Raw genomic sequence first — 57,671 nt, 5'->3', positions numbered from 1 at the left:
TGTGCTGGCCGCGCAAGGCGGATGACCGCGCCTTGCGTCGCTTGCAGGTGGCTGCGGAAACCGGGCAGACCCTGGCGTTTGCCTGGCGCGCCTTGAGTGAAGCGATCAACCCTTCGCCCGCCGCCCTGCGCCTGGCCGTCGAGGCCAAACCTGCCCAGGTGCGGGTGCTCAAGTGCCGGGGTGGCTTGGCTCATCCGGCGCCGATTGCACTGGCGGGGCACTGAGGTTGCCATGCGCTGGGTGTGTATTGTCTTCCCGCAATTGGCGCTGGACGGGGTGCAGCGCCTGCACCCCGAGCCCGACCAACCCCTGGCGCTGCTGGCCGGCACACCGCAGCGGCGCGTGCTGCAAACCGTCAATGACGCCGCCCGCGCACTGGGCCTGCGCCCGGGGCAATCGCTGACGGCCGCCCATGCCCTGGCCAAGACCTTTGCCAGTGCCGAATACGACCCCGTGGAGATCGAGCGCTGGCAGCAGTTTCTCGCCGCCTGGGCCTACCGCTTCAGCTCCCAGGTCAGTGTGTATTACCCGCGTGCCTTGCTGTTCGAGATCGAATCGAGCCTGGGCCTGTTCGGGCCCTGGCCTCGGTTCGAGGCACGCCTGCGCCAGGAGTTGACCGAGCTGGGCTTTCGTCACCGTATCGTCGCCGCGCCCAACCCGGCGGCGGCGCGGGTGCTGGCCAATCTCTACGATGGCCTGGCCGTGGCCGATGAGGAGGGGTTGCTCCAGGCCCTGGCGCCATTGCCCATCGACCGCGCCGGCCTCGACCCGCAGGCGGCCACCGCGTTGTCGCGCATGGGCCTGCGTACCCTGGCCCAGGTGCAGGCGTTGCCCCGGCACACCCTGGCGCGGCGCTTTGATGCCGGCCTGCTCAAGCACCTCGATGCCTTGACTGGGCAACGGCCGTTGGCCCTGGCGTTCTATCAGCCGCCGGACCAGTTCGATGTGCGCATCGAGTTGAATTTCGATGTGCAATCCCACCAGGCCTTGTTATTCCCCCTGCGCCGTTTGACCGGCGACCTCTCGGCGTTCCTCTGCGGCCGTGACAGTGGCGTGCAGCGTTTCGACCTGCACCTGGAACATGCCGATGCACCGGACAGTGTGATCAAGGTCGGCCTGCTGAGCGCCGAGCGTGAGCCGGCGATGCTGTTCGAACTGGCCCGTGGGCGCCTGGAGCACGTGCAAGTCACCTCGCCGGTGCGTGGTTTTCGCCTGGTGGCCCAGGACCTGCCGGTGTTCGTGCCGCAACGCCAGGACCTGTTCGACGATCGCCCGCAACAGACCCTGCCGTGGGAACAACTGCGCGAACGCCTGCGTGCGCGCCTGGGGGATGAGGCGGTGCAAGGCCTGCGCTTCCATGCCGACCATCGCCCCGAATGCGCCTGGCAAATGGCGGCGGATAAAAGCCCGTGCGCCACCTTGAACAAGGTGCGGCGTCCCGGCTGGTTGCTTGACGAACCGACCTTGCTGGCCGAGCAGGGCGTGCAGATCCTCATGGGCCCGGAGCGCATCGAATCCGGCTGGTGGGACGGTGCCGATATTCGCCGCGACTACTACCTGATCCAGACCCGAGCCGGCCAGCAAGGCTGGGCCTATCGCTGCGTGGGGCAAAGCGATGGGCTGTGGCTGCAGGGCTGGTTCGCATGAGCCCCCATAGGCTGCAACCGGCCCTCTGTAGGAGCGAGCTTGCTCGCGAAAAACCTAAGGGCACCGCGATGACCCAGGGCTCCCGCGTCATCGTTAACGCGCTTCGCGAGCAAGCTCGCTCCTACAGGCGGCGGTGGCCATGAGTTATGCCGAGCTGCACTGCCTGTCCAACTTCAGCTTCCAACGCGGCGCCTCCAGCGCCCTGGAGTTGTTCGAGCGGGCCAAGCGCCAGGGCTACAGCGCCCTGGCGATCACCGATGAATGTACCTTGTCGGGCATCGTGCGGGCCTGGCAGGCGGCGAAGGCGGTGGGCTTGCCGCTGATTATCGGCAGCGAAGTGCGCATCGAAAACGGCCCGAAACTGGTGCTGCTGGTGCAGGACCTCAGCGGCTACCAGCACCTGTGCCGCTTGATCACCGTGGCCCGACGCCGGGCTGAAAAAGGTCGCTACCGCCTGCTGCTGGAAGACTTCGAGCAGCCGTTGCCCGGCCTGCTGGCGCTGTGGGTCGCCGAAGACAGCGACACCCAGGTCTCCATCCACTGGCTGCGCCGTACCTTCGCCGAACGCCTGTGGCTGGCGGTGCACCTGCACTGCGGCCAGGACGATGCGCGGCATCTGGAGCAACGCCTGCACCTGGCCGCCAGCCTGCAGATTCCGGCGGTGGCCTGCGGCGATGTGCATATGCATGCCCGTGGCCGCCGCGCCCTGCAAGACACCATGACCGCGATCCGCCATCACGTGCCGGTGGCCGACGCCGGCACGCGCCTGCACCCCAACGGCGAGCGGCATCTGCGCAGCCTCGACGCCCTGGCCACGCTGTACCCGCAGGCGCTGCTCGACGAAACCCTGGCCATCGCCCAGCGCTGCCGCTTCGATCTTGGCCAGTTGCGCTATCACTACCCGCGCGAGCTGGTGCCCGAGGGCCACGATGCCGAATCCTGGTTGCGCGCCGTCACCGACGAAGGCGTCGCCCGGCGCTGGCCGCACGGGGTCGACGCCAAGACCTTGCAGCAGATCCATCACGAGCTGACATTGATCAGCAAACTGGGTTACGAAAGCTACTTCCTCACGGTGCACGACATCGTGCGCTTCGCCCGCAGCCGGTCGATCCTGTGCCAGGGCCGGGGCTCGGCAGCCAACTCGGCGGTGTGTTTTGCCCTGGGCATCACCGAGATCGACCCGAGCCTGACGAGTACGTTGTTCGAGCGCTTCCTGTCAGAGGAGCGCAACGAGCCGCCGGACATCGACGTCGACTTCGAGCACGAACGTCGCGAAGAAGTGCTGCAGTACGTGTTCCAGCGCTATGGCCGTACCCGCGCGGCGCTGACGGCGGTGGTCAGCAGTTACCACGCCTCCGGTGCGGTGCGCGATGTGGCCAAGGCCCTGGGCTTGCCGCCGGACCAGATCAACGCGCTGGCCGAATGCTGCGGGCGCTGGAGTGACGATGCGCCGCCCCTGGAACGCCTGCGCGAAAGCGGCTTCGACCCGGACAGCCCGATCCTGCGCCGTGTGCTGACGCTCACCCAGCAACTGATCGGTTTTCCCCGGCACCTGTCCCAGCACCCCGGGGGCTTCGTGATTTCCGAATACCCACTGGATACCCTGGTGCCGGTGGAAAACGCCGCCATGGCCGAGCGCACCATCATCCAGTGGGACAAGGATGACCTCGATGCGGTCGGCCTGCTCAAGGTGGATATTCTCGCCCTGGGCATGCTCAGCGCGATCCGCCGCTGTTTCGATCTGCTGCGCCGCCATCGTGGCCGTGACCTGTCGCTAGCGACGATCCCCCAGGAAGACCAGGCCACCTACGCGATGATCAGCAAGGCCGACACCATCGGCGTGTTCCAGATCGAGTCGCGGGCGCAGATGTCGATGTTGCCCAGATTGCGGCCGCAAACATTCTACGACCTGGTCATCGAGGTCGCTATCGTGCGCCCCGGGCCGATCCAGGGCGGCATGGTGCATCCCTACCTGCGCCGACGTAACGAAGAGGAGCCCACCACCTATCCGTCGCCGGAGCTTGAGGCGGTGCTCAAGCGCACCCTGGGCATCCCGCTGTTCCAGGAACAGGTGATGCAGATCGCCATGGTCGCCGCCGACTACAGCCCCGGCGAGGCCGACCAGTTGCGCCGTTCCATGGCCGCCTGGAAACGCCACGGTGGCCTGGAACCGCATCAAGCACGCCTGCGCACCGGCATGTTGAAAAATGGCTACACCGAGGCTTTTGCCGCGCAGATCTTCGAACAGATCAAGGGCTTCGGCAGCTATGGTTTCCCCGAGTCCCACGCCGCCAGTTTCGCCTTGCTGACCTACGCCAGTTGCTGGCTCAAATGCCATGAGCCGGCGGCCTTCGCCTGTGCGTTGATCAACAGCTGGCCCATGGGGTTCTACAGCCCGGACCAGATCCTGCAGGATGCGCGGCGCCATCGCTTGCAGATCCGCCCGGTGGATGTGCAGGCCAGCGACTGGGATTGCAGCCTGGAACCCATCGATGGCCAGCAACCGGCGATTCGCATGGGGTTGCGCATGATCTCGGGGTTTCGCGAAGAGGATGGGCGGCGCATCGAAGCCGCACGTCAGCGCCGGGCGTTCAGGGATATTGCCGATCTGGACGCCCGCGCCGGGCTGGATGCGCGCACCCAGGCGTTGCTGGCGGATGCCGGGGCCTTGCGTGCCCTGGCCGGCAACCGGCATACGGCGCGCTGGGCCGTGGCAGGGGTGCATAAGCAGCTTGGCTTGTTCGCCGGCCTGTCCAGCCCCGATGAGGCGCGGGTGGAACTGCCGAAACCGACGGTGGGCGAGGATCTGCACGCCGACTACGCCATGCTTGGCACCACCCTTGGCCCGCACCCATTGGCGCTGCTGCGCGCCGAGCTGCGTAAACGGCGTTGCCGCAGCTCGAATGAACTGCAGGCGGTGGAGCACGGGCGCACTGTCAGCGTCGCCGGGCTGGTCACCGGTCGCCAGCGCCCCGGCACGGCCAGTGGCGTGACCTTTGTCACCCTCGAAGATGAATTCGGCAACCTCAACGTGGTGGTCTGGCGCGACCTGGCCGAACGTCAGCGCCAGGCCCTGGTGGGGTCGCGATTGCTCAAGGTGGACGGGCGTTGGGAGGCGGTGGGCGAGGTGCGACACCTGATCGCCGGGCGCCTGACCGACCTGACGCCACTGCTGGACGGCATCACGGTGCGCAGCCGGGATTTTCACTGAGGCGGGTAGCGCCGGCGGTGATTACCCCCTAATTTATACAAAATGAAACCATCGCCCCTTGATACGTTCCAAATTTTGCGACCGTCCTTTCTCTGCGCAGAGCCGAACGATGCAATTCTTATCCGACCCCCACGGCTGTGAAGGTTGGGCCGGCGAAATGGCCCAGCGCATTCGCGCATTTGACTGGTCAACCACCGACCTGGGACCCCTTGACCGCTGGTCCACCAGCCTCGCCTGTACCGTGCAGATGATGCTGGCATCCCCCGTGCCCATGGTGATGCTCTGGGGGCCGGCGGGGTACATGATCTACAACGACAGCTATTCGGTGTTTGCCGGTGGCCGCCATCCTTATTTGCTCGGCACGCCGGTGGAGCTGGGCTGGCCGGAAGTCGCCGACTTCAATCGCCATGTGGTGGACACCTGCCTGGCCGGCGGCACCTTGTCGTTCAACAACAAAGACCTGGTGCTGCTGCGCAACGGCCAGCCGGAAACGGTGTGGCTGGATCTTTATTACAGCCCCGTCGCCGGGGATAACCAGCAACCGGCCGGCGTGCTGGCGATTGTGGTGGAGACCACCGCCCACGTGCATTCCGAACGCGTGCGCCAGGAACTGACCCATAACCTGGAGCAACGGGTGGCCGCCGAAGTCCAGGCGCGTTCCGCCGCCGAAGACCAACTGCGCCAGTCGCAAAAGCTCGAAGCCATTGGTGGCCTGACCGGTGGCGTGGCCCACGACTTCAATAACCTGTTGCAAGTGATCGCCGGCAACCTGCACCTGCTGGCCCGCCATGAACCGGAGAATGCCCAGGTGCAGCGGCGGGTCACGGCGGCCATTGCAGCGGTGGAGCGGGGCGCCAAACTGTCCTCGCAACTGCTGGCCTTTGCCCGGCGCCAACCGTTGTCACCGGCCGTGTACAACCCGCAGCGCATCTACGCCGGGCTGGGCGAACTGCTGCAACGTGCGTTGGGTGAAACCATTCATATCGATGTGCAGTTGCCCCAGGATTCCTGGTGCATCAACGTCGATCGCAACCAGTTGGAAAATGCGCTGCTCAACCTGGCGATCAACGCCCGCGACGCCATGAAAGGCGAAGGCGTGATTCGCATCACCGGCGAAAACATCATCCTCAACCCCAAGGATTGCCGCGGCAAAAGCATCAAGCCAGGCGAGTATGTGCGCCTGGCCGTCACCGACATTGGCGTGGGCATGCCGGCAGCGATCCTGTCGCGGGTGTTCGAGCCGTTTTTCACCACCAAACGCGATGGCTACGGCACCGGCCTTGGCTTGAGCATGGTGTTTGGTTTTGTCCGCCAGAGCGGTGGGCATGTGGACGTGTGGAGCGAGGAGGGCAAGGGCACCGTGGTGCAAATGTACTTTCCGCGCAGCCTGGGCGAAGAAGTCCAGGAGACTCACCCAGAACCCGTGCCCCACGACATGGGCCAGGAGACCATCCTGGTGGTGGAGGACAACGAGGATGTGCGGGTGACCGTGGTGGACCTGCTCGAACAGGCAGGCTACACGGTGTTGACCGCTGAAGACGGCGACCGCGCGATGCAAGCCTTGCAGGACGGCGTGCGGCCCGACCTGATCTTCACCGATGTGGTGATGCCCGGCCGTATCAAAAGCACTGACCTGGCCGAGTGGGCCCGCGTCCAATCGCCGCCGGTGGCGGTGCTGTTCACCTCGGGGCACACCCGCGACATCCTCTCCAGCAATCACCTGCTCAGCGCTGACATTCATTTGCTGAGCAAACCCTACAGCCCCGAGGCCCTGACGCAACGGCTGCGCAGCGTGCTCACCGCCAGACAAGGTTGTTCATGACGTCACAGCGCAACATGCCTCCGATCACTGCCCAGCACCTTGGATTCGTAAAGGTGCGCGGCGCCCGCGAACACAACCTGAAGAACGTCGACGTGGACATTCCCCGGGATGCCCTGGTGGTGTTTACCGGCGTCTCCGGCTCGGGCAAATCGTCCCTGGCATTTTCCACAGTGTATGCCGAGGCCCAGCGCCGCTATTTCGAATCGGTGGCGCCCTATGCACGGCGCCTGATCGATCAGGTCGGCGTGCCGGATGTCGACAGCATCGAAGGTCTGCCGCCCGCCGTGGCGTTGCAGCAGCAGCGCGGCACGCCGAGTGCGCGTTCCTCAGTGGGCAGTGTGACCACCCTCTCGAGCCTGATCCGCATGCTGTATTCGCGTGCCGGCAGCTACCCGCCGGGACAGGCGATGCTGTATGCCGAGGACTTTTCGCCGAACCTGCCCCAGGGCGCGTGCCCGCAATGCCATGGCCTGGGCCGTGTGTATGAAGTGACCGAGGCGCTGATGGTGCCCGATCCGTCCCTGACCATCCGCCAGCGCGCGGTGGCGTCCTGGCCCCTGGCGTGGCAGGGCCAGAACCTGCGCGACATTCTCGTGACCCTGGGCTATGACGTGGATGTTCCCTGGCGCGACCTGCCGAAAAAACAGCGCGACTGGATCCTGTTCACCGAAGAAACCCCCACCGTACCGGTGTATGCCGGTTTCACCCCGGCGCAAACCCGCGATGCACTGAAACGCAAGCTGGAGCCAAGCTACCAGGGCACGTTCAGCGGCGCGCGGCGCTACATCCTGCACACCTTCACCCACACCCAAAGCGCGCTGATGAAGAAGCGCGTGTCGCAGTTCATGCAGGGCAGCGCCTGCCCGTTGTGCGAGGGCAAGCGGCTGACCCGGGCGGCGCTGTCGGTGAAGTTTGCCGGGGTGGACATTGGCGAGTTGTCGCAACTGTCATTGACGCAATTGGCCGCGTTGTTGCGGCCGGTGGCGGCGGGGCAGGACAAGATGAAGCTGTCGGTGGAAAAACGCCTGGCGGCCCAGCGCATCGCCGAGGATCTGCTGGAGCGGGTCAGTACCTTGATCGAATTGGGGTTGGGCTATCTGTCCCTGGAGCGCAGCACGCCGACCCTGTCGTCAGGGGAGTTGCAGCGCCTGCGCTTGGCCACGCAATTGGGCTCGCAGTTGTTCGGCGTGATCTATGTGCTGGATGAGCCCTCGGCAGGCTTGCATCCGGCAGATGGCGAAGCGTTGTTCACCGCGCTCGAACGCTTGAAAGCGGCGGGCAATTCGTTGTTTGTGGTGGAGCATGACCTGGAAACCATGCGCCGCGCCGACTGGCTGATCGATGTGGGCCCGGCCGCCGGCGAGCATGGCGGGCACGTGCTGTACAGCGGGCCACCGGCCGGTCTGGCGGACGTTGAGGCGTCGCAGACCCGGGCCTATCTGTTCGCCGACAAGCGCCCTGGGAACCCGGCGCGCCGTGAACCCAGCAACTGGCTGAGCCTGGAAGGCGTGACGCGCAATAACCTCAAGGACCTGAGCGTGGATGTCCCGTTGGGTTGCTTTACGGCGGTCACCGGTATTTCCGGCTCGGGCAAGTCCAGCCTGGTCAGCCAGGCGCTGCTGGAACTGGTGGGCAGCGGCCTCGGCAGCCGGGTGGAAAACGACGAAGAGCCGAGCCTGGAAGACGACGCCCCGCAAATCAGCGGCGGGCGCATCAGTGCCGGTCTGGAGCACATTCGCCGCCTGGTGCAGGTGGACCAGAAACCCATCGGCCGCACCCCGCGCTCCAACCTGGCGACCTACACCGGTTTGTTCGACAACGTGCGCAAGTTGTTTGCCGCCACGCCAGCGGCGAAGAAGCGCGATTACGACGCCGGGCAGTTCTCCTTCAACGTCGCCAAGGGCCGTTGCCCGAACTGCGAAGGCGAGGGCTTTGTCAGCGTCGAATTGCTGTTCATGCCCAGCGTCTACGCCCCGTGCCCGACCTGCCACGGCGCGCGCTACAACCCTGAAACCCTGGCCGTCAAATGGCAAGGCCTGAGCATCGCCCAGGTGCTGGGGCTGACAGTGGAACAAGCGGTGGAGGTGTTCGCCGAGCAACCTGGGGTACTGCGTTCACTGCACGTGCTGCGGGATATCGGCCTGGGTTACCTGCGCCTTGGGCAGCCGGCGACGGAACTGTCCGGCGGCGAAGCGCAACGCATCAAACTGGCCACCGAGCTGCAACGCAATGCCCGTGGCGCGACGTTGTATGTGTTGGACGAACCCACCACCGGGCTGCATCCGCGGGATGTCGACCGCCTGCTCAGTCAGCTCAATCAACTGGTGGATGGGGGGCATACGGTGGTCGTGGTGGAACATGAAATGCGTGTGGTGGCCCAGAGTGACTGGGTGATCGACATCGGACCGGGGGCCGGGGACCTGGGCGGCAAGGTGGTTGCCAGTGGGACACCGCAGAAGGTGGCCAAAAACAAAACCAGCCGCACCGCGCCATTCCTGGCCCGAGAGCTGCTCTGACAAGCGATGTAGTCCAAATGTGGGAGGGGGCTTGCTCCCGATGAGGGAGTGTCAGTCGCTAATAATTTGACTGAGCCACCGCCATCGGGGCATAGGTATCTACACAATTTTCAGAGACCGGCGAGTTCCCCTGTGGCGAGCGGGCTTGTCCCGCGTTGGGCCGCGTAGCGGCCCCAAAACAGCCGCTATGGAGTTTCTGATACACCGCATTCTGCTTTACTGGGGCTGCTGCGCAGCCCAACGCGGGACAAGCCCGCTCACCACAGAGTTATGTGTCAGCCTTTAAGAGTTGTGTAGATACCTATGGCCATCGGGGGCAAGCCCCCTCCCACATTTTGCTCAGCGTTAGGTCAGTTGGATCTGTGCCCTGGCCTGCTTCACCACATTCTCAACCGTAAACCCGAACTGCTCCTGCAACTTCGCCAGCGGCGCCGATGCGCCGAAGCTGTTCATCACTACCTTGGCGCCGGTCTGGCCGACATAGCGGTCCCAGCCTAGTGGCCCGGCCTGTTCCACCACTACCCGGGCCTTCACTGCCGGCGGCAACACGCTGTCGCGGTAGGCCTGGTCCTGGTCTTCGAACAGTTCCCAGCTGGGCATTGATACCACCTGCGCGGCAATCCCTGCGCTTTTCAATTGCTCATACGCGGCCACCGCCAGGCTGACTTCACTGCCGCTCGCCAGCAGAATCACCTGAGGATCATCCGCCTTCGCCAGCACATAGGCGCCCTTGGCCGCCCCCGATGCCGCCGCGTACTGGGTACGATCCAGCGTCGGCAGGGGCTGGCGGGACAGTATCACGCAACTTGGCCGGTGGGTCTGCGCCAGCGCGACCTTCCACACTTCCAGGGTTTCATTCGCGTCGCCCGGGCGCAGGGTCAGCAACCCCGGCGTGGCGCGCAGTTGGGTCAGGTGTTCGATGGGCTGGTGGGTCGGCCCATCTTCGCCCACGCCAATCGAGTCATGGGTAAACACGAACACCACCGGCAACTCCATGATCGCGGCCAGGCGTATCGGCGGCTTCATGTAGTCGCTGAACACCAGGAACGTCGAGGTGTACGGCCGCAGGTAGGACAGCGCCATGCCGTTGGCAATCGCGCCCATGGCGTGTTCGCGGATGCCGAAGTGCAGGTTGCGCCCGCTGTAGTCGTCGGCACTGAAACGCCCGGCACCGTCGAAGGTGAGGTTGGTCTTGGTCGAGGGCGACAGGTCCGCCGAGCCGCCGAGCAGCCACGGGATCTGCCGGGCAAAGGCATTCAGTACTTCGCCACCGGCGGCACGGCTGGCCACGCCCTTGCCGTCGGGGTCGAAACCGGGCAGGTCATCCTGCCAACGCTCCGGCATTTCGCCGGCACGCATGCGGCGCAACTCCTCGGCCAGTTCCGGCTCGTGCTGCTGCAGCTGCGACAGGCTGTGCTGCCAGGCGTCATATAACGGCTGGCTGCGCTCCAGCAGGGCGTCACGCAACACCGTGCGGGCCTCATCGGGGACCAGGAAGCTGGAATCCTGCGGCCAGCCATACGCGGCCTTGGTCAGGCGGATTTCCTCATCGCCCAACGGCTCGCCATGGGCGGCGGCGGTGTTGTGTTTGTGTGGCGAACCGTAGCCGATCACGCTGTCGACCACGATCAGGGTCGGCGCGCCGGTGTTGCCCTTGAAGGTGTTCAGCGCCTCGCTCAAGGCCTGCAAGTCATTCGCGTCGGTCACGTGCACGGTGTGCCAGCCATAGGCCTGGAAGCGCTTGATCACGTCCTCGCTGAAGGCCAGCTCGGTGTGGCCTTCGATGCTGATGGTGTTGTTGTCGTAGATCCAGCACAGGTTATCCAGCTTCAGGTGCCCGGCCATGGACGCGGCTTCGCTGCTGATGCCCTCCATCATGTCGCCGTCGCCGCACAGGGTGTAGACGTTGTAGTCGAACAGCACCTGGCCGTCGCGGTTGAAACGCTTGCCCAGCCAACGCTCGGCCATGGCCATGCCGACACTGTTGGCGCAGCCCTGGCCCAGCGGCCCGGTGGTGGTTTCCACGCCGGTGGTCATGCGGTACTCGGGGTGGCCGGGGGTCTTGGAACTCATCTGGCGGAACTGCTTGATATCGTCCAGGCTGATCGCCGGTTGCCCCGAACGTTTGCCGTGGGCATCGATCTCGACCACACCGGCCAGGTGCAGCAGCGAATACAGCAGCATCGACGCATGCCCCACCGACAACACAAAGCGGTCACGGTTGGGCCAGTCGGGATGCTCGGGGTGGTAGCGCAGGCAGCGGCTCCACAGCGTATACCCCACCGGCGCCAGGCCCATGGGCGTGCCGGGGTGGCCGGAGTTGGCCTTCTGCACGGCGTCCATGGCCAGGGTGCGCAGGGTGTTAATGCATTGGGTGTCGACAGCGGTGGCAGCATGAGTCATGAAACCGTTCTCCCTCGGGTGGCGATCTACAGTGGAGGGCTGGGTGTGGCAAAGGTTTGATCCCATTGCCCGCGCCACGACGAACGGGGATGGATTGACCCTGAACATGACAAGACCGGCTGGAATGGGCTAGCTTCAAGGGGGTAAGCCATTGATCAACATGCGGAGGTACGCCATGCCAGTGAAACACGACCTGTATCAGGATTTGGGGTTGAGCAAGGAAGCCGTTCACGAACGCAGGGCGAACGACAAACGCCTGGACTCGCTGTTCACTCAATACGATGCGGCCGATGGGGAGGTGCTGAAGGCGGAATCGGCCAAGGCCAGCGATGAGGAGGTGGAGAAGCTGAAGAAGAAACGCCTGTTGGTCAAGGACGAGATTGTGGGGCGATTGGGTTAAATGAAAATCTTGACCCACCGGTAGGAGCGAGCTTGCTCGCGAAGAACGTCAACGATTACGCAGCTCTTCTGATTTAACGCGGCGTTCTCAAGTTTTTCGCGAGCAAGCTCGCTCCTACAAAAAGCACAGCGTATTTATTCAGGATTGTCTTAGGGACATCATTCACGCCACTGTCTATGATCCCGCTCGCCCACCCGGCTCAGGGGACTGTTGCGGCGCAAGGATTGCGCCGGTGAGCCGGGTGGGCCCTCTCCGTTTTTACACCAGCAGTGTCCGGGTGCATTCATCTATGGAGCGCTGCTGCGTCTCGCCATACACCTTCAATTCATCGACAGTCGTGCGCCCCAGGGCCTTCTCGAATTCGGCCTGGTTCGAATTGGCCGCGTAGTGACTCTGCGCCCCATCCCCCAGGTTCGACTGGAAAATCCCCGCCGCACTCACTGGCAGGAAATCCTCATACACCAAGGGTTCGACAGCCACATGGCCGGCGGCGACCAGTGCCTCCAGTGTGCGCGGTTGATCGGCCTGGCCGCGTGCCGCCAGGCCTTTCTCCGTGGCGAAGTAGCGGAAGTAGGCCAGATCCTGCTCACGCATCTGCCCGTGGTTATCCGGGAAGGCCTGGAAGTGCTGCTCCATCAACTGCATGTAGCGCGCGGCATTGCCCTCGTTGGGGAAGGCGCCCAGTTCGTCGCGCGCGGCATTCAGCAGTTGGTCGTACAGCGCGCGGCCCTTGGGCGTCAGCGCCACGCCACGCTGTTCGATTTCGCCGAAACGCGCGCTATGGCTGCCCTGGGCATCGGTGAAGGCGATGGGTTCGTCGAGGGCCTTGAAGCTGGTCTGGCGCAACAGGATCGGGCACTGGCGGCGGGGCGGCCCTTCGATCACGGCCTTGGGGGTGATGCCCTTGCCGGGCATGGCGGCCTGGACCTGGTCGATGTCCAGGGTGCGCGGGGTCAGGTGGTTGATGTGCGGGCCCTTGAAGGCCACCACGTCGGCGATCAGGCGGTGCTGGTCGCTGAGTTGCTGGTACTGCGCGGCGGTCACGGTCGCGGTGTGGTGCCAGCGGAAGGTTTCCAGGGCCTGGCGCACAAACTCATCGGCATCCGCAGCGTTGAGGCCACCATCCTTCTCCGCTTGTTCGATCAGCGCCAGGGCGCGGGGAGTGAATATCGAGCGCTTGGCCAGGGCGGCTTCGGCAAACCCGCGCAGCTCGGGGTTTTCGATCAGCTCCAGGCGCAGCAATGAGGTAAACACGCGAAACGGGCTGGTCTGCAGCGCGCTTTCGTGCACGGCGCGGAACGCCGTGGAATGCACCGGGACGCCGGCAGGGGTCAGGTCGTAGTAACCCACCGGCTGCATGCCCATCACCGCGAACAGGCGGCCGATGGTCGCCAGTTCCGCCGCGGTGCCGAGGCGGATGGCGCCATGGCGCTCCATGTCCAGGCGCTGGATCTCACCGGTGCGTTGCAGCTGTTGCGCCAGGCCCGGTTCGCTGGCGAATACGCGGGCGTTGGTGGCGGCGACCAGCTCCATCAGTGCGCCATACAGCGGAACTTCATCTCGGTACATGTCGGACATGGCCTTGGAAAAGCCCTTGCGGATCTCGTCGGGGCTGACATGTGCGGTGCTGTGCATAGAAAAATTCCTGATGACGATGCTGATGGGCGCGGCCGATACCTGGATTTTGTTGGGCTGTGGGCGGGCGTGCAAACGAAGAATCCTCTGGACTTCATTCTGCAAATGAATGAAATGACGTGAATATGACAAAAAACGGCGGCAGGGAAATTTCATTTTCCAGGCCCTTTTCTAAAGAAAGCTTCACGAGGTCCGCCCTGGCCGGCATGAAAGAATCGTCACGTTTGCAGAGCCGACAGTGGGTTTGCACGCCAAACACGATAAAAAAACATTCAGGGGCCGCAGTTAATGAAAATTTCTACACTGGCGCTGTCGATCACCGCCGCCGTTCTTGCACAACAGGCTTACGCTGATGACTTCGGGCTCGGCTCGCTGGGCACAGGCAATGGCCACAGCGGCTTTCTCGAAGACAGCCATGCGTCCGTCAGTTCGCGGACCATGTACTACAGCGCAGATAACCGCTCGGGCACCAACAACGACTTGCGTGAAGCGGCCACCGCGCTGCGTTTCGACTACAAATCCGGCTTCACCCAAGGCACCGTTGGCCTGGGTTTCGACGTGATGGCCTTCGGCGCCCTGCGTCTGGACGGCGGCGATGGTCACACCGCAGGCCCGGGCCTGGCGGGTAATGGCAACAGCTTCTTCCCGACCAAAAACAACGGCACCGAGCCGGCCGATGCCTTCGGTCGCGCGGCCGGCAACGTGAAGTTCCGCATTTCCCAGACCGAGTTGCATGTCGGTGGTGGCCTGGCGCCGGTGTTGCCGATCCTGGTCTCCAACGACAGCCGCGTGGCGCCGCAAACCTTTGACGGCGGCATCCTCACCTCCAACGATATTCCCAACGTCACCTTCACCGGCGGCGAGCTGAACCGCGCCGAAGGCCGTGCCTCCAGCAACTCCACGGGCTTGAGCGTGGCCGGCGGTACGCGCGACAGCGACAGCTTCAAGTTCGGGGGGGTGGACTACAAGCCGTTTGGTTCGTCCGACAACGCCATCGCAAAAAACCTGACGTTGCAGTACTACTACGCCCAGTTGCAGGACTTCTACAAACAGAACTACGTCGGCCTGGTCCACGTGCTGCCCCTGGGCAACGACCAGTCGTTCAAGACCGACCTGCGTTACTTCGACAGCAGCAGCGACGGCAAGAATGGCGAGAGTGGCTACCAGTTCAACAACAACGGCGGCTACGCCAAGCACGCCAACGAAGTGGACAACAAAACCTACAGTGCCGCGTTCACCTACCAACTGGGCGGCAGCAGCCTGATGCTTGGCCACATTGGCGTGGGTGACGATGGTGGTTTTGTCTGGGTCAACCAGGGCAGCCTTGCCGATCCCCACGCCCAAGGCGCCGGCGGCAGCGACTTCTACCTGTTCACCGATGCGGTGGTGGGCCAGTTCTCCCGGGCGGGCGAGCAGGTCAACTTCGGGCAGTACGCGTATGACTTCAAGGCCTACGTGCCGGGCCTGAAAGCGTCCGTGGCCTACCTGGACGGTACGGATATCAAGTCGAAGGTCGCCGGTGGCCCTGACCAGAAAGAAAACGAAACCGACTTCCGCCTGGACTACGTGGTGCAGGCCGGTCCTCTGAAAGGCTTTGGTACCACCTTGCGTACCGGCACCTATCACGGCAAAAACACCGGCACCGCCGACCAGGACCAGACCCGCCTGATCTTCAACTACACCTACGCCATCTTCTAAGTCTTCATGTGCACCCGGGCGTCATTGGGCTCTACACTGCTCCTCACCTGGTAGGCGATGGAGGACCCGATGACGGCCACACCCGACACCCGAATACTGGACACGATCGAAGGCCAACGCCTGGCGACGCCGGAGGCCGAGCGTTGGCGCGAGTGGGGCCCCTATCTGAGCGAACGCCAATGGGGCACGGTGCGCGAAGACTACAGCGCCGACGGCGATGCCTGGGCTTACTTCCCCCATGAACATGCACGCAGCCGCGCCTACCGCTGGGGCGAGGATGGCCTGGCCGGCTTCAGCGACAAGGCGCAACGCTGGTGCCTGGGCCTGGCCCTGTGGAACGAGCGCGACGCGATCCTCAAGGAACGCCTGTTCGGCCTGAATAATGCCGAGGGTAATCACGGTGAAGATGTCAAGGAACTGTACTTTTTCGTCGACGGTGTGCCCAGTCATGCCTATATGCGCATGCTCTACAAATACCCCCATGCCGCCTTTCCCTACGCCGACCTGATCGCCGAAAACGCCCGCCGTGGGCTGGGCGATGCCGAGTACGAGATCCTCGATACCGGTGTGTTCGAAGACAACCGCTACTGCGACGTCAGCGTCGAATACGCCAAGCATCAGCCCGACGATATCTTCATGCGCGTCACCGTGCACAACCGCTCGCAACAGCCGACGCGCCTGCAGGTGCTGCCGCAGGTGTGGGCGCGCAATGACTGGAGCTGGACCTTTGATGCACCCAAGCCGCAGTTGAGGCTGGACGGCGAATACGTGCTGGCCCGTCATCATGAACTGCCCGATCGACATCTCAGCGCCTGGGGCCAGGAGGGCCTGGAATGGCTGTTCTGTGAGAACGAAAGCAACTTCCCGCTGCTCGACGGGCAACCGGCGCCGGGGCCTTTCAAGGACGGGATCAACGACTACGTGGTCGAAGGGCTGGACGCTGCGATTCGCCGCGACACCGGTACCAAGGTGGCCGCGCGCTTTATCCTTGAACTGGCGGGCCTGCAAAGCCAAAGCCTTTACCTGCGCTTTGCGCCCGTGGACGCGCCCGAGGTCAACGCGCGCAAACTGTTTGAACAGCGGCGCCAGGAGGCCGATGACTTCTACGCCGCCTTGCAGCAAGGCATCGCCGATGACGATGCGCGCAATGTGCAGCGCCAGGCCCTGGCCGGCTTGCTGTGGTCCAAGCAGCTCTACTATTTCGATGTGAACCAGTGGCTCGACGGCGACCCGGCCCAGCCCGCGCCACCGCCCGAGCGCCTGCATATCCGCAATACCCATTGGCGGCATCTGTCCAACTTCGACATCCTCTCCATGCCCGACACCTGGGAATACCCGTGGTACGCCTCTTGGGACCAGGGTTTCCAGGCGGTGGCGTTTGCCCTGATCGATCCGGGGTATGCCAAGCAACAGCTGTTGTTGCTGGTGAAGGACCGCTTCATGCACCCCAACGGCCAACTGCCGGCCTATGAATGGCGTTTCGACGACGCCAACCCACCGGTGCATGCCTGGGCCAGCTGGCGCGTGTACCAGCAGGACAAGGCGCTGACCGGTGTGGGCGACCTGGATTTCCTCGAGCGGATTTTCCACAAGCTGCTGCTGAATTTTTCCTGGTGGGTCAACCGCAAGGACGCTGAGGGTCGCAACCTGTTCCAGGGCGGCTTCCTGGGGCTGGACAATATCGCCTTGTTCGACCGCTCGGCCGCGTTGCCGCCGGGTTATCAGCTCGATCAGGCCGACGGCACAGCCTGGGTGGCGGCGTATGCGCTGGACTTGATGCGTATCGGCCTGGAGTTGGCCAAGCGCAATGCGGTGTATGTCGATATCGCGGTGAAGTTTTTCGAGCATTTCCTGTATATCGCCGGCGCCATCAACCGCGTCGACGACAGCGCCGAAGGCCTGTGGGACGAGCAGGACCTGTTCTTCTACGACGTACTGCACCGTCCCGATGGCCAGAACGAGCCGGTGCGGCTGCGCTCCATCGTCGGCCTGATGCCGTTGTTTGCCGTGCTGGTGCTGGAGCAACGCGAACACGAGGGGCTGGAAGGGTTGCGTGAACGGCTGTTGGGTTTCATGCATCACCGGCCGGACCTGGCCAAACTGGTGTCGCGCTGGAACGAACCGGGGCAGGGCAATCGCCTGTTGCTGGCGCTGTTGCGTGGCGAGCGCACCAAGGATTTGCTGCGGCGCATGCTCGATGACGACGAATTCCTCTCGGCCTTTGGCGTGCGCTCCCTGTCCAAGGCGTTCGCCGAGCAGCCACTGGCGCTGAAGATGAATGGCGACACCCTGTGCGCCCGTTACCAGCCGGGTGAATCCGACTCGCGCCTGTACGGCGGCAATTCCAACTGGCGCGGGCCCTTGTGGATGCCGGTGAACTACATGCTGATCGAATCGCTGCGCGAATTTCACCGCTACTACGCGGACAACTTCTCGGTGGAATACCCCACGGGCAGCGGGTATCTGGCATCCCTGGAGGACGTGGCCGACAGCCTCAGCCAGCGGATGACCCGCCTGTTTCTGCGGGATGAAAACGGTTCACGACCGTCGATGGCGGGGTATGCGCAGTTGGAGGCGGACCCGGCCAGTCGTGACCTGGTGTTGTTCCATGAGTATTTCCATGGCGAGACGGGGCGGGGGTTGGGGGCTTCGCACCAGACCGGATGGAGTGCGTTGGTGGCGTTGCTGCTACAGCCCAGGATCTGAATACCACCGTAGACCAACTGTGGGAGGGGCTTGCACCCTCCCACAGAGATTCAGGGTTGCCCGTGAATCAGGAAGGGAACAGTTCGCTCAGCTTCATGGCCAGCATCATGTCGCCTTCGGTGCGCAGCTTGCCGCCCATGAAGGCCTGCATGCCGTCGGTGGAACCGTCGACGATGCCCTCCAGGGTCTCGCTGTCCATGACCAGGGTCACTTGGGCGTCCGGGTTTTCGCCTTCCAGCAGTTCGCAGGTCTTGTCTTTGACGACCAGGGAAAAGTTCTTGGTGTCGTCGATACGGAAACCGAACACCAGGTCCAAACCTTCGGCAGCGCTTGGGTTGAATTTGGCTTTCATTGCTTCTACGGCTTTAGCTACGTCAGTCATGGTTTCGATCCTTTTATGGTGAGTCCAGTGACCTTGGGGTCACGGTTGGCCGCACTTCATCGGAAGGTGATGAGTTGCGGCGCCTTCAACAGTTGCAAGTGGGTGTGACTGTTGAAGGAAGCCAGTGCCACCTCGCGACCGCGGAATTTCAGCTGGTTGAGCGAGGTGTTAACAATTTGCCAGTTCAGTTCGAAGGCCTGGGCGGCAGGCATCCGGGTAATCAGGTGGAGCAGGGCGGTGATGGTGCCGCCGGAGGTGAACACGGCGATCTTCTGCGTGTTGTTCGCCGCTTCCAGAATGCGTTGCAGGCCACCCTGGACGCGCTCGACGAACCCCAGCCAGCTTTCCAGCCCCGGGGGGTCATAGGTGCCGGCCAGCCAGCGCTCGATGATCAGGGCGAAGATGCGTTGGAACTCGCTGCGGTTTTGCGCGGCGTTGCGCAGGATGTCCAGGGCGTCGGGTTCGCTGCCGAGCAGGTCGGGGAGCAGGGCGCGGATGATTGCGTCGGCGTCGAATTCGTTGAAGGCGCTGTCGGTTTCCAATGCAGGCACCGGCAGGCCGAGGGTGCAGTATTGATCGAAGGCGGCAGTAGCGGTGTGCTGCTGGCGGCGCAGGTCGCCGGCGATGCAGCGGTCGAACACCAGGCCCATATCCGCCAGGTGGCGGCCGAGCACTTGCGCTTGTTCCACGCCGACGGGCGATAGCACGTCATAGTCGTCTGCACCGAAGGAGGCCTGGCCATGTCGAATCAAATAGATGCTGCCCACGTCCGTTTTCCCGGTACGTTGAAAGTCTGGCGAGGTTATGAGGATGCCAGGGTGCTGTCAATGAAAAAACATACGCTTGTTTTAAAAGCTCGTTGGAGCGCGTTCCTGCTGGCGGTTTGAGCACTGGCCGCCCGGCGATCCCGTCGGTATGCTTGGGCAATCCGCGCCTGGCGCCGTGCATTGTTAAGGAGACACATGGATTTTTTGGCTGAATACGCGAGCTTTCTGGCGAAGACTGTCACCCTGGTGGTCGCTATTCTGGTGGTCTTGATCAGCTTCGCGGCACTGCGCAGTAAAGGGCGTCGCAAAGCCGCCGGCCAACTGCAAGTCAGCAAGCTCAATGACTTCTATAAGGGCCTGCGTGAGCGCCTGGAGTCGAGCCTGCTCGACAAGGAGCAGCTCAAGGCCCTGCGCAAGTCCGAAAGCAAAGCCGAAAAGAAGAACGGCAAGAAGAAACCCGAGGTCAAGCCACGGGTGTTCGTGCTGGATTTCGACGGTGACATCAAGGCCTCGGCCACCGAGAGCCTGCGCCATGAAATCACCGCGCTGCTGAGCCTGGCCACGCCCAAGGACGAAGTGGTGCTGCGCCTGGAAAGCGGCGGCGGCATGGTCCACAGCTACGGCCTGGCGTCGTCGCAACTGGCGCGTATCCGCCAGGCGGGCGTGCCGTTGACCGTGTGCATCGACAAGGTCGCGGCCAGCGGCGGCTACATGATGGCGTGCATCGGCGAGAAGATCATCAGCGCACCGTTTGCCATCCTCGGCTCCATTGGCGTGGTGGCGCAGTTACCCAACGTCAACCGCCTGCTGAAAAAGCACGACATCGACTTTGAAGTACTGACCGCCGGCGAGTACAAGCGCACCCTCACGGTGTTTGGCGAAAACACCGAGAAAGGCCGCGAGAAGTTCCAGGAAGACCTGGACATCACCCATCAGCTGTTCAAGAACTTCGTCTCGCGTTATCGCCCACAGCTGGCGATTGATGACGTAGCGACCGGAGAGGTGTGGCTGGGTGTTGCCGCGCTGGATAAGCAACTGGTCGACGAACTGCAAACCAGCGACGAATACCTGGCCACCAAGGCCAAGACCGCCGAAGTGTTCCACCTGCACTATGCCGAGCGTAAAAGCCTGCAGGAACGGGTGGGCCTGGCGGCCAGCGGCTCGGTAGACCGGGTGCTGCTGACCTGGTGGAGTCGCCTGACCCAGCAACGCTTCTGGTAAGGCCCTTTGAGGTATAGGTAATACCTGTGGGAGGGACGGTGCGACGATTCGACTTGCCCCCGATGGCGGCCTGACAGCCGACCAGGCCGACCAGGATGTTGGATCAGACCGAGTACATATCCGTTGCTTCGGTAACGGCGGCTATTGGTTCCGCCCTTACGGCGGCTCACTTTTGAAAAGCGCAAAAGTAAGCAAAACGCTTCGCCCCACCACTCGGCACCTCGCCTAGGCTCGGTGTGCCCGTAATCCGACAGTGATTTGGGGGGCCGCCGCCACGCGCCATCCATGGCGCGGGGCGGCTAAACCGGCATCCCTGCCGGTTTACCCCCCAAATCACTATCGAATTCCGGCCAGCGTGGTTTAACGGGGCGCCTGAGATCAAGATCAAGAGCGGCTCGCTTCGCATCGTGGTTAGCGTTGGCTGCTACAAAGTTTTGTAGATACCTATGCTCATCGGGGGCAAGTCGAATCGTCGCACCGTCCCTCCCACATTCAGTTCGGTGTGGGTATCGGCTTGCGCATCAGCCTCCCCACCACCAGCGCTCCGAGCAATCCCAGCACACCCGCCACCCACAATACGTAACTGAATCCACCCACAAACGCCTGCTGCGCCAGCGGTTGCACCATCGCCCGTGCCGGCTCGGGCAACAAGCCCATTGCCGCCGGCATATCCCCGGCCACCACCCGTGAAGCAATCCCCGCCACCTGCGCCTGCCATTGCGTGTCGATACGTGCGCGCAACACGTGCTCGCTGTGGCTGCTCAGCAGTGCGCCATACACGCCAATCGCCAACATGATCGCGCTGAACCGCATGGTGGTGCTCATGCCCGACGCCATCCCCGCACGGTCCCGTGACACGCAGGCCATGATGTTTTTTTGCGTATCACCATTGAGCAAACCGGCACCGGCACCGGTGACGGCAATCGCCAGGGCGAAGGGCAGGTAGCCGCCGATATTCACCGCCCAGGCACTTAGCAGGTTGCCGCAGCCCACCAGGGTCAACCCGGTTGCCATCATCGTTGCCGGTGCGAAGCGCCCCGCCAGCCGCGCGCCGATCCGGGGACAGACCAGCATGGTCAGGGCGAACGGCAGCATGCCCAGGCCCGAGGCAATCGCGGAGAAGCCCAGGCCGTTCTGCAGATAGAACGGCAGCAGCGTCATCATCACTTGGGCACAGCCGGCGTAGGCAAACATCCCGAGCAAGGCGCCGATAAAACGCGGGTGGCGAAACAGTTGCAGGTCCACCATGGGCCGCCGCTGCACACGTTCGACCCCTACAAATACACCCAGCAACACCGCACCGCCGATCAGGCGTGCAGAGGTCAGCGGGTTATCCCAGCCGATACGGTTGGCCTCGATCAGGCCCCAAATCAGGCACAACAGGCTCGCGCTGAAGGCCAGGCTGCCCCACGGGTCGAGGCGGACGGATTGGCTATCGCGGGATTCCGCAATGGCGTGCAGCACCAGGCTCATCAGCGCCAGGCCCATGGGCAGGTTGAGGTAGAAAATCCAGCGCCAGCCCAGGTACTCGGTGATCAAGCCGCCCAGGGTCGGCGCGGCCGTCATCGCCACGCCCATGCAGGCGCCCCAGAACGCCCAGGCCTTGGCCCGCTCGACTTCATCGTGGAAGGTGTGGCCAATGGAGGCCAGGGCTGACGTGAGCAATAACGCTGCACCGACGCCCTTGACCGCGCGGGCGATATCCAGCCACAACGCACTCGGCGCCGCCCCGCAGCCAACGGAGGCGAGGATAAAAATACTCAGGCCCCAGACCAGGGATTTCTTGCGCCCGAACCGATCGGCAATGCTCCCGGCCGGTAGCAGCAAGGCGGCAAACGCCAGCATGTAGGCGCTGACCACCCACTCGATATCGGCAAAGTTCGCCCCCAGGTCGCGAGCGATGCTCGGCAGGGTCACGGCGACGATATTGGTGTCGAGCACGATCAGCGAGCAGACGCCGGACGCGGTCAGCAACGTCAGGCGCGGGTTGACCCGGCTCATGATTGGATTACCTTACAGGCAATAGGGGAAATGCAGGTGATGGGCATCGCAAGGGCGCTCCAGTGGTGAGGTGCTTCGAGCTTATCCCTGGCCACTGCTGGTATTGTTAGCCGCTGTGGAGCACTTCATTACCTTTGAGCTAATCCTGTTATGGATATCCGCCATTTTCGCTACTTCCTCGCCGTGGCCCGGCAGCGCAACTTCACCCGTGCCGCCGAGCAATTGGGCATTGCGCCACCGACCCTGAGCCGGCAGATCCAGGACATGGAAACCAGCCTGGGCACGCGCTTGTTTATCCGCCGGCAACGCGAAGTCAGCCTCACCGAAGCCGGCGCCGCCTTGCTGGTCGAGGCCGAAGCCACCGTGCGCCAGTTTGAATTCGCCCAACGCCATGCCCAGCGTGCCGGGCGTGGCGAGATCGGCCATATCGAATTGGGTTACGTGGCTTCGGCGCTGTACGCCGGGCTGTTGCAGCGGCAGATGCGTGCGTTCGGCCAGGCATTTCCCGACGTCAGCGTGACGGTGCGCGAATGCGCCATGGCCACGCTGCCGAGTGCGGTGGCGGACGGGCGCTATGACATCGGCTACATCCGCTCGCCGATGACCTTGCCCGAGGGGGTGGAGGCGGTGCGCCTGGACGGCGAAGGTTTTGTCCTGGCGCTGCCCCAGGATTCCTGGCTGTTGGGGCTCGCGGCCATAGGCTGCGAACACCTGCAAAACGAGACATTTATCCTGCCGGAGCAAATCAGCGGCACCCTGCATATCGCCGCGCAAGGCGGTTATGCTCCGCGCCTGGGGCCACAGCCGGGCGGGCTGGTCGCGGTAGTGGCGCTGGTGTCGATGGGGCAGGGCGTGGCGGTGGTGCCCGCGTCAATGGTCGGGCATGTGCAGTTGCCGGGCGTGGTGTACCGCAGCATTCAGGGCTGCGACGCATCCTCGTGGCTGTCGCTGATTCACCGGCGCTTCGAGAAAGCGCCGGCGGTGGCGCGGTATATCCAGCAGGTCAAGCACTCAGGCGCGGCTGCACCGAATCCGCCAGGCGCGTAAGGATCAGGCAGCACGACACCGCCCCCGCATCCAGCACGCCGAGTGAGCGCTCGCCCAGGCGACTGGCGCGGCCGATCTTCGCCACCAGGTCCTTGGTGGAGTCGCGCCCCTGGGAGGCGGCGGTTTTCATCGCCTCCAGTGCATCACTGAAGGACGCCCCCGAGGCGTGCGCGCGCTCGAAGGCTTCCACCGCCGGGATCAATGTGTCCATCAGGCACTTGTCGCCCACGCCCGCTTCGGTGATGTCCTGCAACGAGGTCAGGCCGCCGCGCAACAGGTGGGCGAAGGTGGCCGCGTCGATGTCGTCACGGCCACGCACTTCGTCGGCCATGCCGATAAACAGGCTGCCATACAACGGCCCCATGGAGCCGCCGATGCCTTCCATCAGGCTCAGGGTCAGTTCATCCAGGGCTTCGGCGAGGGTCAGTTGGCGACCTTCGATCGTGCGCCCGCAATGGGCGAAGCCCTTGGCCATGTTGATGCCATGGTCGCCGTCGCCAATCGCGCCGTCGACTTCGCTGAGGTATTCACGGTTGGCCACGATCACGCTGACCAGGTCGGTGACGATGGCGCTGCCGTGGTGGCTGGAAAAATGCTGGCTCATGGTTCAGTCCGCCTGGGTCATGCCGATGGAGCGGCAGGGTTGGTCGATCAGGGTTTTCAGCTCGGCGTCGAGGCCGAGCAGGGTCAGGGTCACGCCCATCATTTCCAGGGAGGTGAAGTAGTTGCCGACGTAGCAGCGGTGAATCTTCAAGCCCTTGGCCTTGAGTTGGCGTTCGACCTCGGCATAGAAAATATACAGCTCCATCACCGGCGTGGCGCCAAGACCGGAGACCAGCACCACCACGCTGTCATCCTGTCTGAAGTCGCGGTCGGCGAGGATTGGCGCGAGCATGCGCTCGGCCATGGCGGCGGCGGATTCGATCGGGATGACCTCAATGCCCGGTTCGCCGTGATGACCGATGCCCAGTTCCATCTGGCCGTCGGCGATCTGGAAGTTCGGCTTGCCCACGGCGGCAATGGTGCAGGGCGTGAGGCCGATGCCAATCGAGCGGCACTGGTCGACGGTTTTCTGCGCGACGCGAATCACGCCGTCGAGGTCGTAGTGCTGGGCGGCTGCGGCACCGCCGATCTTCCACATGAAGATTTCCCCGGCCACGCCTCGACGTTTGGCGATCTCGGCCTTGGGCGCGGAGGCCACGTCGTCGTTGGCGACCACGGTGCGGATGCGCATGTCTTTGCTGGCGGCCATTTTCATCGCCAGCTTCACGTTCATATTGTCGCCGGCATAGTTGCCGTACAGGCAGGCCACGCCGGCGCCATGGTCGGCAGCGCGGAAGGCGTCGAAAAAGCTCTTGGCGGTGGGCGAGGAGAAAATCTCGCCGACGGCCACCGCGTCGACCAGGCCGGGGCCGACATAGCCGAGAAAGGCCGGCTCATGGCCGGAGCCGCCCCCCGTGACAATGCCGACACGCCCTGGCCCGGAAGGCCTGGCCTTGACGATCACCCGTGGGTTGCTTTCGTACTGGCGCAGTTCGGGGTGCGCGACCAGGATGCCGCGCAGCATGTCCTCGACCACTTGGTCCGGATCGTTGATGACTCGATTCATAACGCGGGTTCCTGTGTTCTTTTTGTAGGAGCGAGCTTGCTCGCGAAAAGCGTGAAGACACCGCGTTTATCCAGAAGCCCCGCGTTATCGTTGTCGACCTTCGCGAGCAAGCTCGGCTCCTGCAGTAAAGCGGTTGTGTGTTCCTAGGGTTCGAGTACAACCTTGAGCGACTTGTCGCCACGTTCCATCACCGCAAACGCTTCCTTGAAGTCCGCCAGGGCGAACTTGTGGGTGACTACATCGCGCATATCGATCTTGCGGTTGCCGATAAAGTCGATGGCCCGCGGGTACATGTACGGCCCCAGGTGCGAGCCGAGGATGTCCAGCTCCTTGCGGTCGCCGATGATCGACCAGTCCACCGTGGCCTCGTCGTTGAATACGCTGAACTCCACGAAGCGCCCCAGCTTGCGCAGCATCGCCAGGCCCTGGTTCACCGCCTTGTGGTGCCCGGTGGCCTCGATATAGATGTCGCAGCCATAGCCGTCGGTGATCGCGCGGATGTTGGCCAGTACGTCCACTTCGGCCGGGTTCCACACTTCGTCGGCGCCCATGCGCAGGGCGAGGGCGGCGCGTTCGGGTTTCATGTCGAGCACGATGAGTTTTTTCGGGTTGCGCAAACGCACGGCGCCGATGATGCCCAGGCCCAGGGTGCCGGCGCCGGCGACCACCACAATGTCGTCATGGTCGACGTTGGCGCGTTCCGCCGCATGCAGTGAGCAGGCCAGGGGTTCGATCAGGATCGCTTCGTCGGGGGCGATGGATTCCGGCACTTTGTGAATGATGCCTTCCTTGGTGAAGATCATGTACTGGGCCATGGCACCCTGCACATTGTTCTGGAAACCATAGAGGTCGTGTTTCTGGCACATCCAGTACTGGCCGTGGTTGCAGAAGCGACAGCCCCAGCACGGCACGATCTGCTCCGAGATCACCCGGTCACCGACCTTCACGCCGCGCTTTTCCGCGCCCGGGCCCAGGGCCACCACGCGACACACGAACTCATGGCCGGGGATCATCGGCGGCTTGACGTAGCGCGGTTGCTCGGCATCGCCCCAGAACGACGGCGCGCCGCGATAGGTCTTGATGTCGCCCATGCAAATGCCGCACAACTCGACCTTGGTGAGGATCTCATCGGGGCCGGGCGTGGGTACGTCGACGGTTTCCAGGCGATAGTCTTCCGGGCCGTGGCAAACCACGGCCTGCATGGTTTTCGGGATGGCCGGCGAGAGTTGTTCGGGTGTGCGTTCGGTGGCAGTGGACATGACAAAACCTCACGACAGATAAATGAATTACTGAATGCTGTAGCCGCCGTCGATCACCAGGTTGGCGCCGGTGATCATCTGCGCGGCATCGCTGAGCAGGTACAGCGCCAGCCCGGCGATTTCCTCCGGCTGCGCAAAGCGGCCCGCCGGGATCTGCAATTTGGCCCGTTCGCCGACTTCACCGGCCCAGGCCTTCTTGCCCAGCGCGGTCTCGACGATGGTGGGGGAAATGGCGTTGACATTGATGTGCGGCGCCCATTCCATGGCCAATACCTTGGTCATGCCGACGATGGCCGCCTTGCTGGCGCAGTAGGCGACGTGGCGGTCGAGGCCGATCACCGCGGCCTGGGACGCGAGGTTGACGATGCGCCCGCTGCCCTGGGCGAGCATGTGCCGGGCGCAGGCCTGGGCCACGAAAAAGCTGGCCTTGAGGTTGATGTCCAAGGTGGTGTCCCAGGCGCTTTCGCTGACATCGACGGCCTTGTCCAGCAGGGCCACGCCGGCGCTGTTGATCAGGTAATCCAGGCGTTGGAAGTGTGCGAAGACCTGGTCGATGGTGTGTTGCACCTGGTTGATCTGGCTGAGGTCGACGGCAATGCCCAGATGCCCGGCACCCAGGCCCGCTGCCACTTCAACCACCGCCGGGTCGCGGTCGAGCAAAGCCACGCGGGCGCCGCGCTCCACCAGCAGGCTGGCACAGGCCAGGCCGATACCGGCGGCGCCGCCGGTGATCACCGCGCAACGGCCGTTGAGGTCGAAGGCTTGGTTCCAGAATCCAGACATGCATGACTCCTCTTTCAATAACGATCGAGATCCAATGTGGGAGGGGGCAAGCTCTCTCCCACACTTGACTGTATTTCAAGCCAATGACTACTTACCGCCACTGACCTGTTTGTACAGCGCATCGGCGTTGGCGTTAGTCACGGGCACCCACGGCAGGATGTAGGTCTTGGCCGTGCCATCGCCCCATTTCACGTCCTTGGCATAGCGCTCCCAGATCACCGACTGCGGCTTGTAGTCCTTGCCGGCCAGTGCGCGCAACGCCACGTCCAGTGCGCCCTGGGACTGGGCCTGCGCGTCCTGGAGGAAGGTGGTGACTTCGTCTTTCTTCGCCGCCTGGATCGCGTCCGGCATGCCGTCGATGGACGTGACGGGCACATCCTTGGAGGTCAGGCCGTGGGATTTGAGGGCCTGCACGGCGCCGAGGGCCATGTCGTCGTTCTGCGCGATCACGCCGTTGATGCCTTTGGGGTGGGCGTTCAACCAGTCTTCGGTCAGCGCCAGGGCCTGGGCGCGGTCCCAATTGGCGGTCTTTTTCTCGATGATCTTGATGCCAGGGTGCTTGCCCAGCACTTCCAGCTCGCCTTTTTCGCGGTCGATCTGCGCCGACTGGCCAATCGGGCCCTGGATGATCACTACGTTGCCCTTGCCGTTGAGCTTGTCGACCATGGCCTGGGCCTGCAGGCGGCCGCCTTCCACATCATCGTTACCGACGTAGGGCACCGAGGCGTCGGCGACCTTGGTGTTGGAGGCGATAACCACCACGTCGTTGCTCATGGCTTGCTTGACGGTGCCGACGCCGGCCTTGGTGTCGATCGGCACGAACAGGATCGCGTCGTAGCGCTGGGTCACCATGTTTTCGATCTGATTGTTCTGGGTCAGGGCGTCGTAGTTGCCGTCGAACACCGTCAACTGCACGGTGCCGTCCTTGACCGCCGGGTGCTCCTTGAGCTCGCGGACCCAGTTCTGCATGAACTGGCCCTTGAGGCCATAGACGGCCGCGCCGACCTTGTAGGTCTTGCCATCGGCGGCCATTGCGATACTGCCGGCGAGCAGGGAGAGAGCCGCCGCGGCGGCCAGGGTGGTACCAAGTTTCATGGGGGGAACTCCGGTTATTGTTGTAGTGGTCGTTCTCTAGCGTTTTTTCTTGCGCCACACGTCGATCAGTACTGCAAACACGATGATCAGGCCCTTGGCGACCTGCTGGTAATAGGAGGACACGCCGAGCAGGTTCAGGCCGTTGTTGATCACGCCGATCAACAACGCGCCGAACAGCGTGCCGACAATGCTGCCGGTGCCGCCCGACAGGCTGGTGCCGCCGATGACCACGGCGGCAATCGCGTCCAGCTCATAGGACACCCCGGCCTGGGGCAGGGCGGAGGTGGTGCGTGCCGACAACACCACGCCCGCCAACCCGGCGAGCAGGCCGGACACCACGTACACCGAAAACATCACCTTGCGCACGCCGATCCCGGAGGTGCGCGCGCTTTTTTCATTGCCGCCCACCGCGTACACATAGCGGCCGTAGGTGGTGTAGCGCAGCACCATCCAGAAGATCAGCGCGACCACGGCGAAGATGATGATCGGCACGCCAATCGGGCCGATCTTGCCGATGCCCAGGGCCAGGTAGGCGTCGGGCAGGTCGGTGATCGGGCTGCCGTCGTTGAGGATGAAGGTCATGCCGCGGGCAATGCTGAGCATGCCGAGGGTGGCCACGAACGGCGGGATCGACAGGTTGGCGACCATAAAGCCGTTGACCACGCCGAGCATCGCCCCGGCAAACATCCCCGCACTCACCGCCGCCAGCAGCCCGTAGCCCTGGGTCGCGACCATGGCGCTGCACAATCCGGCAAAGGCCAGGATCGAGCCGACGGAAAGGTCGATGCCCTTGGTCAGGATCACGTAGGTCATGCCCACCGCGAGGATGCCGTTGATGGAGGTCTGGCGCAGGATGTCCATCCAGTTGCGCCAGGTCATGAAGTACTCGCTGGAAAACGCCATCACCACGCACAGCAGGATAAACACCAGCGGCAGGCCGAAACGGTCGAGGGACAGGCGCAGGCGGTTGCGTGGCGCTGTGGTGATGGGGGCGGCAATGGTTTTGGCATTCATGAGGCAAGACTCAACAGGGCTTCCTGGGAAAGGGCGGTGTCGGTGCTGATGGTCACCAGGCGGCCGCCCTTGAAGACGGCGATGCGGTCACTCAGGTGCAACAGTTCCGGGGCTTCCGACGACACCACGATGGCGGCGCCACCGGCGCGCACGAATTGATCCAGCAGGTGGTAGATCTCCTGCTTGGCGCCCTCATCGATACCCCGTGTCGGCTCATCGCACAGCAGGCACACCGGTTCGGTCGACAGGCATTTGGCGAGCACCACTTTCTGTTGGTTGCCGCCGCTCATGGACGCCACCGGCAGTTCCAGTGAGGTGGTTTTGATCTGCAGGCGCTTGACCATGTCCTGGGCCAGTTGGGTTTCCTTGCGCGCATTGATCAGCGACCAGCTCGACAGGCGCTTGTAGGCCGACAGCGCAATGTTGGAAACAATGCTGCCGGTAAGCACCAGGCCGCTGTCCTTGCGGTCTTCGGTGACCAGCGACATGCCGGCATTGATGGTCGCCTTGGGCAGGCCCACGGGCATGGGCTTGCCTTGCAGGGTGACGCTGCCGGAGTCCGCCACGGTCAGGCCATAGATGCAGTTGAGGAATTCACTGCGCCCCGAGCCCATCAGGCCGTAGATGCCGAGGATTTCACCCTGGCGCAGTTGCAGGCTGATGTCGTGGAACTCACCGGCGCGGCTGAGGTTGTCGACTTGCAGGCAGGTGTCGGCGGCGCATTCGCGGCCGACCTTGTGGTCGATGCGGGTCAGTTCCTGGCCAACGATGCCGCGCACCAGGTGGTCGCGGTCGATATCGGCCATGCGTCCGCTTTCCACAAAGGCGCCGTCGCGGAAGATGCTGTAGTCATCGGCGATCTGCGCCAGTTCGCTCAAGCGGTGCGATACATAGACGATGCCGGCGCCCCGCGCGGTGAGGCGGCGAATCGCCTTGAACAGGGTTTCGGCTTCGCGCTCGCCAATGGCCGAGGTGGGCTCGTCCATGATCATCACCTGGCAGTCATGGCTGAACGCCTTGGCGATTTCCACCAGTTGGATCTGCGCCACGCTCAGGCGGTGCATGGGGCTGCTCGCGTCGACATCGAATTCCAGGCTTTCCAGCAGTTCGCGGGTGCGGCGGTTCAAGGCCTTGTTGTCGACGATGCAGCCGGCGCGGCGCGGTTCGCGGCCCAGCCAGATGTTTTCGGCGACGGTCATGTAGGGGATCGGTTCCAGTTCCTGGGTGATCATCGCGATCCCCGCCGCGAGGGCTTCGCTGGGGCGATTGAACTGTACGGCGGTGCCGTTGAGCAGAATGCTGCCGGCATCACGCGGGGTGATGCCCATCAGGATGCTCAGGAAAGTCGACTTGCCTGCGCCATTGCCGCCGCACAGGGCGTGGACGCTGCCGGCCCGCAGAGAGAGGCGCCCGTCACGCAGGGCAGGGATCCCGGCGTAAGCCTTGGCGACGTGTTCAGCCTGGAGCAGTAATGGCGTGGCCATCGGCGTGTCCTCGTGCTGTGAATTCTTATTAGGTCGCACAGTCATGTTTCGCTGTGATCATATGTGTATCAAATGAAATTCTGATCAGTCAATCTCTTTCATGTAAATGCTGCGATTCTGATCTTTTTCGCCAATTACCCTTTTTTAGAGCGCTTTGACTGGCAAGTCAGTTAAATCCTGCTTGACAGGAGAGGGTTACGCCTGCGAAATGAATGAGAGAAATTTCATTGAGTGATCAGTTGATCAGTCATAAGCACTCACGGCAGCGGAGCCAGACACCATGAACACACCTTTCCCGGTGGCTATCGGATGCGATGAAGCGGGTTTTGAGCTCAAGGAGCTGTTAAAGCGCCATATCGAGGCGCTGGGCTATCCGGTGACCGACTTCGGCACCCATTCCACCGCGCCGGTGTTGTACCCGGACATCGCCCTGGCCGTGGCCACCGCCATCAACGCCGGGCAGCAGCGCCTGGGCGTGCTGGTGTGCGGCACGGGGATCGGCATGGCGATCTCGGCCAACAAGGTGCTCGGGATTCGTGCGGCCCAGGCCCATGACACGTACTCGGCAGAGCGGGCGCGCAAGAGCAACGATGCGCAGATCCTCTCTATCGGCGCGCGGGTGATCGGCGCCGAACTGGCGAAAAGCATCGTCAAGTCGTTCCTGGAGTCGGAGTTCGAGGCGGCACGTTCCGGGGCCAAGGTCGAGCGCATCAATGCGATCGAGCGCGATGGGCATCAATAGTGGACGTAGCAGGGCAAGAGTCGGGAGAATGCGCCTTTGACGCCGAAACGGAAGCCCGTCCCCATGAGTGACAGTACCCAGCGCATGGCCAGCGATATTGATCAGATGACTGAAGTGGCGATGCTCTATTACCTCGAGAACGTCACTCAGGAAGCCATCGCCAAGCGCTTCGACCTGTCCCGGGCCAAAGTCAGCCGATTGCTCAAGCGCGCGCGGGATGAAGGCATTGTCGAGGTGCGCGTCTTGCAGCATCCGGCGATGAACAACGAGCTGGAACAGGCCTTGGTGGCGCGCTTCAAGCTGGATCGCGCGTTGATCGCGGTGGACCACAGCGACCCCGATACCCAGCGCTCGGCGGTCGCCAGCCTGGTGGCCAACTACCTGAACAAGACCTTGAGTGACGGCATGATCGTCGCCGTGGGCATGGGCCGCAACGTCGGCGCCGTGGCCGATAACGTGTTCCTGCCGGTGACGCGCAACTGCACATTTGTCTGCGCCATTGGCGGTTCGCTCAAGGCCGGCGAATACATGAACCCCGATCACATCTGCCGGCGCCTGGCCCTGCGCTTTGGCGGCGAGAGTGAAAGCCTGTACGCCCCGGCCCTGGTGGCCAACCCGGAGTTGCGCGGGGTGTTGATCAACAACGACACGGTGCGCTCGACCCTCGACCGTGCGCGGCGGGCTGACATGGCGCTGATCGGCATCGGCGACATGAGCGAAAACAGCAATATGGTGCGCATGGGCTGGTTCTCGCCCCAGGAGATCGCCCAGGCACGCTTGTCCGGCACCGTGGGCGACATGATGGGCTATGACTTCATCGACATCCACGGCCAGCCGGCAGTCAACGCGATCCAGGGGCGAGTGATCGGGTTGACGGTGCAGGAGTTGTTTCGCATCCCGGACGTGGTGGCGATTGCCAGCGAGAACACCAAGGCGGCGGCGACGTTGGGGGCGTTGCGGTCGGGGGTGATCAATACGTTGGCGACGACGGTGACGAATGCCCACACCATCCTGGCGCTGGACGATGCAACCCGTAAAACCTGACACGCCCTCGTCGGGGCATGGGTATCTACACAACGTTGGCTCAACGCCGGACGCCCGGCAGACAGGGCTGTTGTGGTGAGCGGGCTTGTCGAATCGTCGCACCGCCCGCGCCGGGCTGCGAAGCAGCCCCAGTAAAGAAGTACGCGGTGTATCAGGCACTCTGTAGAGGCTGGTTTTGGGGCTGCTTCGCAGCCCAGCGCGGGGCAAGCCCGCTCACCACAGAGATTTGGCAGGATCTGAAAATACTCATGCTCATCGGGGGCAAGCCGTCTCCCACATGATTTTGTGTGGGGGTCGAAGACAGGTTTTGTAATAGTTTTGCGTTGCAGGAAATTTGTATTTCGCCTGTAGGATTCAAGTCCTTTTGTTATTTCAGGACCTGCATGAACATCCTCTCGGAGCCTCCCAGTCGTCTTTCCCCAAGACATCCGCCGCCGCTGTTCCCGCTGAAACACCCCGTATCCCGACTGCCAGCCGTGTCCCGGTCCACTGACCGCGCCTTGCCGTGCCCGGCATTCTGAAACCTGTAGAGAGACTTGTATAAATGGAATGGTTAGCGGATCCAACGGCCTGGCTCGGCCTGTTGACCTTGATTGTGCTGGAACTGGTGCTGGGCATCGACAACCTGGTGTTTATTGCGATCCTGGCGGATAAGCTGCCGCCGGAGCAGCGCGACCGAGCGCGCTTGATCGGTTTGTCCCTGGCGTTGCTGATGCGCCTGGGCTTGCTGGCGAGTATTTCCTGGTTGGTAACCCTGACCCAGCCGCTGTTCGAGGTGTTCGACAAGAGCTTCTCCGGCCGTGACCTGATCATGCTGTTCGGCGGTGTGTTCCTGTTGTTCAAGGCCACCATGGAACTGCATGAACGCCTGGAAGGCCATGTGGCCCAGCGCACCGGCAACGTGGCATACGCGATGTTCTGGCCGATTGTGGCGCAGATCGTGGTGCTCGACGCGGTGTTCTCCCTGGATGCGGTGATCACGGCCGTGGGCATGGTGGATGAGCTGGCGGTGATGATGATCGCCGTCATCATTTCCATCGGCCTGATGATCGTCGCGAGCAAGCCGCTTACACGCTTCGTCAACGCCCACCCGACGGTGATCATGCTGTGCCTGGGCTTCCTGATGATGATCGGTTTTGCCCTGACCGCTGAAGGCCTGGGTTTCCATATTCCCAAGGGCTACCTGTACGCGGCGATTGGTTTCTCGATCCTGATCGAGGTGTTCAACCAGATTGCCCGCGCGCGTCGCAAGAAGTCGGCCCAGGGTGTGTTGCCGGTGCGTGAGCGCACGGCCCATGCGGTGATGCGCTTGCTCGGCGGTCGCAGCCTGGCGGTTGAGGAGGTGGGGGAAGAGGTGGCTGACCTGTTGGGCGAGACGGATGCCGCCCAGGGGCCGCTGTTCGACCGACGCGAGCGGGTGATGATCAGCGGTGTGCTGCAACTGGCCGAGAGGCCGATTCGCAGCTTGATGACGCCGCGGGCCAACGTCGACTTTATCGACCTGGCGGACGACCCCGACACGATTCGCCTGAAGCTGATGCATTCGTCCTATTCGCGCCTGCCGTTGATCCGCAATGGCGCGGTGGATGAACCGTTGGGCTTTGTGCATAAGAAGGAATTGCTCAAGGAGTACCTGGCCGGCAACGAGCCGAACCTGGAGCACCTCGCACGCCGGGCGATCAACCTGCTGGAGAGCTTTTCGATCCTCAACGCCCTGGAACAGATGCGCCAGGAATCCACCCATATCGCCTTCGTGATCAACGAATTCGGTGACTTCATGGGCGTATTGAGCATGACCGACATTCTTGAATCCATTGCCGGTGAGTTGCCGGACGCCAGTGAGATCGAAGGGCCGGATATTGTCGAGGAGGGCGCGGGCTTCCGTGCCAATGGCGCCCTCAACCTCACCCAGATTCGTCAGCGTACCGGCTTCAAGGCCGTCGCGACCGAGGACTACCAGACCCTGGCCGGCCTGGTGATGAGCCTGCTCGACCGCCTGCCTGTGGTGGGCGATAGCCTGGAGCATGAGGGCTGGCGCCTGACGGTGGCGGCGGTAGAGGAGCGGCGGGTGACGCAGGTGTTATTGCAGCCTTGCGGCGTGCATAACGCCTGAAGGTGTCCTCCACAAACTGCGCTTGCTGCTCCTCGGGTCCGAAACCCTTGAATGTTTCCATCAAGGTGCCGTTCTGGAAGACCAGCAGCGTCGGGGTGCCTGTAACCTGCGGGTGCCTCGGCGTTTTCGCGCAATCGAGCACCAGGCTCACTACTGATCGGTACTGGGCGGCAATCTGCTCAAACAGCGGCCCGGCTACCTCGCAGGCCGGGCAGTGAGCTGAGATGAACAGCATGAACACCGGGCGCGAACTGCTCAGCACGCGCCGGTAGTCGTCGGTAGTGGCAATGGTTGCAGTGGCAATCCCCATGATGATCTCCCTTTGGACCGTGCAGGTTTTTTACCAACGCTAGGCCCGGGGACCGTCACCGTCTACTGTCAACCTTCACAGGTCTGCCTCACGCTCCACCCGTTCCCGGGCCTTGCGCGCCTGGTTTGCGCACTTGCGGTATTCCTCATTGTCCCGGGAGGCCTTGGCCCGGCGGTAGTCGTGGTGGTTCTGGCTGGTGTAGTTGGTGTCGAAGGCTTCCTTGAGCCTGCGCAGTTCTTCCTTGCAGTCGCGGCGGTCGTTGCTGGCCGACGCGTTGCCGGCTGCCAGCAAGGTGAGCATCACCAGGGTAAGGCATGACTTCATCAGGGCAGGGTCCTTGTCGGCAGGGATGTGCCAAGGCTAGTCCAGCGTGGGGATTTTTCCACGCTGCGCGCGCACTGCAACGGTGCGCAGTAACGCTGTCGCAGTGCGTCCAAAGGGACCTGTCACCGCCATATGGGGCCCTGGGTAGCAAAGTGATTGCAGATGCTGGCGTAGCGCCTTGTCTCCCCGAAATATTTATCTATCTGATTTAAAAAGCCTTTATTGCAGGCATGTTTTTCTTTGAGGGCGTGTGGCACACTTTCTGCTGTCTATTCCGTTGTTACATACTATGTTCCGGTATAGCGGAATACACAACTCCTGGAGTGCTTGTCATGCATCACCGACCTTCCGTGTTCAAAGCGTGTGTTTTTCTCTTCGCCGCATCGGCTTCCCTCGCAGGCATCGTGCAGGCGGCGGACAGCAAGCTCGATGATGTGCTCAAGCGTGGGCACCTGATCGTGGGTACAGGCAGTACCAATGCGCCGTGGCACTTCCAGGGAGCGGATGGCAAGTTGCAGGGGTTTGATATCGACATCGGCCGTATTGTGGCCAAGGGCTTGTTCAACGACCCGAGCAAGGTCGAGTTTGTGGTGCAGTCGTCCGACGCACGCATTCCCAACCTGCTGACCGACAAGGTCGACATGAGCTGCCAGTTCATCACCGTCACCGCCAGCCGTGCCCAGCAAGTGGCGTTCACGCTGCCGTACTACCGCGAAGGCGTGGGCCTGCTGCTGCCGAACAACAGCAAGTACAAGGAAATCGAAGACCTGCAGGCGGCGGGCGATGGCGTCACCGTGGCGGTGCTGCAGAACGTGTATGCCGAAGAACTGGTGCACCAGGCGCTGCCCAAGGCCAAGGTCGACCAATACGACAGCGTCGACCTGATGTACCAGGCGGTGAACTCCGGTCGCGCCGATGCCGCCGCCACCGACCAGTCCTCGGTCAAGTACCTGATGGTGCAGAACCCTGGCCGCTACCGCAGCCCGGCCTATGCCTGGAGCCCGCAGACCTACGCGTGTGCGGTCAAGCGTGGCGACCAGGACTGGCTGAACTTCGTCAACACCGCGTTGCATGAAGCCATGACCGGTGTGGAATTCCCCACCTACAAGGCGTCGTTCAAGCAGTGGTTCGGTGTGGACCTGCCGGAACCTGCCATCGGCTTCCCCGTCGAGTTCAAGTGATTCGTGAAAACCGGGGCGCCGCCAACGGCGCCCCCATCAGGTACTGCTGACCATGAACTATCAGTTGAACTTTGCCGCCGTGTGGCGCGATTTCGACACTTTGCTGGCGGGGCTCGGCCTGGGCCTGCAACTGGCATTGCTGTCGATCGCCATCGGCTGCGTGATCGGCCTGTTGATGGCGTTTGCCATGCTGTCCAGACATCGTGCGTTGCGAATCCTGGCCTCGGTGTATGTGACGGTGATCCGCAATACGCCGATCCTGGTGCTGATCCTGTTGATCTACTTCGCCTTGCCCAGCCTGGGTATCCGCCTGGACAAGATCCCCTCGTTCATCATCACCCTGTCGCTGTACGCCGGTGCCTACCTGACCGAAGTGTTCCGCGCCGGGCTGTTGAATATTCCCAAGGGCTTGCGTGAAGCCGGACTGGCCATCGGCCTCGGCGAATGGCGGATCCGCGCCTATATCACCGTGCCAGTGATGCTGCGCAACGTACTGCCCGCGCTGTCGAACAACTTCATTTCGCTGTTCAAGGACACTTCCCTGGCCGCCGCCATCGCAGTGCCCGAACTGACCTATTACGCCCGCAAGATCAACGTCGAAAGCTACCGGGTGATTGAAACCTGGCTGGTCACGACCGCGCTCTACGTGGCGGCCTGTTACCTCATTGCCATGCTGCTCCGTTACCTGGAACAGCGTCTGGCGATCCGTCGTTAAGGAGGGTGTCCATGTACGAGTCCCCCAGCTGGCTGCATGAGTTGTGGATCGCCCGGGATACGCTCTGGGCGGGGTTTCAGGCCAGTGTCGCGGTGTCGGCACTGGCGATTGTCTTTGGCACGCTGATCGGTATCGTCGCCGGGTTGATCCTGACCTACGGCAAATTCTGGATGCGCGCACCGTTTCGCCTGTATGTCGACCTGATCCGTGGCACGCCGGTGTTTGTGCTGGTGTTGGCGTGTTTCTACATGCTGCCGGCGCTCGGCTGGAAAATCACCGCGTTCCAGGCCGGCGCCGTCGGGCTCACGCTGTTTTGCGGCTCCCACGTGTCGGAAATCGTGCGCGGTGCACTGCAAGCCATTCCCCGTGGGCAGTTGGAAGCAGGCAAGGCGATTGGCCTGACATTCCGGCAGTCCCTGGCCTACGTGCTGCTGCCCCAGGCGCTGCGACAGATCCTGCCGACCTGGGTCAACTCCTCGACGGAAATCGTCAAGGCCTCGACCTTGCTCTCGGTGATCGGCGTGGCTGAATTGCTGCTGAGTACCCAGCAGGTGATCGCACGTACCTTCATGACCCTGGAGTTCTACCTGTTCGCCGGGTTTCTGTTCTTTGTCATCAACTACGCCATCGAGTTATTCGGGCGCTACATTGAAAAACGGGTGGCCTTGCCATGAACCAACCTCAAATAACCGAGCCGCTGCTGGACATCCGCGGCCTGCGTAAACAATACGGCGAGGTCGAAGTGCTCAAGGGCGTCGACCTGTCCATGGCGCGCGGCAACGTGGTGACGTTGATCGGCTCCAGCGGCTCGGGCAAGACCACCTTGCTGCGTTGCGTCAACCTGCTCGAAGAGTTCCAGGGTGGGCAGATCACCCTGGATGGCGAGTCCATTGGCTACAGCGACATCGGCGGCAAGCGCGTGCGTCACCCCGAACGCGTGATCGCCCAGCACCGGGCGATGACCGGCATGGCGTTCCAGCAGTTCAACCTGTTTCCCCATCTGAGCGCGTTGCAGAACGTCACCCTCGGCCTGTTGAAAGTTAAGAAAATGCCTAAGGACGAGGCGGTGGCACTCGCGGAAAAATGGTTGGACCGTGTAGGACTTCTGCAGCGCCGCGATCACTTCCCCGGCCAGCTGTCCGGCGGCCAGCAACAGCGTGTGGCGATAGCCCGTGCCATTGCCATGAACCCGAGCCTGATGCTCTTCGACGAAGTCACTTCGGCCCTCGACCCGGAATTGGTGGGCGAGGTGCTCAGTGTGATCAAGGGCCTGGCGGAAGAGGGCATGACCATGTTGCTGGTCACCCACGAGATGCGCTTTGCCTATGAAGTCTCGGACAAGATCGTCTTCATGAACCAGGGCCGGATTGAAGAGCAGGGCTCGTCGAAGGACATCTTCGAGCGGCCGCAATCGCCGCGCCTGGCGGAATTTCTCAAGAACATTCGTTTTTAATCAGGAGCATCGTTTTATGAGCATCACTCGTTACGGAGCCGGCAGTACGGCCGGCGGTGGCCAGCCGCGTCCCTTCGCCCGCGCGGTGGAAGCGGACGGTTGGTTGTACGTCTCGGGCCAAGTGCCTGCGGTGGACGGCGAAATCATCACCGGCGGGATCATCGAGCAAACCCGGCAGACCCTGCGCAATGTGGTGGCAATCCTCGAAGAAGCCGGCTACGAGTTGAAAGACGTGGTGCGGGTTGGCGTGTGGCTGGAAGACCCGCGGGACTTCTGGAGTTTCAACAAGGTCTTCGGCGAATACTTCACCCCGGAACACGCCCCGGCGCGGGCCTGTGTGCAGGCCAACATGATGGTGGACTGCAAGGTCGAGATTGATTGCGTGGCCTACAAGAAAAAGGGCTAAATTGCCCTCACTCTTAAGCCCACCAGAGATCAAATGTGGGAGGGGGCTTGAACCCGATAGCGGTGTATCAGTAACAGATGTGTTGATTGACACGCCGCCATCGGGGGCAAGCCCTAATGCCAGTCAGTTAAGGCTTTTTGTAGGAGCGAGCTTGCTCGCGAAAAACTCACAGGCGCCGCGTTCATTCAGGAAGCACGCGTTATCGTTGACGTTTTTCGCGAGCAAGCTCGCTCCTACAGGAGGCGATGTACGCTTAACTGACTGGCATTAGGGCAAGCCCCCTCCCACAGTGGACCTGCGCCAGCCCTACCATTTCGACCGGACCGAAATTGCCATGACCGAAGACACCATCAAACGCCGCGCCAAAGGCCTGGACCGTGCATTCGATATCCTCGATTTTCTCAAGGAAATCGGCCAGCCCCTGCGCCCGAATGATATTGCCAGCGGCATCGGCAGCCCCAAATCCACGGTCTACGAATTGGTCGCCTCCTTGTTGGAGCGGCGCATCCTCGAAACCGTGGGCAAGGACGGTCACGTCTACCTCGGCCGTCAGTTGTACTTCCTCGGCCAGGCGCATCTACGCCATTTCGACCTGACCCGCGAGGCCGACCACGCCTTGCAGGAGATCGTCAGCCAAACCCACGAAACCGCGCAGATGTGCCTGCTCAACGGGCGCAAATACACGGTGGCGCTGATGCGCGAAGGCGAGCGGCATTTCCGCATTTCCTCGGACATCGGTGAAGACGCGCCGATCCCATGGACCGCCTCCGGGCGCCTGTTGCTGGGGCACTTGAGCGACCAGCAGATCATCGACCTGATCGACCACGACGACTTTATCCTGCCGGACGGCCAGCGCCTGCCGCTGGAGACCTTTCTCGCGCAAATCCGCCAGGCCACCCTCGACGGGTTCTTTTCCTTCGACAGCGTGGCCGACACCTTTACCCACTGCTTTGCCGCCCCGGTCCGGGACGCGCAGGGCATCAGCATTGCGACGCTGTGCATCGTCGCCCCTCGGGCCGATGCGAGCAAAAACTACAACGACTATCGCCGGGTGTTGATCGACAGCGCCAACAACCTGGCTCGTCGCATCAACGAATAGGAGTTTTCCATGTCAGCCATCAATGCCGTTGAAAAGGGCGCCGCCGCCGTCGGTGCCCACCTGGTCCGCGACGTCGGCCTGCCCGCCCTGGTGCTGCACCGCGATGCCCTGGAGCACAACATTCGCTGGATGCAGGATTTCGTCAGCAACAGCGGCGCGGAACTGGCGCCCCACGGCAAGACCAGCATGATGCCGGCGTTGTTCCAGCGCCAGCTTGCTGCGGGCGCCTGGGGCATCACCCTGGCCAACGCGGTGCAGACCCGCGCCGCCTATGCCGGTGGCGTGCGCCGGGTGCTGATGGCCAACCAGTTGGTGGGCGCACCGAACATGGCGTTGATCGCCGACCTGCTGGCCGACAAGGATTTCGACTTCCACTGCATGGTCGACCACCCGGACAACGTCGCCGACCTGGGCCTGTTCTTCGCTGCCCGTGGCCTGCGCCTCAACGTGATGATCGAATACGGCGTGGTCGGTGGCCGTTGCGGTTGCCGCAGCGAGCAGGAAGTGCGCGACCTGGCCAAGGCGATCAAGGCCCAACCAGCCCTGGCCCTCACCGGTATCGAAGGCTACGAAGGTGTGATCCACGGCGAGCACGCCATCAGTGGCATCCGCGACTTCGCCGCGAGCCTGGTGCGCCTGGCCGTGGACCTGCAAGACAACGGGGCCTTCGACCTGCCCAAGCCTATTATCACGGCGTCGGGGTCGGCCTGGTACGACCTGATCGCCGAGTCCTTCGAAACCCAAAACGCAGCTGGTCGTTTCCTCAGCGTGCTGCGCCCCGGCAGCTATGTGGCCCACGACCATGGCATCTACAAAGAGGCGCAGTGCTGCGTGCTCGACCGCCGCGGCGACCTCCAGGAAGGCCTGCGCCCGGCCCTGGAAGTCTGGGCCCATGTGCAATCGTTGCCTGAGCCGGGGTTTGCGGTGATCGCCCTGGGCAAGCGCGACGTGGCCTACGACGCCGGTTTGCCGGTGCCGCTTAAACGCTATCGCGCCGGGATCCTGCCGGCGGAAGGCGATGATGTGAGCGCCTGCACCGTCACCGCCGTGATGGACCAGCACGCCTTCATGACCGTCGCGGCAGGTGTCGAGCTGCGCATCGGCGACATCATTTCCTTCGGCACCTCGCACCCTTGCCTGACCTTCGACAAGTGGCAGGTCGGCTGCCTGGTGGATGAGCAGTTGCGGGTGATCGAGTCCCTGGAAACCCGTTTCTGAGTGTAAAGCCATGACCACCACCCATCCCAGCATCGCCCTGATCGGCGAATGCATGATCGAATTGCAACACCGCGCCGATGGCAGCCTGCAACAGAGCTTCGGCGGCGATACCCTGAATGCGGCGGTGTACCTGCGCCGTGAGCTGGGGGATATCGGCACGGTAGACTATGTCACCGCCTTGGGCGATGACAGCTTCAGCGACGCCATGTGTGCGCACTGGGCCGAAGAAGGCCTGGGGCTGGAGCGGGTCCAGCGCCTGCCCGGACGTTTGCCCGGCTTGTACTGCATCCAGACCGATGCCAACGGCGAGCGCAAATTCCTCTACTGGCGCAACGAAGCGGCCGTGCGCGACTGCTTTACCACGCCGGCGGCTGCGCCGATCCTGGCGGCATTGCCGGACTACAACGTGGTGTATTTCAGCGGCATTACCCTGGCGGTGCTGGGTGAAGTCGGGCGCCAGCGCTTGCTCGAAGTGCTGATCGAAACCCGCCGACGTGGCGGCGCAGTGGTGTTTGACAACAACTACCGGCCACGGCTCTGGGCCACGGTGGACGTTGCCCGCGAGGCTTATCGCAGCGTACTGGCCGAGGTGGATATCGCCTTGCTGACCGAGGATGACGAACGCGCGTTGTTTGGTTATGCCGACAGCGAACAGGTATTCGCGGCGTACCCGGCGATTGCGGAAGTGGTGCTCAAGCGCGGTGCGGATGCGTGTTTGATCCGTTGCGACGGCGAGCGCCTTGCCGTGCCGGCGCTGAAGGTGGAGAAGGTGGTGGACACCACGGCGGCGGGGGATTCGTTCAGTGCGGCGTACCTGGCCAGTCGGCTCAAGGGTGGTTCGCCCCAGGAGGCTGCTTTGGCCGGGCATCGATTGGCGAGCCGGGTTATCCAGGTGCCGGGGGCGCTGATCCCCAGGGAGTAGGTGAATGGCCGCCTGCGGCGGATCGGGGGCTTGCCCCCGATAGCGGTCTTAAGCCAAAGCCTCAATCCCGGTAAAACACCTGCACCAGGTGATACCCGAACTTGCTCTTGATCGGCCCGTGCACCACCTTCACCGGTTTCTTGAAGATCACCGCATCGATCACCCCGACCATCTGCCCCGGCCGCACTTCACCCAAGTCGCCGCCGCGCTTGCCGGACGGGCACGTGGAGTACTTCTTGGCCAGCACATCAAAGGCTTCGCCCTTGGCAATGCGCTGCTTGAGTTGTTCGGCTTCTTCGCTGGTTTTCACCAGGATATGGCGGGCTTGGGCTTTCATCGGTCTCTACCAGGTGTGCGACGGCGCGCGATTATGCCTGAACTGAATCATCGACGCTGATCATGCTGCGGATTTTGGTCGCCAGCAGGTCGATGGAAAACGGCTTGGCGACCATGTCCATGCCGTCCTCCAGGAAGCCCTGGCGTTCGGCGGCTTTCTCCGCGTAGCCGGTCATGAACAGCACCTTGAGCCCCGGCCGATGCTGGCGAGCGATCTCCGCCAGTTGGCGGCCGTTCATGCCGGGCAGGCCGACGTCTGTCACCAGCAGGTCCACGCGCAAGTCCGACTCCAGCAACGGCAGCGCTGCACGCGCATCCCCCGCCTGGTGTGCGGTATAACCCAACTCGTCGAGCACATTGACCACCAGCATGCGCACCGCCGGGTCATCCTCGACCACCACCACCGCTTCGCCGGCAAGGGCCAGCGGGACTTCGCCCAGATGGGCGGGCTGGCTGCTTTCCAGGGAGGTGCCGTGCAGGCGCGGCAGGTACAGGCGCACGCAGGTACCCTGGCCCGGTTCGCTCTGGATGGTCACGTGGCCACCGGACTGCTGGGCAAACCCATAGATCATCGACAGCCCCAGGCCGGTGCCCTGGCCGATGGGTTTGGTGGTGAAGAACGGGTCGAACGCCTTGGCGAGAATCTTCGGTGCCATGCCGCTGCCGTTGTCACACACGCCGAGCATCACGTAGTCGCCGGCCCTGACCGGTTCGAGGGTGGTGATATCGGTGCCGTCCAGGTAACTGTTAGCGGTTTCGATCAGCAGTTCGCCGCCATCGGGCATGGCGTCGCGTGCGTTGATCACCAGGTTGAGCAGGGCGTTTTCCAGTTGGCTGGCGTCGGTGTTGACCGGCCAGATGTCGCGGCCCAGTTGCACCTTGAGCGTGATATGCGCGCCCTTGGTGCGCTGGAACAGCTCCTCCAGGGACGCTACCAACTGGTTCGGATCCAGCGGGCGAAGGTCCAGCGACTGGCGCCGCGAAAACGCCAGCAGACGGTGGGTGAGGGCGGCCGCGCGATGGGCCGAGGACACGGCGGCGTCGGTAAAGCGGCCGATCTCGTCGCTGCGCCCGGCGGCGATGTAGCGCTGCATCAGGTCCAGGCTGCCGATGATGCCGGTGAGCATATTATTGAAGTCGTGGGCGATACCGCCGGTGAGCTGGCCCACCGCTTCCATCTTCTGCGCATGGCGCAGGGCATCTTCGGCGCGCTCGCGCTCGAACATCTCGTTTTGCAGGCGTTCGTTGGCTTCGGCCAGCGCCTGGGTGCGCTGGGCCACGCGCTCCTCGAGGTTTTCGTTGAGGTGGCGCAGGGCTTCTTCGGTGAGTTTGCGTTCGGTTTCATCGATGACAAAGATGTAGAAACCGTTCACCGAGCCGTCATTGCTGAAGCGCGGCAGGTATTTCATCAACGCATGGCGCGGGCGGCCATCGCGATGGGGGGTGACGGTCATGAAACTGCAGGCCTTGCCCCTGAGCGCAGCGGTGATCTTGTCCTCGCGCCCGGCGTACACATCGTCGCCGAGCACCTCGCGGATGGTCTTGCCGTACAGCTCCTGGGGCGTCATGCCGTACCAGTCGAGGTAGGCACTGTTGTTCAGGCGAAAGCGCTGCTCGTGGTCGACGTAGCCGATCAGCACCGGCATGGCGTTGATGATCAACTGCAGTTCGGTCTGGCTCTGGCGCAGGGCCTGCTCGGTGTTTTTGCGCTCGGTGAGGTCCAGTGCCGCGCCGAGGAAGCGCGCGGGGCGGCCTTGATGATCCTTGTAGCAACGCCCCCGGGCGAACACCCAGCGCACCTGGCCGTCGGCTTGTTGCAGGCGATATTCCTCGGCGTATTCAGTGCCGTAGGTGATGCAATGCTTGATGCTGCGCGCCACCATGCCGCGATCTTCGGGATGTACGCCTTGCAGGTAGTCGCTGATCGGCAACCGGCTGGCGTCGCTTGGATCAACCCCGTGCAGGTAGGCGAAGTGCGCGTCGGCGATAAAGCGGTCTTCGCCAATGTCCCAGTCCCAGGTGCCCACCGCATCGGTGGCGGCCAGGGCCAGTTGCAGGCGTTGTTCGGTGTTGTGTTGGGCCTTGCGCCGTTCGTTGGTTTCGATGGCCGTGACCAGGATGCCGGCCACATTGGCGCGTTCATCGCGGATCGGGCTGTAGGTCAGGTCCAGCCAGATTTCGGTATCGCGATTGTTGCGTTGCAGGACAAAACGCTGCTCGCTGAAGGTGCGCACCTGGCCGGTCAGCACGGCGTCGTAGATCGGCGCAGTGAAGCTTTCGAGTTCCGGCCAGGTCTGGTGCGCCGGCTGGCCCATGGCCTCCGGGTGTTTATTGCCCGCCAGCAAGGCGAAGCCGTCGTTGTAGAGTTGGGTGAGTTCGCTGCCCCACAGCAGGAGCATCGGCATCGGTGAGTGGATGACGATGTCCACGGCTGTGCGCAGGCTTTGCGGCCAATCATTGGCCTCACCGAGGGGGCTGTGCGCCCAGTCCAGCCGCGCAATCAATGCAGCGGCTTCGCTGCCGGTGGTTGTTCCCTTCATAAAAAGCCCTGAGCGTAACGCTTTGAAAAATGACAACACCCATTATCCCGTGGGACACCGATGGGTGACTACCCTCGAAAAATAGCATGCATTGAGGGTTTGTCTTCAAATGAGTGCGGCAGGGCTGAAACCTTTCATCTTTCCGCCAGTTCGGGGCGGTCGCGAAATTGCTCCAGGGCCTGCGGGTTGGCCAGTGCGTCGGTATTCTTCACCGGCTCGCCGTGCACCACGTTACGCACCGCCAGTTCGACGATCTTGCCGCTGATGGTGCGCGGGATATCGCTGACGGCGAGGATCTTCGCCGGCACATGGCGCGGCGTGGTGTTGGCGCGGATCACCTGGCGGATCTGTTGCTCCAGGTCCTCATCCAGTTCGATCCCGTCATCCAGGCGCACAAACAGCACGACCCGCACATCGTCCTGCCAGCGTTGGCCGATGGCCAGGCTTTCCAGCACCTGCGGGACTTTTTCCACCTGTCGATAAATCTCCGCAGTGCCGATGCGCACGCCGCCCGGGTTGAGCACCGCGTCGGAGCGGCCGTGAATCAGCAGGCTGCCGTTGGCGCGTTGCTCGGCGTAGTCGCCCTGGGCCCATATGCCGGGGAACTGACTGAAATACGAGGCGCGCAGCTTCTGCCGGTCCGGGTCGTTCCACAAACCGATGGGCATCGCCGGAAAGTGCCGGGTGCACACCAACTCGCCTTTTTCCCCGACCAACGGCCGGCCCTGGTCGTCCCACACCTCGATGGCCATCGCCAGGCTCTTGCATTGCATTTCCCCGCGCCGCACCGGCAGCACCGGATTGCCGATCACAAAGCAGGAGACGATATCGGTGCCACCGGACATCGATGACAGGCACAGCTCGGCCTTGATCTCGCGGTACACGTAGTCGTAGCTCTGGGGCGACAAGGGCGAGCCGGTCGAAATCAGGCCCTTGAGGCTGCCCAGGTCGTGGCTCAGGCGCGGTTGCAGCCCGGCCTTTTCCAGGGTGGCAAGGAACTTGGGGCTGGTGCCGAACACGCTGATCTTTTCCGCGTCGATCAGGTCGATCAAGCGTTCCGGGCCGGGGTGAAACGGCGAGCCGTCATACAGCACCGCCGTGGCCCCGATGGCCAGCACCGAGACCAGCCAGTTCCACATCATCCAGCCGCAGGTGGTGTAGTAGAACAGGCAGTCCTCGCTGGATATGTCCGCGTGCAGGCCGTGTTCCTTGAGGTGGGTGAGCAGCACGCCGCCGGTGCCGTGGATGATGCATTTGGGCACGCCGGTGGTGCCGCTGGAATAGAGGATATACAGCGGATGGTCGAACGGCACCGCGACGAATTCAGGCTCGCCGCCGGGTTGGTAGAAGTCGTTCCAGAGGGCGACGCGGGCCTGGGTCTGATAGTCCTCGACGCAGGCCTGGGGCCGTGCATACGGGACGATGATCAATTGCTCCAGGGACGGCAGGCGTTTGAGGATTTCATTGAGCTTGGCGCTTTGGTCGATGGTTTTACCGGCGTAGCGGTACCCGGCGCAGGTGATCAGCACCTTGGGCTCGATCTGGCCGAAGCGGTCGATGACGCCTTGGGTGCCGAAGTCTGGCGAGGAGCATGACCAGATCGCGCCGAGACTGGTGGTGGCAAGCATGCCGACCAGGGTTTGCCAGGTATTGGGCATGCACGCGGCGACCCGGTCACCGCGGCCGACACCGGCCGCCCGCAGGCTGTCCTGCAGGCCGGCGACGTGGGCGGCCAGTTCGGCGTAGGTCAGTTGTTCGCGCTGGCCGTCTTCGCTGATCGCGACCACCGCCGGGTGATCGTCGCGGCGGCGTAACAGGTGTTCGGCAAAATTCAGGGTCGCGCCGGGAAACCACTGGGCGCTGGGCATCTCGACGTTTTCGATCAGCACTGCACTGGGCGGGCTGCGAAACTGCACATCGAAGAACGTGACGATCGCCTGCCAGAAGTCCGGGCGCTGGTCGATGCTCCACTGGTGCAGGGCCGGATAGTCGCTGAGCTGCACGCCGTGGCGATCATTGATAAAGCGCCGGAACTGGTCCATTCGCGTGGTGTGGATGCGTTCGGGGGAAGGTTGCCAGAGGATTTCGGACATCAGCACGGTCTCTTGTTCTTGTAAAAATCTACCCGTCAACATAGATCAACTGTGGGAGGGGGGGTTGCCCCCCACAGTTTAGAACTCCAGTGTCTGGTTTTATTGGGCCAGCCAGCCACCATCAATGTTCCACGCCGCCCCCCGCACCTGGGCCCCGGCCTCGCTGCACAAGAACAGCACTAGCTCTCCCAGCTGCGACGGCGTCACGAACTCCAGTGACGGCTGTTTCTCCGCCAGCAGATCATGTTGCGCCTGCTGCGGATCGACGCCATTGGCCACGCGATCATCAATCTGCTTCTGCACCAGCGGCGTCAGCACCCAGCCGGGGCAGATCGCGTTGCAGGTCACGTTGCTGGTGGCGGTCTCCAGGCCCACCACCTTGGTCAAGCCGATCACGCCGTGCTTGGCCGCCACATACGCGGCCTTGCCCACCGAGCCGACCTGGCCGTGCACCGAGGCGATGTTGACGATACGCCCCCAGCCCTTGGCCTTCATGCCCGGCAGGCTCAAGCGTGTGCTGTGGAACACCGAGGACAGGTTGATCGCGATGATCGCGTCCCAGCGCTCCAGCGGGAAGTCCTCCACCGCCGCCACGTGCTGGATGCCGGCGTTGTTGACCAGGATGTCGACACCGCCGAACTCACGCTCGGCGTAGGCGAGCATGTCGGCGATCTGCGCCGGGTCGCTGACGTCCGCCGGGTGATGGCCGACCTTGCCGCCAAACGCCTGCACCTGGGCGACCACCGCGCTGGCGTCGCCGAAGCCGTTGAGGATCAGGTTGGCTCCGGCCTTGGCCAGGCTCAGGGCGATACCCAGGCCGATGCCGCTGGTGGAGCCGGTAACCAGGGCGGTCTTGCCGTTCAATCTCGTCATGAAAACCTCACACAATGCCGGTGGCGTAGAAAGTACCGATCACCACGAACACCGCGAGGGTCTTGATGATCGTGATGCCGAAAATGTCCTTGTAGGCTTCGCGGTGGGTCAGGCCGGTCACAGCCAGCAGGGTGATCACCGCGCCGTTGTGGGGCAGGGTGTCCATGCCGCCGCTGGCCATGGCCGCGACCCGGTGCAGCACTTCAAGAGGAATATTGGCCGCATGGGCCGCCGCAATAAAGCTCTCGGACATGGCCGCCAGGGCGATGCTCATGCCGCCGGACGCAGAGCCGGTGATACCGGCCAGCAGGGTCACGGTAATCGCTTCGTTGACCAGCGGGTTGGGGATGCCCTTGAGCCAGTCCGCCAGCACCAGGAAGCCCGGCAGCGAAGCGATCACCGCGCCGAAGCCATATTCGGAAGCGGTGTTCATCGCCGCCAGCAATGCGCCGCTGACCGCGCTTTTGCTGCCGTCGGCGAGCTTACTTTTGATCGCCGACCAGCCGAATACCAGCACCATGATGATGCCCACCAGCAACGCCGCCTGCACCGCCCAGATCGCGGTGAGCTTGGCGATTTCAGTGGTCACCGGTGCGCTCATGCCCGGCAGGCTGAGGCTGTGGGTCTTGCCGTACCACTGTGGGATCCAGTGGGTGAACAGCAGGTTCATCACGCCCACCAGGATCAGCGGCGACAGCGCGATCCACGGGTTGGGCAGGGCAATGTTCTCGGCGGTCTCAGGCTCGTTGCGCAGCTCGGTGCCGTAGCCTTCACCCGCGCGCTGGGCCTTGTTGCGCTGGCGCGCCAGGTAGAGCATGCCGGCGCAGAACACGAAAATCGTGCCGATCAACCCCAGCCACGGCGCCGCCCAGGCGGTGGTGTTGAAGAAGGTGCTGGGGATGATGTTCTGGATCTGCGGCGTGCCGGGCAGGGCGTCCATGGTGAACGAGAACGCACCGAGGGCGATGGTCGCTGGGATCAGGCGCTTGGGGATATTGCTCTGGCGGAACATCTCCGCCGCAAACGGGTACACCGCAAACACCACCACAAACAGCGACACGCCACCATAGGTGAGCAGGGCGCAGACCAGCACGATCACCAGCATCGCCTGGCGCGTGCCGAGCAAACGGATCGCCGCCGCCACGATAGAGCGCGAGAAACCCGACAGCTCGATCAGCTTGCCGAACACCGCACCGAGCAGGAATACCGGGAAATACAGTTTGATAAAGCCGACCATTTTCTCCATGAACACCCCGGTAAAGGCAGGGGCGACGGCGGACGGGTCGGTGAGTAGCACGGCGCCGAGGGCGGCGATGGGGGCAAACAGGATAACGCTATAGCCACGGTAGGCAGCCAGCATCAGCAACGCGAGCGCTGCCAGGGCAATGATCACACTCATGGTGTGTCTCCATCGGATTGTTATTGTTGTGGGTGAAGCAGTGGGGAGGGCTATAGCGAGATGTGTGCCATATTTTCAAGCTGTTGAAATATATGGATATTTTTTAATTTCTTTGGAGTGTTTTTGCATGCTGTCTCAATTTAGAGACAAATGAAGACCAAATGTGGGAGGGGGCTTGCCCCGATAGCGGTGCATCAGCCAGTAAATGTGTTGACTGGCCTGATGCTATCGGAAGCAAGCCCCCTCCCACAGGGAGTGTCTTTCTATGGAGAATTTTGTCTCTGTTTGGAGATCAGGCGATTCCAAGTGCCACCATCTTCTTGTACAACGTCGACCGCCCCAGCCCCAATCGCCTGGCCGCCTCCACCACATTCCCGTCACACGCCTGGAGTGCCGCCGCAATCACCTGCCGATCAAGCCGCTCCCGCGCCGCCGCAAACGTCTCACCCTCAACCGTGTCCACTGCGCCGCGCGTCACCGGGCTGAACGTGCCAATCGCCGCGCGAATGTCCCTAGCGTTCAGCACCAGGTCATCGCTCAGCAACGCCGCGCGCTCCAGCACGTTGCGCAGTTCGCGGATGTTCCCCGGCCACGCATGCTGCGCCAACAGCGCCAGGGCCTCGCGGTCCAGTTCATGCTGGCTGCGCAGTTCCTCGAGGATCGCTTCGCTCAGCGCCGGAATGTCCTCCAGCCGTTCACGCAGCGGCGGCACCTGGATCGGCAATACGTTCAGGCGGTAATACAGGTCCGCACGGAACTCACCGCGCTTGATCGCCGCTTCCAGGTCCATGGAGGTGGCCGCGATCACCCGTACATCGCTGTGCAGCATTTCGTTGGAACCCACCGGTTCGAATTCCTTTTCCTGCAACACCCGCAGCAGCTTGCTTTGCAGCGGCAGCGGCATATCGCCGATTTCATCGAGGAACAGCGTGCCGCCCTGGGCAATCTGGAACTTGCCTGGACGGCCCTTGCGATCGGCACCGGTAAAGGCGCCCGGCGCGGTGCCGAAGAACTCGGCTTCCAGCAGGTCATGGGGAATCGCCGCGCTGTTGATGCTGACAAACGCCTTGTGCGCACGCGGTGAGGCACCGTGGATCGCCTGGGCGAGCAATTCCTTGCCGGTACCGGTCTCGCCCAGCAGCAGCACCGGCGATTCGGCGCTTGCGCTGCGTCGTGCACGGCGTTTGACTTCCAGGCTGGCGGCGCTGGTGCCGATAAAGTGCGCGAAGTTGTACTTGCTCTGGCGTGAGCGCAGCAACGAGCGGGTGGAGGCCAGTTCCTGCTGCATGCTCAGGTAGCGTTCGATCAGCGGCGACAGGTTGCGCAGCTCATCGAACAAGGCAAAGCCAATCGCACCGATCACTGCACCGGCGTCGTTGTGGATCGGCAGGCGCATCACCACCAAAGGGCCTTTGGGGGTGTCCTGGATGTCCAGCAGAATCGGCCGGTCGGTGCGCACCACCTGGCGCAACAGGCTGTTGGAAATCACCCGCTCGCACGGCTGGCCGATGGCTTCATCGGCACTCTTGAGGCCGAAGCGCTTGGCGTAGCGCTCATTCATCCAGACGATATTGGCGTCGCGGTCGACAATCACCGTGCCTTCGCTGGACTGCTCGATGATCTCGAACAGCGACTGGATCGCCAGGCCGCGAACCTGTTGGTAGTCCGTCAGGCTGGTACTCATGACGACAGCCCGCCGGCCGCCGCCAGGAGTTCTTTGGTATACGGGTGCTGCGGTGCTTCGAAAACGTCATGGCTCGGCCCGCGCTCCACCACCTTGCCGTCCTTGATCACGATCATGTCATGGGCCATGGCGCGCACCACGGCGAGGTCATGGCTGATAAACAGGTAGGTCAGACCGTACTTTTCCTGCAATTCACGCAGCAACGCTACGACCTGCTTCTGCACCGTACGGTCCAGTGCCGAGGTCGGTTCATCCAGCAGCATCAGCGCCGGCTTGAGCACCAGCGCGCGGGCGATGGCGATGCGTTGGCGCTGGCCGCCGGAGAATTCATGGGGGAAGCGATGGCGGCTGGCGGGGTCGAGGCCCACGTCCTTGAGCACCTGGATCACTTGCGCATCGCGGTCGGCCAGGCTGCACGGCGCATGCACCTCCAGGCCTTCGCTGATGATCTGCTGCACCGACATGCGCGGGCTAAGGCTGCCGTAGGGGTCTTGGAAGACCACCTGCATCTGTTTGCGCCACGGGCGCATTTGCTTGTGGTTGAGCGGGTCGAGAGACTCGCCCTGGAAGCGGATGCTGCCGGTGGAGTCCAGCAGGCGCAGGATCGCCTGGCCGAGAGTGGACTTGCCCGAACCGGACTCGCCGACAATCCCCAGGGTCTTGCCGCGCTGCACACTGAGGCTGATGCCATCCACCGCGCGCAGGTAGGTCTTGCGCCGGAACAGGCCGCCGCCCAGGGGGAATTGCACGCTCAGGTCGTGCACGTCCAGCACGGTCTCCCGTGGCTCGCTGCACAGCACATCGCCGGACGGCTCGGCGTCCAGCAGCAGGCGGCTGTAGGGGTGTTGGGGGGCCGTGAACAACGCCTCGCAGTCGGCCTGCTCGACAATCTCGCCGGCACGCATCACGCACACCCGCTGGGCAATGCTGCGCACCAGGTTGAGGTCATGGCTGATCAGCAGCAGCGACATGCCCAGGCGGTGTTGCAGGGACTTGAGCAGCAGCAGGATCTTGCGCTGCACGGTCACGTCGAGGGCGGTGGTGGGCTCGTCGGCGATCAGCAGTTCCGGCTCACAGGCCAGGGCCATGGCGATCATCACCCGTTGGCGTTGGCCCCCGGAGAGTTGGTGGGGATAGGCCTTGAGGCGTTCCTGTGGTTTCTGGATACCCACCAACTGCAGCAACTCGAGGATGCGCGCCTGAGCCGCCTTGCCGCCGAGGCCCTTGTGCAGCAGCAAGGTTTCGCCGATCTGTTTTTCGATGCTGTGCAGTGGGTTGAGGGAGGTCATCGGCTCCTGGAAGATCATCGCAATGCGGTTGCCGCGCAGTTTCTGCAAGGTCGACGCCGAGGCGCCGATCAGTTCCTGGCCGCGATATTTCACGGAGCCGCGGGTGTCGGTGCCGGCCTCGGGCAGCAGTTGCAAGATCGAGTGCGCCGTCACCGACTTGCCGGAGCCGGATTCGCCCACCAGCGCCAGGCACTCGCCGGGGCGTACGTCCAGGCTCAGGTTGCGTACCACGGTCTGGCCGCTGAAGGCGACGCTGAGGTCGCGGATTTCGATCAGGTTCATACGCAGTCACTCATGAGCGTGGGTCGAAGGCATCACGTAATGCCTCGCCGATAAAGACCAGCAGCGACAGGATCAGCGCCAAGGTGAAAAACGCCGTCAGGCCCAGCCACGGCGCTTGCAGGTTCTGCTTGCCCTGGGCAATCAGCTCGCCCAGTGACGCACTGCCCGCAGGCATGCCGAAACCGAGGAAATCCAGGGCGCTCAGGGTGGAAATCGCCCCGGTGAGGATAAACGGCAGGTAGCTCAAGGTGGCGGTCATGGCGTTGGGCAGGATGTGCCGGCGAATGATCTTGCCGTCGCCCAGGCCCAGGGCCCGTGCGGCCTTGACGTACTCCAGGTTGCGCCCGCGCAGGAACTCGGCGCGCACCACATCCACCAGGGCCAGCCAGGAAAACAGCGCCATGATCCCCAGCAACCACCAGAAGTTCGGCTCGACAAACCCCGACAGGATGATCAGCAGGTACAGCACCGGCAGCCCGGACCACACTTCAAGGATGCGTTGGCCGAGCAGATCCACCCAGCCGCCGTAATAGCCCTGCAAGGCCCCGGCGGCGATGCCGATGGTGGCGCTGATCGCGGTGAGTGCCAGGGCAAACAGGATTGACACCCGCGCGCCGAAGATCACCCGTGCCAGCACATCCCGCGACTGGTCATCGGTACCCAGCCAGTTCACCGTCGAGGGCGGGCTGGGGGCCGGGCGGGTCAGTTCGTAGTTGGGGGTGTCGTCGCTGAACGGGATTGGCGGGAACAGCATCCAACCGCCGTCCTGCTTGATCAGCTTTTGCACGTAGTCACTGCGGTAATCGGCCTGGAACGGCAGTTGCCCGCCGAACTGCTGCTCGGTGTAGCGCTTGAATGCCGGGAAATACAGCTCGTTCTTGTAGCTGAGCACCAGAGGCTTGTCGTTGGCGATCAACTCGCCGCCCAGGGTCAGGATAAACAGCCCGATAAACAGCCACAGCGACCACCAGCCGCGACGGTTTTTCTTGAAGCGTTCGAAACGCCGACGGGCCACGGGAGACAGGTTAAGCATCAGGCGTTCCTCGCGGCGAAGTCGATACGCGGGTCCACCAGGGTGTAGCAGAGGTCGCCGATCAGCTTTATCAGCAGGCCAAACAAGGTGAAGATAAACAGCGAGCCAAACACCACCGGGTAGTCCCGGGACACGGCCGCTTCGTAGCTCATGCGGCCGAGGCCATCGAGGGAAAAGATCACCTCGATCAACAGCGAACCGGCAAAGAACACACTGATGAACGCCTGGGGAATCCCCGAGATCACCAGCAGCATGGCGTTGCGAAACACATGGCCGTACAGCACCCGGCGTTCGCTCAGGCCCTTGGCGCGGGCGGTCACTACGTACTGGCGCGTGATTTCATTGAGGAACGAGTTTTTGGTCAGGATGGTCAGGGTGGCGAAACCGCCGATTACCAGCGCGCTGACCGGCAGCACCAGGTGCCAGAAGTAGTCGGCGATCTTGCCCACGGTGCTCAGTTCGGCGAAGTTTTCCGAGACCAGCCCGCGCACCGGGAACCAGTTCAATGACGTGCCTCCGGCGAACATCACGATCAGGAACATCGCGAACAGAAACGCCGGCATCGCGTAGCCAATCACAATGGCGGTGCTGCTCCACACATCAAAGCTGCTGCCATGGCGCACCGCCTTGCGAATGCCCAGGGGGATCGACACCAGGTAAGTGATCAGCGTGGCCCACAGGCCGAGGGAAATGGTCACCGGCATTTTTTCCAGGATCAGGTCGATCACGGTGGCGCCGCGAAAGAAGCTGTTGCCGAAATCCAGCTGGGCGTAGCTCTTGAGCATCAGCCACAGGCGTTCCGGCGCGGGCTTGTCGAAGCCGTATTGTTTTTCGATGTCCTTGATCAGTTTCGGGTCCAGCCCGCGGCTGGCACGGGAGCCGCTGCTGACAGCGTCGCCGGATGAGCCGCCGACCGCGCCGCCGCCGATGCCCTGCAAGTGGGCGATGGCTTGTTCCACCGGCCCGCCGGGGGCGGCCTGGACGATCACGAAGTTGACCAGCAGGATGATCACCAGCGTCGGGATGATCAGCAGCAGGCGCCGCACGATATAGGCAAACATCAGCGAGCTCCCGCGCGTTTTTTCAACTCGGCATTCATTTGTTCATTGGTCAGCGGGGTAGGGCTGATTTCCCACCAGGTTTCCAGGGCTTCATCATTCCTGGCCTCGATGGCCGGACGGCCGAAGCGGTTCCACCACGCAGCGGAGGTGCCGGGCGGGTAGTAATTGGGGATCCACAGGTAATTCCATTGCAGCACCCGATCCAGGGCATGGGCATAGGTGAGCATCTGCGCCTGGGTGTCGGCCTTGACCAGGCCCTTGATCAGGCTGTCGACGGCCGGGTCCTTGAGCACCATGTAGTTGTTGGCGCCCGGATCGAATGCGGCGGTCGAGCCGAAGTAGTTGTACAGCTCCATGCCGGGCGAGGTGGTCACCGGGAAGCCGGTGACGATCATGTCGTAGTCGCGGGCCATCAGGCGGTTCACGTATTGCGAAGAGTCGATGCGGCGGATGTTCAAGGTAATGCCGATCTGTGCGAGGTTGCGTTTGTACGGCAACAACAGGCGTTCCAGGCCGTTCTGGGCATTGAGGAAGGTGAACTCCAGCGGCTCGCCCTCGGCATTGACCAGTTTGTCGCCGTCTGGCTTCCAGCCGGCTTCTTCCAGCAGGGCCAGGGCTTGCAACTGTTTGTCGCGGATCATGCCGCTGCCATCGGTGACCGGGGCCTTGAACACCTGGGTGAATACCTCGTCGGGAATCTGCCCGCGCAAGGGTTCGAGAATCGCCAGTTCTTCCGGGGTGGGCAGTTGGGTGGCGGCCAACGGGCTGTTGGAGAAGTAGCTTTGCTGGCGGATGTACAGGTTGCGCATCATCTGCCGGTTGGCCCATTCGAAGTCCCACAGCATTGCCAGGGCCTGGCGCACGCGACGGTCCTTGAACATCGGTTTTTGCACGTTGAACACATAACCCTGGGCCGGTTGCGGCATGTCCTTGGCCAGGTGCGCACGTTGCAGGCGGCCATCGTCCAGGGCCGGGCCGTTGTAGCCGATGGAATAGCCGGTGGCGGAAAACTCACGGTTGAAGTCGTAGGCGCCACCGCGCAGTACCTGGCGGGCCACTTCGGTGTCACCGAAGTACTCCAGGCTCAGGTGATCGAAGTTGTACAGGCCGCGGCTGACGGGCAGGTCCTTGCCCCACCAGTCGGGGTCGCGGGTAAAGGTGATAGTGCTGCCCGAGTCAATCTTGCCGACCTTGTACGGGCCGCTGCCCAGGGGGGCTTCGTAGCCACCGCCGTTGGCGAAGTCGCGAGTTTTCCACCAGTGCTCGGGAAACACCGGCAGGGTGGCGATATCCAGGGGCAGGGTGCGGTTTTCATTGCTGGAGAAATCAAAACGTACCTGGCGCTGGCCTTCGACTTCGACGTGCTTGACGTCGGCGAACAGCGTGCGAAAGCGCAGGCTGCCTTGGGTCATCAGCAGGTTGAAGCTGTAGCGCACGTCTTCGGCGGTGATCGGCTTGCCATCGGCAAAGCGCGCCTTGGGGTTGAGGAAGAAACGCAGGGACAGGCCGTCCTCCGCGCGTTCCATCTTCTCGGCCACCAGGCCATACACCGTGTAGGGCTCGTCCAGGGAACGCAGGGCCAGGGGCGCATACAACCAGCCGTCGACCTGGGAGACGCCGATGCCTTTGTCGATATACGGCAGCACATGGTCGAAACGCCCGATCTCCAGCGCCGAGCGCCGCAGGCTGCCGCCCTTGGGGGCGTTGGGGTTGGCGTAGTCGAAATGGCTGAAACCGGCTGGATACTTGGCCGGTTCGCCGTACACGGTCATGGACGGTTGGGGCGCCGCGATCACGGCGCTGCTGGCCAGCAGCAGGGCCAAGGAGGTACTGAACAGTCTGGAAAAAGCCAATCGCATTGTCAGCCTTGAACGCCGGGTGGAGAAGAATAAGGATTTGTACGCTAACGGCATCAGCGTCGCCAGTCGTCACATGCACAACGGCCCACCAAGAGGCGGGCCGTTGTTTCAAGCAGCAGCGCGGACGGGATCAGTCCTGGCGGCTGGTGACTTCCAGCAGGTGGTAGCCGAACTGGGTTTTTACCGGGCCTTGCACGGTATTGACCGGGGCGCTGAAGACGACGGTGTCGAATTCCTTGACCATCTGGCCTGGACCGAACGAACCCAAGTCACCGCCCTGGCGGCTGGATGGGCAGCTGGAGTTGGCTTTGGCGATTTCTGCGAAATCGGCGCCGCCTTCGATTTGGGCCTTGAGTTCGTTGCACTTGTCTTCGGTGGCAACGAGGATGTGACGGGCGGTGGCTTTGGCCATGGGGATTAACTCCTTGAGTAAAAACGGTGAGCGTACCGGATTCAGGCGGTTATTTCCTGGCAAAGTTCCGCTGGGGTTCAGGTTGGGGCGTTGAGCTTGGGTATTGGCGTGAGATCTAGAGCAGACTGATATCTACCTGATGTATAGAGATCACATGTGGGAGGGGCGGTGCGACGATTCGACTTGCTCCCGATGGCGGCCTGACAGCCGACCAGGATGTTGGATCAGATCGAGTGCATATCGGTTGCTGCGGTAATGGAGTGAGATCCAGAGCAGACTAGTATCTACCTGATGTATGGAGATCAAATGTGGGAGGGGCGGTGCGACGATTCGACTTGCTCCCGATGGCGGCCTGACAGCCGACCAGGATGTTGGATCAGATCGAGTACATATCCGTTGCTGCGGTAACGGCGACCTAGGGTTCCGCCCTTACGGCGGGTCACTTTTGGAAAAGAGCCCCAAAAGTAACCAAAAGGGCTCTTGCCCCAACACTCGGCACCTCGCCTAGGCTCGGTGTGCCCGAACGCAGGCTTGAATCCGTGGGCCGCCGTCATGGGCCATCCCTGGCCCAGGACGGCTAACC

General features: G+C 62.9%; 45 protein-coding genes and 1 pseudogene (1 of these 46 only partly in view). 21 read left to right on the top strand and 25 right to left on the bottom strand.

Going from position 1 to position 57,671, the window contains the following annotated elements:
* From imuA to uvrA, 5 genes are all read left to right on the top strand, one after another.
* Positions 1–224: the 3' end of a translesion DNA synthesis-associated protein ImuA gene (imuA, locus tag BFQ01_RS24110; protein WP_065927187.1), read on the top strand. It extends 391 nt beyond the left edge of the window; only the last 224 of its 615 coding nucleotides appear in the window; its start codon lies beyond the left edge, outside the window; the stop codon is at positions 222–224.
* 7 nt (positions 225–231) lie between these two features.
* Positions 232–1,647, top strand: a complete 1,416-nt coding sequence (locus tag BFQ01_RS24105; RefSeq protein ID WP_065927186.1) for a Y-family DNA polymerase — start codon at positions 232–234, stop codon at positions 1,645–1,647.
* Positions 1,648–1,786: 139 nt separating this feature from the next.
* Positions 1,787–4,858, top strand: a complete 3,072-nt coding sequence (locus BFQ01_RS24100) for an error-prone DNA polymerase (protein ID WP_065927185.1) — start codon at positions 1,787–1,789, stop codon at positions 4,856–4,858.
* A gap of 109 nt (positions 4,859–4,967) precedes the next feature.
* A complete protein-coding gene (locus tag BFQ01_RS24095) occupies positions 4,968–6,680 on the top strand; it encodes an ATP-binding protein (protein ID WP_065927184.1) in 1,713 nt (570 codons plus the stop codon).
* Positions 6,677–9,196 carry an excinuclease ABC subunit UvrA gene (uvrA, locus tag BFQ01_RS24090; protein WP_065927183.1) on the top strand — a complete coding sequence of 840 codons (2,520 nt, stop codon included), beginning with the start codon at positions 6,677–6,679 and terminating at the stop codon, positions 9,194–9,196. The genes BFQ01_RS24095 and uvrA overlap by 4 nt, the downstream gene beginning before the upstream one ends.
* 345 nt (positions 9,197–9,541) lie before the next feature.
* On the opposite strand, the gene tkt is transcribed toward uvrA, so the two are convergent.
* Positions 9,542–11,599 carry a transketolase gene (gene tkt, locus BFQ01_RS24085; protein WP_065927182.1) on the bottom strand — a complete coding sequence of 686 codons (2,058 nt, stop codon included), beginning with the start codon at positions 11,597–11,599 and terminating at the stop codon, positions 9,542–9,544.
* Positions 11,600–11,774: 175 nt separating this feature from the next.
* On the opposite strand from tkt, the gene BFQ01_RS24080 reads away from it, so the two are divergent.
* On the top strand, positions 11,775–11,999 hold the full coding sequence (locus BFQ01_RS24080; RefSeq protein ID WP_027608652.1) for a DUF465 domain-containing protein: 225 nt from the start codon (positions 11,775–11,777) through the stop codon (positions 11,997–11,999).
* A gap of 258 nt (positions 12,000–12,257) precedes the next feature.
* Here the strand turns inward: BFQ01_RS24080 and BFQ01_RS24075 are convergent, their stop codons facing one another.
* A complete protein-coding gene (locus BFQ01_RS24075) occupies positions 12,258–13,634 on the bottom strand; it encodes a 2-oxoadipate dioxygenase/decarboxylase HglS (protein ID WP_065927181.1) in 1,377 nt (458 codons plus the stop codon).
* Positions 13,635–13,922: 288 nt separating this feature from the next.
* Here BFQ01_RS24075 and BFQ01_RS24070 point away from each other — a divergent pair, with 288 nt between their 5' ends.
* Together BFQ01_RS24070 and BFQ01_RS24065 are read left to right on the top strand one after the other, a co-directional pair.
* The gene (locus BFQ01_RS24070; RefSeq protein ID WP_065927180.1) at positions 13,923–15,332 is read left to right on the top strand and encodes an OprD family outer membrane porin; all 1,410 of its coding nucleotides are present in this window, start codon (positions 13,923–13,925) and stop codon (positions 15,330–15,332) included.
* 69 nt (positions 15,333–15,401) lie between these two features.
* Positions 15,402–18,038, top strand: coding sequence for an MGH1-like glycoside hydrolase domain-containing protein (locus BFQ01_RS24065; protein WP_065927179.1), 2,637 nt, complete (start codon positions 15,402–15,404; stop codon positions 18,036–18,038).
* Between the two features lie 67 nt (positions 18,039–18,105).
* Here the strand turns inward: BFQ01_RS24065 and BFQ01_RS24060 are convergent, their stop codons facing one another.
* Together BFQ01_RS24060 and BFQ01_RS24055 are read right to left on the bottom strand one after the other, a co-directional pair.
* Entirely contained in the window at positions 18,106–18,420 is a 315-nt protein-coding gene (locus tag BFQ01_RS24060; protein WP_065927178.1) for an SCP2 sterol-binding domain-containing protein, read from the bottom strand.
* Positions 18,421–18,476: 56 nt separating this feature from the next.
* On the bottom strand, positions 18,477–19,187 hold the full coding sequence (locus BFQ01_RS24055) for a histidine phosphatase family protein (RefSeq protein ID WP_065927177.1): 711 nt from the start codon (positions 19,185–19,187) through the stop codon (positions 18,477–18,479).
* A 195-nt stretch (positions 19,188–19,382) separates the two neighbouring features.
* Here BFQ01_RS24055 and sohB point away from each other — a divergent pair, with 195 nt between their 5' ends.
* Positions 19,383–20,408, top strand: a complete 1,026-nt coding sequence (gene sohB / locus BFQ01_RS24050; protein WP_065927176.1) for a protease SohB — start codon at positions 19,383–19,385, stop codon at positions 20,406–20,408.
* Between the two features lie 492 nt (positions 20,409–20,900).
* Here the strand turns inward: sohB and BFQ01_RS24045 are convergent, their stop codons facing one another.
* Complete coding sequence (locus BFQ01_RS24045) at positions 20,901–22,409, bottom strand: MFS transporter (RefSeq protein ID WP_065927175.1); 1,509 nt, start codon at positions 22,407–22,409, stop codon at positions 20,901–20,903.
* Positions 22,410–22,559: 150 nt separating this feature from the next.
* Between BFQ01_RS24045 and BFQ01_RS24040 the strand changes: the two genes are divergently transcribed.
* Positions 22,560–23,456 (top strand): LysR family transcriptional regulator, encoded by an 897-nt coding sequence (locus tag BFQ01_RS24040; RefSeq protein ID WP_065927174.1) that lies wholly within the window; start codon positions 22,560–22,562, stop codon positions 23,454–23,456.
* On the opposite strand, the gene dhaL is transcribed toward BFQ01_RS24040, so the two are convergent.
* From dhaL to BFQ01_RS24005, 7 genes are all read right to left on the bottom strand, one after another.
* Complete coding sequence (gene dhaL, locus BFQ01_RS24035) at positions 23,413–24,060, bottom strand: dihydroxyacetone kinase subunit DhaL (RefSeq protein WP_065927173.1); 648 nt, start codon at positions 24,058–24,060, stop codon at positions 23,413–23,415. The two genes, BFQ01_RS24040 and dhaL, sit on opposite strands and share 44 nt — an antisense overlap.
* A 3-nt stretch (positions 24,061–24,063) precedes the next feature.
* Positions 24,064–25,065 carry a dihydroxyacetone kinase subunit DhaK gene (locus BFQ01_RS24030; RefSeq protein ID WP_065927172.1) on the bottom strand — a complete coding sequence of 334 codons (1,002 nt, stop codon included), beginning with the start codon at positions 25,063–25,065 and terminating at the stop codon, positions 24,064–24,066.
* Positions 25,066–25,208: 143 nt separating this feature from the next.
* Positions 25,209–26,324, bottom strand: coding sequence for an MDR/zinc-dependent alcohol dehydrogenase-like family protein (locus BFQ01_RS24025; protein WP_065927171.1), 1,116 nt, complete (start codon positions 26,322–26,324; stop codon positions 25,209–25,211).
* Positions 26,325–26,351: 27 nt separating this feature from the next.
* Complete coding sequence (locus tag BFQ01_RS24020; RefSeq protein ID WP_065927170.1) at positions 26,352–27,107, bottom strand: SDR family oxidoreductase; 756 nt, start codon at positions 27,105–27,107, stop codon at positions 26,352–26,354.
* 87 nt (positions 27,108–27,194) lie between these two features.
* Complete coding sequence (locus BFQ01_RS24015) at positions 27,195–28,202, bottom strand: substrate-binding domain-containing protein (RefSeq protein ID WP_027608639.1); 1,008 nt, start codon at positions 28,200–28,202, stop codon at positions 27,195–27,197.
* A gap of 36 nt (positions 28,203–28,238) precedes the next feature.
* Positions 28,239–29,216: an ABC transporter permease gene (locus BFQ01_RS24010; protein ID WP_027608638.1), complete on the bottom strand. Its 978-nt coding sequence runs from the start codon at positions 29,214–29,216 to the stop codon at positions 28,239–28,241.
* Entirely contained in the window at positions 29,213–30,700 is a 1,488-nt protein-coding gene (locus tag BFQ01_RS24005; protein WP_065927169.1) for a sugar ABC transporter ATP-binding protein, read from the bottom strand. The genes BFQ01_RS24010 and BFQ01_RS24005 overlap by 4 nt, the downstream gene beginning before the upstream one ends.
* 280 nt (positions 30,701–30,980) lie before the next feature.
* Between BFQ01_RS24005 and rpiB the strand changes: the two genes are divergently transcribed.
* The 3 genes from rpiB to BFQ01_RS23990 all read left to right on the top strand — a co-directional run bounded on the left by rpiB (position 30,981) and on the right by BFQ01_RS23990 (position 34,599).
* Entirely contained in the window at positions 30,981–31,442 is a 462-nt protein-coding gene (rpiB, locus tag BFQ01_RS24000) for a ribose 5-phosphate isomerase B (RefSeq protein WP_016969738.1), read from the top strand.
* Between the two features lie 63 nt (positions 31,443–31,505).
* Complete coding sequence (locus BFQ01_RS23995; protein WP_027608636.1) at positions 31,506–32,486, top strand: sugar-binding transcriptional regulator; 981 nt, start codon at positions 31,506–31,508, stop codon at positions 32,484–32,486.
* 544 nt (positions 32,487–33,030) lie between these two features.
* Complete coding sequence (locus BFQ01_RS23990; RefSeq protein ID WP_027608635.1) at positions 33,031–34,599, top strand: TerC family protein; 1,569 nt, start codon at positions 33,031–33,033, stop codon at positions 34,597–34,599.
* Between the two features lie 19 nt (positions 34,600–34,618).
* On the opposite strand, the pseudogene BFQ01_RS31885 reads toward BFQ01_RS23990, so the two are convergent.
* Both BFQ01_RS31885 and BFQ01_RS23985 read right to left on the bottom strand, forming a co-directional pair.
* Positions 34,619–34,909, bottom strand: a pseudogene (locus tag BFQ01_RS31885) (thioredoxin family protein); the annotation flags it as partial.
* 75 nt (positions 34,910–34,984) lie between these two features.
* Complete coding sequence (locus BFQ01_RS23985) at positions 34,985–35,233, bottom strand: hypothetical protein (RefSeq protein ID WP_065927168.1); 249 nt, start codon at positions 35,231–35,233, stop codon at positions 34,985–34,987.
* A 332-nt stretch (positions 35,234–35,565) separates the two neighbouring features.
* On the opposite strand from BFQ01_RS23985, the gene BFQ01_RS23980 reads away from it, so the two are divergent.
* The 8 genes from BFQ01_RS23980 (at position 35,566) to BFQ01_RS23945 (ending at position 42,227) form a co-directional block, all read left to right on the top strand.
* A complete protein-coding gene (locus tag BFQ01_RS23980) occupies positions 35,566–36,414 on the top strand; it encodes a transporter substrate-binding domain-containing protein (RefSeq protein ID WP_027608633.1) in 849 nt (282 codons plus the stop codon).
* Between the two features lie 52 nt (positions 36,415–36,466).
* Positions 36,467–37,129, top strand: a complete 663-nt coding sequence (locus BFQ01_RS23975; RefSeq protein WP_027608632.1) for an amino acid ABC transporter permease — start codon at positions 36,467–36,469, stop codon at positions 37,127–37,129.
* A gap of 11 nt (positions 37,130–37,140) precedes the next feature.
* On the top strand, positions 37,141–37,803 hold the full coding sequence (locus BFQ01_RS23970; RefSeq protein WP_065927167.1) for an amino acid ABC transporter permease: 663 nt from the start codon (positions 37,141–37,143) through the stop codon (positions 37,801–37,803).
* On the top strand, positions 37,800–38,582 hold the full coding sequence (locus BFQ01_RS23965) for an amino acid ABC transporter ATP-binding protein (protein WP_065927166.1): 783 nt from the start codon (positions 37,800–37,802) through the stop codon (positions 38,580–38,582). Before BFQ01_RS23970 ends, BFQ01_RS23965 begins: the two co-directional genes overlap by 4 nt.
* 16 nt (positions 38,583–38,598) lie before the next feature.
* Entirely contained in the window at positions 38,599–38,988 is a 390-nt protein-coding gene (locus tag BFQ01_RS23960) for a RidA family protein (protein ID WP_012723821.1), read from the top strand.
* A 334-nt stretch (positions 38,989–39,322) separates the two neighbouring features.
* Positions 39,323–40,087, top strand: a complete 765-nt coding sequence (locus tag BFQ01_RS23955) for an IclR family transcriptional regulator (RefSeq protein WP_065927191.1) — start codon at positions 39,323–39,325, stop codon at positions 40,085–40,087.
* Between the two features lie 9 nt (positions 40,088–40,096).
* A complete protein-coding gene (locus BFQ01_RS23950) occupies positions 40,097–41,305 on the top strand; it encodes an amino acid deaminase (protein WP_065927165.1) in 1,209 nt (402 codons plus the stop codon).
* 10 nt (positions 41,306–41,315) lie between these two features.
* Positions 41,316–42,227 carry a sugar kinase gene (locus BFQ01_RS23945; RefSeq protein WP_065927164.1) on the top strand — a complete coding sequence of 304 codons (912 nt, stop codon included), beginning with the start codon at positions 41,316–41,318 and terminating at the stop codon, positions 42,225–42,227.
* 61 nt (positions 42,228–42,288) lie between these two features.
* On the opposite strand, the gene BFQ01_RS23940 is transcribed toward BFQ01_RS23945, so the two are convergent.
* The 11 genes from BFQ01_RS23940 to BFQ01_RS23890 all read right to left on the bottom strand — a co-directional run bounded on the left by BFQ01_RS23940 (position 42,289) and on the right by BFQ01_RS23890 (position 57,088).
* Positions 42,289–42,564: a peptidylprolyl isomerase gene (locus BFQ01_RS23940; RefSeq protein WP_010564624.1), complete on the bottom strand. Its 276-nt coding sequence runs from the start codon at positions 42,562–42,564 to the stop codon at positions 42,289–42,291.
* Between the two features lie 31 nt (positions 42,565–42,595).
* Entirely contained in the window at positions 42,596–45,103 is a 2,508-nt protein-coding gene (locus BFQ01_RS23935) for a PAS domain-containing hybrid sensor histidine kinase/response regulator (RefSeq protein ID WP_065927163.1), read from the bottom strand.
* A gap of 134 nt (positions 45,104–45,237) precedes the next feature.
* Entirely contained in the window at positions 45,238–47,196 is a 1,959-nt protein-coding gene (locus tag BFQ01_RS23930) for an acetoacetate--CoA ligase (protein ID WP_065927162.1), read from the bottom strand.
* 99 nt (positions 47,197–47,295) lie between these two features.
* The gene (locus BFQ01_RS23925) at positions 47,296–48,069 is read right to left on the bottom strand and encodes a 3-hydroxybutyrate dehydrogenase (protein WP_065927161.1); all 774 of its coding nucleotides are present in this window, start codon (positions 48,067–48,069) and stop codon (positions 47,296–47,298) included.
* Positions 48,070–48,076: 7 nt separating this feature from the next.
* Positions 48,077–49,468, bottom strand: a complete 1,392-nt coding sequence (locus BFQ01_RS23920; RefSeq protein ID WP_065927160.1) for a GntP family permease — start codon at positions 49,466–49,468, stop codon at positions 48,077–48,079.
* A gap of 292 nt (positions 49,469–49,760) precedes the next feature.
* The gene (locus BFQ01_RS23915; RefSeq protein ID WP_065927159.1) at positions 49,761–51,152 is read right to left on the bottom strand and encodes a sigma-54 interaction domain-containing protein; all 1,392 of its coding nucleotides are present in this window, start codon (positions 51,150–51,152) and stop codon (positions 49,761–49,763) included.
* Complete coding sequence (locus tag BFQ01_RS23910; protein WP_065927158.1) at positions 51,149–52,723, bottom strand: ABC transporter ATP-binding protein; 1,575 nt, start codon at positions 52,721–52,723, stop codon at positions 51,149–51,151. The genes BFQ01_RS23915 and BFQ01_RS23910 overlap by 4 nt, the downstream gene beginning before the upstream one ends.
* A gap of 10 nt (positions 52,724–52,733) precedes the next feature.
* On the bottom strand, positions 52,734–53,756 hold the full coding sequence (locus BFQ01_RS23905; RefSeq protein ID WP_065927157.1) for an ABC transporter permease: 1,023 nt from the start codon (positions 53,754–53,756) through the stop codon (positions 52,734–52,736).
* On the bottom strand, positions 53,756–54,817 hold the full coding sequence (locus BFQ01_RS23900; protein ID WP_065927156.1) for a microcin C ABC transporter permease YejB: 1,062 nt from the start codon (positions 54,815–54,817) through the stop codon (positions 53,756–53,758). The genes BFQ01_RS23905 and BFQ01_RS23900 overlap by 1 nt, the downstream gene beginning before the upstream one ends.
* Positions 54,817–56,676, bottom strand: coding sequence for an extracellular solute-binding protein (locus BFQ01_RS23895; RefSeq protein WP_065927155.1), 1,860 nt, complete (start codon positions 56,674–56,676; stop codon positions 54,817–54,819). Before BFQ01_RS23895 ends, BFQ01_RS23900 begins: the two co-directional genes overlap by 1 nt.
* Positions 56,677–56,806: 130 nt before the next feature.
* Positions 56,807–57,088 carry a peptidylprolyl isomerase gene (locus BFQ01_RS23890; protein ID WP_044274278.1) on the bottom strand — a complete coding sequence of 94 codons (282 nt, stop codon included), beginning with the start codon at positions 57,086–57,088 and terminating at the stop codon, positions 56,807–56,809.
* Positions 57,089–57,671: the final 583 nt, after the last annotated feature.

Origin of the sequence: Pseudomonas sp. 8 R 14 (assembly GCF_900005955.1) — a bacterium.
In the GTDB taxonomy this organism is placed as follows: domain Bacteria; phylum Pseudomonadota; class Gammaproteobacteria; order Pseudomonadales; family Pseudomonadaceae; genus Aquipseudomonas; species Aquipseudomonas marginalis.
Note: the sequence above shows the minus strand (reverse complement) of the source record. Positions and strands in the feature narration are given on the sequence as shown.

What these genes read in the sequence shown, in the direction of transcription:
- BFQ01_RS24105 (WP_065927186.1), top strand. Translation starts at nt 232, where the DNA reads ATGCGCTGGGTGTGTATTGTCTTCCCGCAATTGGCGCTGGACGGGGTG.
- BFQ01_RS24100 (WP_065927185.1), top strand. Translation starts at nt 1,787, where the DNA reads ATGAGTTATGCCGAGCTGCACTGCCTGTCCAACTTCAGCTTCCAACGC.
- BFQ01_RS24095 (WP_065927184.1), top strand. Translation starts at nt 4,968, where the DNA reads ATGCAATTCTTATCCGACCCCCACGGCTGTGAAGGTTGGGCCGGCGAA.
- uvrA (WP_065927183.1), top strand. Translation starts at nt 6,677, where the DNA reads ATGACGTCACAGCGCAACATGCCTCCGATCACTGCCCAGCACCTTGGA.
- tkt (WP_065927182.1), bottom strand. Translation starts at nt 11,599, where the DNA reads ATGACTCATGCTGCCACCGCTGTCGACACCCAATGCATTAACACCCTG.
- BFQ01_RS24080 (WP_027608652.1), top strand. Translation starts at nt 11,775, where the DNA reads ATGCCAGTGAAACACGACCTGTATCAGGATTTGGGGTTGAGCAAGGAA.
- BFQ01_RS24075 (WP_065927181.1), bottom strand. Translation starts at nt 13,634, where the DNA reads ATGCACAGCACCGCACATGTCAGCCCCGACGAGATCCGCAAGGGCTTT.
- BFQ01_RS24070 (WP_065927180.1), top strand. Translation starts at nt 13,923, where the DNA reads ATGAAAATTTCTACACTGGCGCTGTCGATCACCGCCGCCGTTCTTGCA.
- BFQ01_RS24065 (WP_065927179.1), top strand. Translation starts at nt 15,402, where the DNA reads ATGACGGCCACACCCGACACCCGAATACTGGACACGATCGAAGGCCAA.
- BFQ01_RS24060 (WP_065927178.1), bottom strand. Translation starts at nt 18,420, where the DNA reads ATGACTGACGTAGCTAAAGCCGTAGAAGCAATGAAAGCCAAATTCAAC.
- sohB (WP_065927176.1), top strand. Translation starts at nt 19,383, where the DNA reads ATGGATTTTTTGGCTGAATACGCGAGCTTTCTGGCGAAGACTGTCACC.
- BFQ01_RS24045 (WP_065927175.1), bottom strand. Translation starts at nt 22,409, where the DNA reads ATGAGCCGGGTCAACCCGCGCCTGACGTTGCTGACCGCGTCCGGCGTC.
- BFQ01_RS24040 (WP_065927174.1), top strand. Translation starts at nt 22,560, where the DNA reads ATGGATATCCGCCATTTTCGCTACTTCCTCGCCGTGGCCCGGCAGCGC.
- dhaL (WP_065927173.1), bottom strand. Translation starts at nt 24,060, where the DNA reads ATGAGCCAGCATTTTTCCAGCCACCACGGCAGCGCCATCGTCACCGAC.
- BFQ01_RS24030 (WP_065927172.1), bottom strand. Translation starts at nt 25,065, where the DNA reads ATGAATCGAGTCATCAACGATCCGGACCAAGTGGTCGAGGACATGCTG.
- BFQ01_RS24025 (WP_065927171.1), bottom strand. Translation starts at nt 26,324, where the DNA reads ATGTCCACTGCCACCGAACGCACACCCGAACAACTCTCGCCGGCCATC.
- BFQ01_RS24020 (WP_065927170.1), bottom strand. Translation starts at nt 27,107, where the DNA reads ATGTCTGGATTCTGGAACCAAGCCTTCGACCTCAACGGCCGTTGCGCG.
- BFQ01_RS24015 (WP_027608639.1), bottom strand. Translation starts at nt 28,202, where the DNA reads ATGAAACTTGGTACCACCCTGGCCGCCGCGGCGGCTCTCTCCCTGCTC.
- BFQ01_RS24010 (WP_027608638.1), bottom strand. Translation starts at nt 29,216, where the DNA reads ATGAATGCCAAAACCATTGCCGCCCCCATCACCACAGCGCCACGCAAC.
- BFQ01_RS24005 (WP_065927169.1), bottom strand. Translation starts at nt 30,700, where the DNA reads ATGGCCACGCCATTACTGCTCCAGGCTGAACACGTCGCCAAGGCTTAC.
- rpiB (WP_016969738.1), top strand. Translation starts at nt 30,981, where the DNA reads ATGAACACACCTTTCCCGGTGGCTATCGGATGCGATGAAGCGGGTTTT.
- BFQ01_RS23995 (WP_027608636.1), top strand. Translation starts at nt 31,506, where the DNA reads ATGAGTGACAGTACCCAGCGCATGGCCAGCGATATTGATCAGATGACT.
- BFQ01_RS23990 (WP_027608635.1), top strand. Translation starts at nt 33,031, where the DNA reads ATGGAATGGTTAGCGGATCCAACGGCCTGGCTCGGCCTGTTGACCTTG.
- BFQ01_RS23985 (WP_065927168.1), bottom strand. Translation starts at nt 35,233, where the DNA reads ATGAAGTCATGCCTTACCCTGGTGATGCTCACCTTGCTGGCAGCCGGC.
- BFQ01_RS23980 (WP_027608633.1), top strand. Translation starts at nt 35,566, where the DNA reads ATGCATCACCGACCTTCCGTGTTCAAAGCGTGTGTTTTTCTCTTCGCC.
- BFQ01_RS23975 (WP_027608632.1), top strand. Translation starts at nt 36,467, where the DNA reads ATGAACTATCAGTTGAACTTTGCCGCCGTGTGGCGCGATTTCGACACT.
- BFQ01_RS23970 (WP_065927167.1), top strand. Translation starts at nt 37,141, where the DNA reads ATGTACGAGTCCCCCAGCTGGCTGCATGAGTTGTGGATCGCCCGGGAT.
- BFQ01_RS23965 (WP_065927166.1), top strand. Translation starts at nt 37,800, where the DNA reads ATGAACCAACCTCAAATAACCGAGCCGCTGCTGGACATCCGCGGCCTG.
- BFQ01_RS23960 (WP_012723821.1), top strand. Translation starts at nt 38,599, where the DNA reads ATGAGCATCACTCGTTACGGAGCCGGCAGTACGGCCGGCGGTGGCCAG.
- BFQ01_RS23955 (WP_065927191.1), top strand. Translation starts at nt 39,323, where the DNA reads ATGACCGAAGACACCATCAAACGCCGCGCCAAAGGCCTGGACCGTGCA.
- BFQ01_RS23950 (WP_065927165.1), top strand. Translation starts at nt 40,097, where the DNA reads ATGTCAGCCATCAATGCCGTTGAAAAGGGCGCCGCCGCCGTCGGTGCC.
- BFQ01_RS23945 (WP_065927164.1), top strand. Translation starts at nt 41,316, where the DNA reads ATGACCACCACCCATCCCAGCATCGCCCTGATCGGCGAATGCATGATC.
- BFQ01_RS23940 (WP_010564624.1), bottom strand. Translation starts at nt 42,564, where the DNA reads ATGAAAGCCCAAGCCCGCCATATCCTGGTGAAAACCAGCGAAGAAGCC.
- BFQ01_RS23935 (WP_065927163.1), bottom strand. Translation starts at nt 45,103, where the DNA reads ATGAAGGGAACAACCACCGGCAGCGAAGCCGCTGCATTGATTGCGCGG.
- BFQ01_RS23930 (WP_065927162.1), bottom strand. Translation starts at nt 47,196, where the DNA reads ATGTCCGAAATCCTCTGGCAACCTTCCCCCGAACGCATCCACACCACG.
- BFQ01_RS23925 (WP_065927161.1), bottom strand. Translation starts at nt 48,069, where the DNA reads ATGACGAGATTGAACGGCAAGACCGCCCTGGTTACCGGCTCCACCAGC.
- BFQ01_RS23920 (WP_065927160.1), bottom strand. Translation starts at nt 49,468, where the DNA reads ATGAGTGTGATCATTGCCCTGGCAGCGCTCGCGTTGCTGATGCTGGCT.
- BFQ01_RS23915 (WP_065927159.1), bottom strand. Translation starts at nt 51,152, where the DNA reads ATGAGTACCAGCCTGACGGACTACCAACAGGTTCGCGGCCTGGCGATC.
- BFQ01_RS23910 (WP_065927158.1), bottom strand. Translation starts at nt 52,723, where the DNA reads ATGAACCTGATCGAAATCCGCGACCTCAGCGTCGCCTTCAGCGGCCAG.
- BFQ01_RS23905 (WP_065927157.1), bottom strand. Translation starts at nt 53,756, where the DNA reads ATGCTTAACCTGTCTCCCGTGGCCCGTCGGCGTTTCGAACGCTTCAAG.
- BFQ01_RS23900 (WP_065927156.1), bottom strand. Translation starts at nt 54,817, where the DNA reads ATGTTTGCCTATATCGTGCGGCGCCTGCTGCTGATCATCCCGACGCTG.
- BFQ01_RS23895 (WP_065927155.1), bottom strand. Translation starts at nt 56,676, where the DNA reads ATGCGATTGGCTTTTTCCAGACTGTTCAGTACCTCCTTGGCCCTGCTG.
- BFQ01_RS23890 (WP_044274278.1), bottom strand. Translation starts at nt 57,088, where the DNA reads ATGGCCAAAGCCACCGCCCGTCACATCCTCGTTGCCACCGAAGACAAG.